The sequence below is a fragment of the Cryobacterium sp. PAMC25264 genome (assembly GCF_019443325.1).
Classification (GTDB): Bacteria; Actinomycetota; Actinomycetes; order Actinomycetales; family Microbacteriaceae; genus Cryobacterium.
The window spans coordinates 1,144,775-1,202,445 of sequence record NZ_CP080383.1; the positions used below are offsets into that span (position 1 = coordinate 1,144,775).

General features: G+C 69.7%; 48 protein-coding genes and 3 pseudogenes (2 of these 51 running past the window's edge). 31 read left to right on the top strand and 20 right to left on the bottom strand.

Annotated features, from left to right (window positions below):
* Nucleotides 1-240, top strand: the final stretch of a protein-coding gene (locus KY500_RS05230) for an SDR family NAD(P)-dependent oxidoreductase (RefSeq protein ID WP_219902629.1). It extends 606 nt beyond the left edge of the window; 240 of the gene's 846 nt are visible here — the last part of the coding sequence; its start codon lies off the left edge, out of view; its stop codon occupies nucleotides 238-240.
* 96 nt (nucleotides 241-336) lie between these two features.
* On the opposite strand, the gene KY500_RS05235 is transcribed toward KY500_RS05230, so the two are convergent.
* Complete coding sequence (locus KY500_RS05235) at nucleotides 337-1,296, bottom strand: hypothetical protein (RefSeq protein ID WP_219902630.1); 960 nt, start codon at nucleotides 1,294-1,296, stop codon at nucleotides 337-339.
* Nucleotides 1,297-1,576: 280 nt separating this feature from the next.
* On the opposite strand from KY500_RS05235, the gene KY500_RS05240 reads away from it, so the two are divergent.
* A complete protein-coding gene (locus tag KY500_RS05240; protein ID WP_219902631.1) occupies nucleotides 1,577-2,965 on the top strand; it encodes an FAD-binding oxidoreductase in 1,389 nt (462 codons plus the stop codon).
* Nucleotides 2,966-3,038: 73 nt separating this feature from the next.
* The gene (locus tag KY500_RS05245; RefSeq protein WP_219900421.1) at nucleotides 3,039-4,595 is read left to right on the top strand and encodes an IS1182 family transposase; all 1,557 of its coding nucleotides are present in this window, start codon (nucleotides 3,039-3,041) and stop codon (nucleotides 4,593-4,595) included.
* A gap of 184 nt (nucleotides 4,596-4,779) precedes the next feature.
* Here KY500_RS05245 and KY500_RS05250 read toward each other — a convergent pair whose 3' ends face one another.
* From KY500_RS05250 to KY500_RS05260, 3 genes are read right to left on the bottom strand one after another with little or no spacing between them, the layout of a single operon-like run.
* Nucleotides 4,780-5,559, bottom strand: coding sequence for an FAD:protein FMN transferase (locus KY500_RS05250; protein ID WP_255579811.1), 780 nt, complete (start codon nucleotides 5,557-5,559; stop codon nucleotides 4,780-4,782).
* Nucleotides 5,560-5,570: 11 nt separating this feature from the next.
* Nucleotides 5,571-6,116, bottom strand: a complete 546-nt coding sequence (locus KY500_RS05255; RefSeq protein ID WP_255579812.1) for an FMN-binding protein — start codon at nucleotides 6,114-6,116, stop codon at nucleotides 5,571-5,573.
* Entirely contained in the window at nucleotides 6,113-7,480 is a 1,368-nt protein-coding gene (locus tag KY500_RS05260; RefSeq protein ID WP_255579813.1) for a ferric reductase-like transmembrane domain-containing protein, read from the bottom strand. Before KY500_RS05260 ends, KY500_RS05255 begins: the two co-directional genes overlap by 4 nt.
* 265 nt (nucleotides 7,481-7,745) lie before the next feature.
* On the opposite strand from KY500_RS05260, the gene KY500_RS05265 reads away from it, so the two are divergent.
* The 7 genes from KY500_RS05265 to KY500_RS05295 all read left to right on the top strand — a co-directional run bounded on the left by KY500_RS05265 (nucleotide 7,746) and on the right by KY500_RS05295 (nucleotide 16,368).
* A complete protein-coding gene (locus tag KY500_RS05265) occupies nucleotides 7,746-8,000 on the top strand; it encodes a BatC protein (RefSeq protein ID WP_255579814.1) in 255 nt (84 codons plus the stop codon).
* 208 nt (nucleotides 8,001-8,208) lie between these two features.
* A complete protein-coding gene (locus KY500_RS05270; RefSeq protein ID WP_219902632.1) occupies nucleotides 8,209-9,246 on the top strand; it encodes a cupin domain-containing protein in 1,038 nt (345 codons plus the stop codon).
* Nucleotides 9,243-10,268, top strand: coding sequence for a sucrase ferredoxin (locus KY500_RS05275; protein ID WP_219902633.1), 1,026 nt, complete (start codon nucleotides 9,243-9,245; stop codon nucleotides 10,266-10,268). The genes KY500_RS05270 and KY500_RS05275 overlap by 4 nt, the downstream gene beginning before the upstream one ends.
* 262 nt (nucleotides 10,269-10,530) lie before the next feature.
* Nucleotides 10,531-12,798, top strand: a complete 2,268-nt coding sequence (gene pflB / locus KY500_RS05280) for a formate C-acetyltransferase (protein WP_219902634.1) — start codon at nucleotides 10,531-10,533, stop codon at nucleotides 12,796-12,798.
* 46 nt (nucleotides 12,799-12,844) lie between these two features.
* The gene (gene pflA, locus KY500_RS05285; RefSeq protein ID WP_219902635.1) at nucleotides 12,845-13,738 is read left to right on the top strand and encodes a pyruvate formate-lyase-activating protein; all 894 of its coding nucleotides are present in this window, start codon (nucleotides 12,845-12,847) and stop codon (nucleotides 13,736-13,738) included.
* Between the two features lie 218 nt (nucleotides 13,739-13,956).
* Nucleotides 13,957-14,442, top strand: coding sequence for an aromatic ring-opening dioxygenase LigA (locus tag KY500_RS05290; RefSeq protein ID WP_219902636.1), 486 nt, complete (start codon nucleotides 13,957-13,959; stop codon nucleotides 14,440-14,442).
* Nucleotides 14,443-14,613: 171 nt separating this feature from the next.
* Complete coding sequence (locus KY500_RS05295) at nucleotides 14,614-16,368, top strand: glycoside hydrolase family 5 protein (protein WP_219902637.1); 1,755 nt, start codon at nucleotides 14,614-14,616, stop codon at nucleotides 16,366-16,368.
* Between the two features lie 57 nt (nucleotides 16,369-16,425).
* Here KY500_RS05295 and KY500_RS05300 read toward each other — a convergent pair whose 3' ends face one another.
* Nucleotides 16,426-16,680, bottom strand: coding sequence for a hypothetical protein (locus KY500_RS05300; RefSeq protein WP_219902638.1), 255 nt, complete (start codon nucleotides 16,678-16,680; stop codon nucleotides 16,426-16,428).
* A 588-nt stretch (nucleotides 16,681-17,268) separates the two neighbouring features.
* Between KY500_RS05300 and KY500_RS05305 the strand changes: the two genes are divergently transcribed.
* Nucleotides 17,269-19,638, top strand: a complete 2,370-nt coding sequence (locus KY500_RS05305) for a transglycosylase domain-containing protein (protein ID WP_219902639.1) — start codon at nucleotides 17,269-17,271, stop codon at nucleotides 19,636-19,638.
* A 27-nt stretch (nucleotides 19,639-19,665) separates the two neighbouring features.
* Here KY500_RS05305 and KY500_RS05310 read toward each other — a convergent pair whose 3' ends face one another.
* Nucleotides 19,666-22,194 carry a DNA polymerase III subunit alpha gene (locus KY500_RS05310; RefSeq protein ID WP_255579815.1) on the bottom strand — a complete coding sequence of 843 codons (2,529 nt, stop codon included), beginning with the start codon at nucleotides 22,192-22,194 and terminating at the stop codon, nucleotides 19,666-19,668.
* 449 nt (nucleotides 22,195-22,643) lie between these two features.
* Nucleotides 22,644-23,384 (bottom strand): annotated as a pseudogene (locus tag KY500_RS19185) (PHP domain-containing protein); the annotation flags it as partial.
* 172 nt (nucleotides 23,385-23,556) lie between these two features.
* Here KY500_RS19185 and KY500_RS05315 point away from each other — a divergent pair.
* The 4 genes and pseudogenes from KY500_RS05315 (at nucleotide 23,557) to KY500_RS05330 (ending at nucleotide 28,913) form a co-directional block, all read left to right on the top strand.
* Nucleotides 23,557-24,933, top strand: a complete 1,377-nt coding sequence (locus KY500_RS05315; RefSeq protein ID WP_219902641.1) for a glutamate decarboxylase — start codon at nucleotides 23,557-23,559, stop codon at nucleotides 24,931-24,933.
* A 33-nt stretch (nucleotides 24,934-24,966) separates the two neighbouring features.
* Nucleotides 24,967-25,083: pseudogene (locus KY500_RS05320) on the top strand (SDR family oxidoreductase); the annotation flags it as partial.
* A 324-nt stretch (nucleotides 25,084-25,407) separates the two neighbouring features.
* Nucleotides 25,408-27,600, top strand: a complete 2,193-nt coding sequence (locus KY500_RS05325) for a glycosyltransferase (RefSeq protein WP_255579816.1) — start codon at nucleotides 25,408-25,410, stop codon at nucleotides 27,598-27,600.
* Nucleotides 27,597-28,913: a glycosyltransferase gene (locus tag KY500_RS05330; RefSeq protein WP_219902644.1), complete on the top strand. Its 1,317-nt coding sequence runs from the start codon at nucleotides 27,597-27,599 to the stop codon at nucleotides 28,911-28,913. Before KY500_RS05325 ends, KY500_RS05330 begins: the two co-directional genes overlap by 4 nt.
* 49 nt (nucleotides 28,914-28,962) lie before the next feature.
* Here the strand turns inward: KY500_RS05330 and KY500_RS05335 are convergent, their stop codons facing one another.
* Together KY500_RS05335 and clpS are read right to left on the bottom strand one after the other, a co-directional pair.
* Nucleotides 28,963-29,478, bottom strand: coding sequence for a DUF2017 family protein (locus tag KY500_RS05335; protein ID WP_219902645.1), 516 nt, complete (start codon nucleotides 29,476-29,478; stop codon nucleotides 28,963-28,965).
* Between the two features lie 76 nt (nucleotides 29,479-29,554).
* Nucleotides 29,555-29,839, bottom strand: a complete 285-nt coding sequence (clpS, locus tag KY500_RS05340) for an ATP-dependent Clp protease adapter ClpS (protein WP_219902646.1) — start codon at nucleotides 29,837-29,839, stop codon at nucleotides 29,555-29,557.
* 74 nt (nucleotides 29,840-29,913) lie between these two features.
* Here clpS and KY500_RS05345 point away from each other — a divergent pair, with 74 nt between their 5' ends.
* The gene (locus tag KY500_RS05345; protein WP_219902647.1) at nucleotides 29,914-30,840 is read left to right on the top strand and encodes an HNH endonuclease family protein; all 927 of its coding nucleotides are present in this window, start codon (nucleotides 29,914-29,916) and stop codon (nucleotides 30,838-30,840) included.
* A 169-nt stretch (nucleotides 30,841-31,009) separates the two neighbouring features.
* On the opposite strand, the gene KY500_RS05350 is transcribed toward KY500_RS05345, so the two are convergent.
* Nucleotides 31,010-31,726 carry a YoaK family protein gene (locus tag KY500_RS05350; RefSeq protein WP_370626893.1) on the bottom strand — a complete coding sequence of 239 codons (717 nt, stop codon included), beginning with the start codon at nucleotides 31,724-31,726 and terminating at the stop codon, nucleotides 31,010-31,012.
* A 215-nt stretch (nucleotides 31,727-31,941) separates the two neighbouring features.
* Between KY500_RS05350 and KY500_RS05355 the strand changes: the two genes are divergently transcribed.
* The 5 genes from KY500_RS05355 to KY500_RS05375 all read left to right on the top strand — a co-directional run bounded on the left by KY500_RS05355 (nucleotide 31,942) and on the right by KY500_RS05375 (nucleotide 38,163).
* Nucleotides 31,942-33,024: an acetamidase/formamidase family protein gene (locus tag KY500_RS05355; protein ID WP_219902648.1), complete on the top strand. Its 1,083-nt coding sequence runs from the start codon at nucleotides 31,942-31,944 to the stop codon at nucleotides 33,022-33,024.
* Nucleotides 33,017-34,660, top strand: coding sequence for an AtzH-like domain-containing protein (locus KY500_RS05360; protein WP_219902649.1), 1,644 nt, complete (start codon nucleotides 33,017-33,019; stop codon nucleotides 34,658-34,660). The genes KY500_RS05355 and KY500_RS05360 overlap by 8 nt, the downstream gene beginning before the upstream one ends.
* A gap of 124 nt (nucleotides 34,661-34,784) precedes the next feature.
* Complete coding sequence (locus KY500_RS05365; protein ID WP_219902650.1) at nucleotides 34,785-36,002, top strand: alanine--glyoxylate aminotransferase family protein; 1,218 nt, start codon at nucleotides 34,785-34,787, stop codon at nucleotides 36,000-36,002.
* Nucleotides 35,999-37,321, top strand: coding sequence for an allantoate amidohydrolase (locus KY500_RS05370; protein WP_219902651.1), 1,323 nt, complete (start codon nucleotides 35,999-36,001; stop codon nucleotides 37,319-37,321). Before KY500_RS05365 ends, KY500_RS05370 begins: the two co-directional genes overlap by 4 nt.
* Nucleotides 37,318-38,163 carry a MurR/RpiR family transcriptional regulator gene (locus tag KY500_RS05375; protein WP_236900867.1) on the top strand — a complete coding sequence of 282 codons (846 nt, stop codon included), beginning with the start codon at nucleotides 37,318-37,320 and terminating at the stop codon, nucleotides 38,161-38,163. The genes KY500_RS05370 and KY500_RS05375 overlap by 4 nt, the downstream gene beginning before the upstream one ends.
* 128 nt (nucleotides 38,164-38,291) lie before the next feature.
* Here the strand turns inward: KY500_RS05375 and KY500_RS05380 are convergent, their stop codons facing one another.
* Nucleotides 38,292-39,044, bottom strand: a complete 753-nt coding sequence (locus tag KY500_RS05380; RefSeq protein ID WP_219902652.1) for an NTP transferase domain-containing protein — start codon at nucleotides 39,042-39,044, stop codon at nucleotides 38,292-38,294.
* 171 nt (nucleotides 39,045-39,215) lie between these two features.
* Here KY500_RS05380 and uraD point away from each other — a divergent pair, with 171 nt between their 5' ends.
* On the top strand, nucleotides 39,216-39,767 hold the full coding sequence (gene uraD / locus KY500_RS05385; RefSeq protein WP_219902653.1) for a 2-oxo-4-hydroxy-4-carboxy-5-ureidoimidazoline decarboxylase: 552 nt from the start codon (nucleotides 39,216-39,218) through the stop codon (nucleotides 39,765-39,767).
* Nucleotides 39,764-40,108, top strand: coding sequence for a hydroxyisourate hydrolase (gene uraH / locus KY500_RS05390; RefSeq protein WP_219902654.1), 345 nt, complete (start codon nucleotides 39,764-39,766; stop codon nucleotides 40,106-40,108). The genes uraD and uraH overlap by 4 nt, the downstream gene beginning before the upstream one ends.
* Before the next feature lie 12 nt (nucleotides 40,109-40,120).
* On the opposite strand, the gene KY500_RS05395 is transcribed toward uraH, so the two are convergent.
* The 4 genes from KY500_RS05395 to KY500_RS05410 form a co-directional block, all read right to left on the bottom strand.
* On the bottom strand, nucleotides 40,121-40,651 hold the full coding sequence (locus KY500_RS05395; RefSeq protein WP_219902655.1) for a hypothetical protein: 531 nt from the start codon (nucleotides 40,649-40,651) through the stop codon (nucleotides 40,121-40,123).
* 165 nt (nucleotides 40,652-40,816) lie between these two features.
* A complete protein-coding gene (locus tag KY500_RS05400; protein ID WP_219902656.1) occupies nucleotides 40,817-41,083 on the bottom strand; it encodes a hypothetical protein in 267 nt (88 codons plus the stop codon).
* Nucleotides 41,084-41,436: 353 nt separating this feature from the next.
* Nucleotides 41,437-42,162, bottom strand: a complete 726-nt coding sequence (locus KY500_RS05405) for an SOS response-associated peptidase (RefSeq protein WP_255579817.1) — start codon at nucleotides 42,160-42,162, stop codon at nucleotides 41,437-41,439.
* A 64-nt stretch (nucleotides 42,163-42,226) separates the two neighbouring features.
* Nucleotides 42,227-42,463: a hypothetical protein gene (locus KY500_RS05410; protein WP_219902658.1), complete on the bottom strand. Its 237-nt coding sequence runs from the start codon at nucleotides 42,461-42,463 to the stop codon at nucleotides 42,227-42,229.
* A 452-nt stretch (nucleotides 42,464-42,915) separates the two neighbouring features.
* Between KY500_RS05410 and KY500_RS05415 the strand changes: the two genes are divergently transcribed.
* Entirely contained in the window at nucleotides 42,916-43,365 is a 450-nt protein-coding gene (locus tag KY500_RS05415; protein ID WP_255579818.1) for a GNAT family N-acetyltransferase, read from the top strand.
* Nucleotides 43,366-43,397: 32 nt separating this feature from the next.
* Nucleotides 43,398-43,913: a DinB family protein gene (locus KY500_RS05420; protein WP_219902659.1), complete on the top strand. Its 516-nt coding sequence runs from the start codon at nucleotides 43,398-43,400 to the stop codon at nucleotides 43,911-43,913.
* 113 nt (nucleotides 43,914-44,026) lie between these two features.
* Here KY500_RS05420 and KY500_RS05425 read toward each other — a convergent pair whose 3' ends face one another.
* The 4 genes from KY500_RS05425 to add form a co-directional block, all read right to left on the bottom strand.
* Complete coding sequence (locus tag KY500_RS05425) at nucleotides 44,027-45,454, bottom strand: amidohydrolase family protein (RefSeq protein WP_255579819.1); 1,428 nt, start codon at nucleotides 45,452-45,454, stop codon at nucleotides 44,027-44,029.
* Nucleotide 45,455: 1 nt separating this feature from the next.
* Nucleotides 45,456-46,364 (bottom strand): factor-independent urate hydroxylase, encoded by a 909-nt coding sequence (gene pucL, locus KY500_RS05430; protein ID WP_219902661.1) that lies wholly within the window; start codon nucleotides 46,362-46,364, stop codon nucleotides 45,456-45,458.
* An 86-nt stretch (nucleotides 46,365-46,450) separates the two neighbouring features.
* Nucleotides 46,451-47,845: an allantoinase AllB gene (gene allB, locus KY500_RS05435; RefSeq protein WP_219902662.1), complete on the bottom strand. Its 1,395-nt coding sequence runs from the start codon at nucleotides 47,843-47,845 to the stop codon at nucleotides 46,451-46,453.
* Between the two features lie 154 nt (nucleotides 47,846-47,999).
* A complete protein-coding gene (gene add, locus KY500_RS05440) occupies nucleotides 48,000-49,031 on the bottom strand; it encodes an adenosine deaminase (RefSeq protein WP_219902663.1) in 1,032 nt (343 codons plus the stop codon).
* Between the two features lie 329 nt (nucleotides 49,032-49,360).
* Here add and KY500_RS05445 point away from each other — a divergent pair, with 329 nt between their 5' ends.
* The 6 genes from KY500_RS05445 to KY500_RS05470 all read left to right on the top strand — a co-directional run bounded on the left by KY500_RS05445 (nucleotide 49,361) and on the right by KY500_RS05470 (nucleotide 54,958).
* Complete coding sequence (locus KY500_RS05445) at nucleotides 49,361-50,446, top strand: ABC transporter substrate-binding protein (protein ID WP_219902664.1); 1,086 nt, start codon at nucleotides 49,361-49,363, stop codon at nucleotides 50,444-50,446.
* 169 nt (nucleotides 50,447-50,615) lie between these two features.
* The gene (locus tag KY500_RS05450; RefSeq protein WP_255579820.1) at nucleotides 50,616-51,449 is read left to right on the top strand and encodes an ABC transporter ATP-binding protein; all 834 of its coding nucleotides are present in this window, start codon (nucleotides 50,616-50,618) and stop codon (nucleotides 51,447-51,449) included.
* Nucleotides 51,449-52,252, top strand: coding sequence for an ABC transporter permease (locus tag KY500_RS05455; RefSeq protein ID WP_066594904.1), 804 nt, complete (start codon nucleotides 51,449-51,451; stop codon nucleotides 52,250-52,252). The genes KY500_RS05450 and KY500_RS05455 overlap by 1 nt, the downstream gene beginning before the upstream one ends.
* Nucleotides 52,249-53,112 (top strand): ABC transporter permease, encoded by an 864-nt coding sequence (locus KY500_RS05460; RefSeq protein ID WP_255579821.1) that lies wholly within the window; start codon nucleotides 52,249-52,251, stop codon nucleotides 53,110-53,112. Before KY500_RS05455 ends, KY500_RS05460 begins: the two co-directional genes overlap by 4 nt.
* Before the next feature lie 2 nt (nucleotides 53,113-53,114).
* On the top strand, nucleotides 53,115-54,317 hold the full coding sequence (locus tag KY500_RS05465) for an XdhC family protein (RefSeq protein ID WP_219902666.1): 1,203 nt from the start codon (nucleotides 53,115-53,117) through the stop codon (nucleotides 54,315-54,317).
* 263 nt (nucleotides 54,318-54,580) lie between these two features.
* Nucleotides 54,581-54,958 (top strand): hypothetical protein, encoded by a 378-nt coding sequence (locus KY500_RS05470; RefSeq protein ID WP_219902667.1) that lies wholly within the window; start codon nucleotides 54,581-54,583, stop codon nucleotides 54,956-54,958.
* 37 nt (nucleotides 54,959-54,995) lie between these two features.
* Here KY500_RS05470 and KY500_RS05475 read toward each other — a convergent pair.
* A pseudogene (locus tag KY500_RS05475) lies at nucleotides 54,996-57,671 on the bottom strand (molybdopterin-dependent oxidoreductase) (it continues 161 nt past the right edge of the window).

The following is a 57,671-nucleotide window of genomic DNA, read 5'->3' on the forward strand; positions in this document are numbered from 1 at the left end:
TTCATCTATCAGACCGCCCTCAAACGCATGCTGATCACGCCGGAGAAGGGCGCCGACACCCTGATCTGGCTGGCCAGCACCGCGGCCGGGGTCGATTGGCAGTCCGGTGAGTACTACGAGAAGCGCCGGGTGCACTCCACCAACAGCCAGGCCACGGATGCTGGTCTCGCGACGGCCCTCTGGGAACGCAGCGCCGACATGGTCGCCACCGACCTGCTGCCGCAGGACCACGCCTCGTAGCCGCAACTGTTCCCCGTCCGGACAAGTGCACCCGGCGCACCGGGTGCACTTGTCCGCTTCGGGACCTGTTGTGGCCGCGGGGGCACTCGGGCCGGGTCAGGAGATGCGCGTGAGGGCCGTGAACGACATGGTCCCCGAGTAGCCGTTCTGGCAGGTCTGGTAGAGCAGGTCGTAGCCGCGCGGGATGTCCGCGGTGCTGTCCCGGTCGGCGTTGAGCATGGCCACGATCCCGTCGACCCGGTAGGTGCCGGCGTGCACGCCGGCGAGCGTGATCACTGTGCCCGCGTCGTCGGGGAAATCCTTGCCGCCGCACGACCAGTGCTCGGCGATGGTGGGCACGTTCTGGTAGTGCGCGGTCACATCCACCGACCCGATGCACTCGTCGAGTTCCGGCGTCCACCCGGTGGCGTGCACGGTGTTGGTGTACCGCTCGCGCAGGATCCGGTCCTGTTCGGCCTGCCAGTCGGCCATGGCTTGCACAACGGCGGCCACCGGAGCGGCCAGGTCGTCGGCCACGCCCTGCACGCCCGATGCTGCCCTGAAGTCGAATGCCGACAGAACCTTCGCGTCGTCACGGATGCCCGGACCCAGCTCGAACATGGCGCTCCGGGTCGTCGAGGCATCCGCGGCGACCTCAGCGGCCGTGAGCTCCTGAGCGGCGGCGCTCAGGCGCAGGGTCACGGTGTCGATGGCGGCGGCGAGGTCCACGCGGGGTTGCTCGTCCAGCACCTTGCCCGCGCTCTCGTCGAGCAGGGCGATCGCGTCGTCGAGGGCGCTCTCCCCGGTACTCACCGTGCGCACGGCCGTGGACTGCTCGGCACGGAAGGCCAGGGCCGCGGCGTCGTAGGCGTTCTGTGCCTCGGATACCGAGACGGTGCGAACGACGAATCCGGCGACAAGCACCAGCACGAGGGTGCCGGCGGCCACCAGCATCCCGGTGCGGATGCCGGTGCGGCGGCTGCTGCGCATCCGGAGGCCGCTGACACGACTGCCGTTCTGCTGGGCGCGCGCCGACCCGGCTGGTTCGTGCCGCTCGTCCCCTGGAATTCGCCCCACCCGCTTCGCCTGGCCGGCCGGTCGCCGGTATCCGGTGGCCAGTTTATCTGACGCGGCGCACGTCATGCCAAGAGGCGAGAAACCCCGCACAATGCCCCTAGCGCGCGGCCGGAAGGTGGGATATGCAAACCGGCAGACCAACCGATATTCGGCACGGTGAGCAAGCCAAACCGCCGGTCACGCCCCATCCGCCTGCATAGAATTGTGGCCCCGGACGCGGTCTGACGAGTCACCGCGTCGATGAGGCACCCGATCGGGTGCATGTCCAGCAGAGGTGTCCATGACCATGACCGACGTCGCGTCTCCCGTTCTCGACGAACTCGCAGCGGTGCTCAGCACCGCCCAGATCGTCACCGGAGCGCGCACCGAGAGCAACCGTCGCGACCAGTCCGAGGGCACGCTCAGCGGCGAGCCGCTCGCGGTGGTCTTCCCGGCCAGCACCGAGGAGGTCGCGGCCGTCGTCACCATCGCCGCCGCGCACCGCATCCCGATCGTGCCGCAGGGAGCCCGAACCGGCCTCGCCGGCGGGGCCAACGCCATCGCCGGCGCCATCGTGCTCAGCACCACCCGGCTCAAGAAGATCCTCGCGGTCGACGCCGCCAACCAGACCGCCACCGTGCAGGCCGGCGTGCGCACCATCGCCCTCGCCCGCGCCGCCGAGGCCGTCAACCTGTTCTACCCGCCCGACCCCGGCTCCTGGCGGGCCTCCACCATCGGCGGCAACGTGGCCACCAACGCCGGCGGCATGCTCTGCGTGAAATACGGCGTCACGGGCAACTTCGTGCGGCAGCTCACGGTGGTGCTCGCCGACGGGTCGATCGTGAAGACCGGACATCGCACCATCAAGGGCGTGGCCGGCTACAACCTCACCGCGCTGCTGGTGGGGTCAGAGGGCACCCTGGGCATCATCACCGAGATCACCGTGGGCCTGCTGCCCGCCCCGGCCAGCCCCTCCGGCGTGTCAGCGACATTCTCCACCGTGACGGATGCGTTGGCCGCGGCCAACACCATCGTCGCCGGCAGCCGCCGGCCGAGCGTGCTCGAGTTCCTCGACGGCGCCTGCATCGAAGCGATCAACGCGTTCGATCCAGCTTCCGTTCTGCCCCGGGACGCCGGCGCCCTGCTGCTCGTGCAGTCCGACCAGATCGGCCAGGCGCACGACGATGTCGAAGCCTACGCCGACGTGCTGCGAGCCGCGGGAGCCGATGACGTCGTGATCGCCCACGACGCCGAATCCCTCGACCGGCTGATGAGTGCCAGGCGCCTGTTGCACCCGGCCGTGCAGGCCGTCCGCGGGGGATGTCTGAACGAGGACATCACGGTGCCGCGTTCCCAGCTGCCGGCGCTGCTGGCAGGCCTGGCCGAGATCTCCCGGGAGCTCGACGTGCCGATCAGCACAGGCGGCCACATCGGGGACGGCAACCTGCATCCCGTCATCGGCTACGACCCCGCCGCTCCCGCCGAGATCGAGGCGGCCCACGTCGCGTTCGCCCGGGTGATCGGCCTGGCGATCTCGTTGGACGGCTCGGCCTCCGGGGAGCACGGCATCGGCGTGCTCAAGCGTGCGCACCTCGACGACGAGCTCGGCCCGGTGCTGCGCGATCTGCAGCTGCGGGTCAAGGCGGCCTTCGACCCCCTGGGGATCCTCAATCCCGGCAAGAAGCTCTAGGAGACTGCTGATTTATCGGGGCGTTTAAGGCGCGCCTTTGTTGGTTTCGGCGGAGGTGTTTAAGACTTGATTCATGCAGGGTCGTGATGATGGTCAGCGTCAGTTGTTGGATGTCGGTGTGTTCGCTGGGCACATGTTGCCGGCGGGGTCGGTGTTCGCTTTTCTCGCTGAGCACCGGCACGAGTTGTTCCCGGATGACGCGTTCGCGGACCTGTTTCCGTCGGGTCGTGGCCGGCCCTCGACGCCCGCGGACGTGATCGCATCGGTGATGGTGCTGCAGACCCTGCACTCGTTATCGGACCGGGAAACCGCGGAAGCCGTCACGTTTGATCTGCGGTGGAAAGCGGCCTGCGGGTTCGGGTTGACGGAAACATCGTTCCACCCGACGGTGTTGACGTATTGGCGACGCCGCCTCGCGGCAAGCACCCGCCCGCACCGAATTTTCGACGCCGTCGCCGAGGTTATTGCCGGTTCTGGGGCGTTGTCGGGTCGGAAGCGGCGGGCGTTGGACTCCACGATTTTGGATGACGCGGTCGCCCGCCAGGACACGGTGACGCAGTTGGTCGCGCAGATCCGCCGGGTCGGTCGGGAGATCCCCGGCGCCGACATGATCGTGGCCGGCCTGCCCGGCCATGACTACGAGAAGCCCGGCAAGCCCGACATCGCCTGGGACGACAAGGCGGCCAGGGACGAACTCGTTTCCCGCCTCGTGACCGACGCCCTGGCGTTGCTTGCGGCAATCGACACGACGTCATTGACCGACTCGCAGCAGGAGACGGTCGCGTTGCTCGCCCTCGTCGCGGGCCAGGACGTCGAGCCGGCTGAGGGGTCCGATGGCTCGGATGGGCGGTGGCGGATCGCGCGGAAGGTCGCGCCGGACCGGGTGATCTCGACCGTTGACCCGGACGCCCGCCACGCGCACAAGAGCCGGGAGAAGAAGCAAGACGGTTTCAAAGCCCACATCGCGATCGAGCCCGATACGGGTCTGGTGACCGCGGCCGTGTTGACGAAAGCGTCCGGGCCCAAGAACAGTGACGCGGCCCGCGGCGCGGCCCTGGTGGCCGCTGACACGAGCATCGGCTCGGACACGGTCGAGGTCCTCGGTGATTCTGCCTACGGCAGCGGGGACCTCCTCGCCGAGGTCACCGCGGCCGGGCATGTTCCGATCATCAAACCGATGCCGTTGAGTCGGGCGGTTCCGGGCGGATTCACAATCGATGACTTCAGCATCGACGAAGCTAAGCGCACGGTGACGTGTCCTGCGGGGAACACCCGACCGATCACCGTGAAACGTAATGTCACATTTGGCGCCGTTTGCGCGAGCTGCCCGCTCCGAGCCCAGTGCACGAGCGCCGTCGACGGTCGCAAAATGGTTTTGCATCCGCAGCAGCAGATCCAACGCGAGCACCGCGCACGCGCGCTGGACCCTGACTTTCAAGCCGTCTACCGGCAGCACCGGCCGATGGTTGAACGCTCGATCGCATGGATGACTCGCGGCGCGAGACGAGTCCCTTACCGCGGCGTCGTGAAGAACCACGCCTGGTGGAACAACCGCGCCGCCGCGATCAACCTGAAACGACTCCTGAGCCTTGGCCTCACCAGCCAGAACGGGGTTTGGGCACTTGGCTGAAGACCCCAGGCAGGGCAGACACCCCAGCCCTCACACCGACCCCGACGACCACCTTCTACTGGCCAGACTCGCGACACCGAATCGATCCCGCAAGCAGCCCAAACACGACCACACCCGACTCAAAAAACGGGCCCCCGACTCGCCGGGCCCACCGCAGCCATCTAAATCAGCAGTCTCCTAGGCGTCAGCGGGCGGCGGCGAGGTAGCGTTCCCGCAGCCGGGGAGTCATCGCGAGGCCCCCAGAGGCGTCGACCGTCAGCACGTCGATGTCCCAGCGCTCGGTGACCAGGTTGAGCGTCTCCGCTCCGCCGGCCAGGATCGCCGTCGCCAGGACGTCGGCCGTGACGATGTCCGCAGCCAGGACGCTGACCTGCACGAGGTCGCCGGACTCCGGTCGGCGCCAGATGTGCTCGCCGCGCTCCGAGGTGCCCGAGGTGGCTATGGCCCGCCAGTCGCCGGTGAAGGGCACGACGCAGAGCAGGGCGCTGCGGTCGAGCGGGTCGACGATCCCTGCCGTCCACACCCCCGGTGTCCCGTCGGGCAGGTTGGCCTCGCCTTCCTGCCCGTCCGAGAGCGTGTCGCCGCCCACGGTGACCAGCCAGTCCCGTACGCCGGCCTCGCGCAGCAGTCGACCGGCGTCTTCGATGGCCAGGGCCTTGACCACCCCGGAGAGGTCCAGGAGACCGTCAGGGCGGTGCGGGGTGAAGACGCCAGCGGTGTCGTCTCGCCAACGCAGGGCGAGCTCGTAGGCGGCGAGCATCGGGGCGCTGGCGCGGGTCAGGCGCTGGGTCCCGTCGTTAATCCGGCTGATCTCCGAATCGGCCCGGTACAGGCTGAAACGCTGTTCCAGCTGCTCGAAATCGTCGCGGATGGCCTGCAACACGTCGACGCCGGATCGGTCCGGTCCGGGGGGCGCAGCACGGAAGCGCAGGCTCGCCATGGTCCCCATGGTGGAAAAGACCACGGTGGACACGGTCAGAGTCCGGCCTGGTCGAGGGCCGACTGCAACGAGGTGAGGTAGGCCTCGCTCGTGTAGGTGGCGCCGGAGACCGTGGAGACCTGGGCGGACTGGGCCGCGAGCACCTCCTGGCGAAGCACCGGTGCGGCCCGGTTGCTGATCTGCACGGACCTGCCGTCGGCATCCGTGAGCTTGAGGGGGGTGACGTCGGTGATGGCGCCCCCGGCCACGGTGATCTGCACCTGCACCGACCCGAACCTTGTGGAGGTGCTGCTGCCCGTGAACGTGCCCGAAGGCGCGGCGGGCGCGGAGGTTGCCGCCGGCGCCGAACCGGTGCCGGCTGACGACGAGCCGTTCGACGTGCCGCCAGCGGACGTCGTGCCGCCGGACGACGGAGTGGTCGCCGTCGATGAGCCGGCGGTGGAGGGTCCGGCGCTGGTGCCACCGCCGGAGGAGGCGGACGGAACCGACGTCATCAGGGCGCTGGGGGCGCCGAGCTGCCAGCCCACAACGAGCACGGCAGCCGACGACAGGATGCTTGCGGCAATGGCGCGTTTTCTCACCAGTCGAACCTTTCCACGTGGATCTGACGATCGGTCAGCCCGGCCGCCCTGGCGTCCCGCACCACCAGATCGGTCCAGGCCTGCGGGCCGCAGACATAGAGGTCGGAGTCGGTCAGCCGCGGGAACACGCTGGAGAGGGTGACCCCGGCACTGATCGCCTCGGCGCTCATCCAGGTGTCCACGCCGCGCGGCCGGGGTCCGATCATCGAGTAGATGGCCGAGCCCGCCGTGCGGGACAGCGCGCCGACCTCGTTCCACAGGTAGCTCTGCGACTCGTCAGTTCCGCGCAGCAACACCGTCGCCTCGCCCCGGCTGAGCGGGGAGTGCTCGAGCAGCGAACGGATGGGCGTGATGCCGATGCCGGCGGCCACGACCGCGAGGTGCGGGGAGGTACGGGCGGCATCCGTGAACAGGCCGTACGGTCCCTCGATCGACACCCGCGTGCCCACCGGCACCCGTCCGAGTTCCCGGCTGCCACGGCCCAGGTCCCGTACGGTGATGCGGGCGCTGGTGCGCGTGGGCACCGCGGAGAACGAGATCGGGTGCGCGTGCCACCAGGTGCCGGCCGTCCAGAACCGCCAGATGGCATACTGGCCGCCCGCCGTCTGCAGCCGGTCGAGGTCGCGGCCGGTCAGGTGGATCGACACCACACCGGGAGCGATGGTTTCGATGCCGGAGACCGTGATCCCGTGCCGGTGCGACCGGATGACCGGCAGCACGAAGCGGTACCAGCCGATCGCCCCGAAGGCGAGAACGTAGAGCGCCAGCCAGTAGACCCGCTGCACGGTGCCGTCGGCCAGGACCCCGCCGGCACTGAGCTGGTGGGGGAGCGCCACCAACACAGCGGCGTAGCTGACCAGGTGGATGGCGTGCCAGACCTCATACGGGAAGCGCCGGCGCACCGCGACGAGGGACGAGACCACCACGGCCACGAGCAGACCCACGCCCAGGTAGGCGAAGGCCAGGTCGGGGGTGTTGAAGAGGGTAAGAGTCTCGGCGACCACGTCGACACCGCTGCTGAGCGCATAACCCAGCGTGAGCAGCGCACCGTGCGCGAGGATCAGGTACAGCGCCGGCTTGCCCAGCCGCCGGTGCAGCGCCATCGCCACGTCCTGACCGACCGTGCGGTCGATCAGCGGGATGCGTGCGGCCAGCACCAGCATGACCAGAATGAGGTCGGTGCCGACGAGCCCGGTCACGATGCCCAGTGCGGTCACAGCGGATGCCACATCCGTCACGTCGTTCAAACCGCCGTACGCCAGGTACAGCGCCACGGCAAGCGCGACCGAGGTGACCAGGACCGTGACCAGGACGTCGGCGGCGCGAAGCCGGCGCCGGGTGCGGATCCGGCGCGCCCGTGCCACCGGCGCCGGAGCGCCCGGCCGGCCCCGCGGGCGGATCCCCTGGCTCCGTCCGGCACGCGGGTCGTCGGTGCGTCGGTGTCGGCACTGGACTGATGAACGGTCATGGCTCTTCTCGTTTCGGTGGGCAACAGGCTCGTGGCGATCTCGGGCACACCACAACACTCCCGCGGGATTCTTCGAAGTTTCTTAGCCGTGGGCCCGGTCGGCGACGTACTATCGCGAGTGGGCGTCAGCCGGCGCCCTGCACTGGCTATGGAGGTTTGCAGTGGGCATCAACGACGACGACATCACGACATCTGGCCTGGACCCGAACGAGGGCACCGCCGACGGCGGGGCCAACCCTGAGGGCCACGACGGCGGCGCCGACGGTTCGGCGGACGCCGGCGAAGGCACCGCAGACGGGGGAGCAAACCCCTCCGGTCACGACGGCGGCGCCGACGGCTCCGCATCGGGAGAGGGCACTGCCGACGGCGGGGCCAATCCGGAAGGGCACGACGGCGGCGCCGACGGATCCGTCTGATGAGCGCCGGGCAGCGCGGGCCGAGTGATCGGCCCGCGCTTGCGCGGTTGCTGCCCGTCTCGCCGGAGGCGTTCGCCGCCGCATACTGGGACCAGACGGCGCTGTTCACCCGCGCCGCCGAACTGGGCGACGGGCTTGGCGACCTGTTCAGCGCCGACGCCGTCGACGACCTCGTCGCCGGAAGGGGCCTTCGCACCCGTTCGCCCGGATGGCCAGGGCCGGTGTGCTGCTTGACCCCGCGCGCTACACGGCGCCAGGGGGGCTGGGCGCCGAGATCGCCGACCAGGTGAGCGCCGACAAGGTGCTCGACGAACTCAGCGGCGGCGCCACCCTGGTCTTGCAGGGGCTGCATCGCACGTGGCCGCCGCTGGCCGAATTCGCCCGCGCCCTCGCAGCCGATCTGGGCCATCCGGTGCAGGTGAACGCTTACATCACCCCGGCCGCCGAGCGGGGATTCGATCCCCACTACGACGTGCACGACGTCTTCGTGATCCAGGTGCAGGGGGAGAAGCGCTGGCGCATCCACCCGCCCGTTCATGCCCGGCCGCTGCGCGACCAGCCGTGGACCGGGCATCGCGCAGCGGTCGAGGGTGCGGCAGAGAAGGTGCCGGCCATCGACGAGGTCTTCCGGCCCGGTGACGTGCTCTACCTCCCTCGCGGCTGGATCCACTCCGCGACGGCTCTGGGTGGCACTTCCATCCACCTGACCATCGGGGTTGCCGCCCTCACCCGGCACGACGTGCTGCGCGAGGCCCTGGCCAGCGCGACCGCCGACGAGACGCTGCGCGCGGCGCTGCCGGTGGGCGTCGACCTCACGGATGCGGCGACGGTCGCCGCGCTGGTGCGCGCCGCCGTCGACGACCTGACCCGCTACGCCCAGGGCGAGCACCACGACCTGGGCGACACCGTCGGGCGGCGCCTGCACACGAGGGTGCGTGACTCGGCCAGGCCCGAACCGATCGCCCCGCTCGCCACGAGCGCTGCGGCGGCCGCGTTGCACGAGGCCACGACGGTGAGCCTGCGCCGCCAGCTCGATGCCAGGCTCGATCACGGGACGGATGCCGGCACCGTGTCGCTCGTGCTGCCGGGCAAACGCGTGACGCTGCCGGCGGAGGCTGCTGACGCCCTCGCCCAGGTGCTCACGGGCCAGACCACGCAGGCCGGCGGCCTGGCCGGGCTGGACTCGGCGTCGTCCCTGGTCGTCGCCCGGCGCCTCGTGCGCGAGGGCGTTCTGGTCGTGCGGTGAGCCAGCAGGCGGGAGGGCCGACCGATCCCGCCGACGCGGCCCGGGCGACCGAACCGGCCCTCGGCTGGCTGCCCTGCAGCGACAGGTCCCTCGAACGCGACGACCCGCTGCCCGGCACCGCCGGCTACGGCGAGCGGTGGTTCCTCGTGGAGATCGACGGGGCGTGGGGCACCCACGCGTTCCTGCAGTCCCCGCTCGAACCGGCGCTCGGTCGGGCATTGGTCACCCGGATCGAGTCCGCCGGTATCCGACCGCTGGCCATCCGCCGCACCGGCCGCACCGCCCACGAGCGGCGGGCCCAGGCCAGTTGGCGGTGGGCAGCGGTGGATGCCCGGCCCGGCCACGAGCAGATCCGCTGGGGCGCGGTGTCCGACCCCGCCGAGCTCCTCACGGTGCCGTTGGACGGGGCCGGCGGCGAGCCGTCGACCGAGCCGCTCATCTGCGTGTGCACGCACGCCCGCCACGACCAGTGCTGCGCGGTCCGCGGGCGCCCGGTGGTCACAGCGCTCGCGCTGGCCCACCCGGACGCCACCTGGGAATGCTCCCATCTGGGCGGCGACAGGTTCGCGGCCACGCTCATCCTCTTCCCGCACGGCCTGTACTACGGCCGGATGAGCGCCCAGGAGGCCCCAGCCCTCATCGACAGGTATCGGGCCGGACTGATCGAACCCGGCCGTTTCCGCGGCCGCAGTTCGCTGCCGAACGTCGTGCAGGCCGCGGCCGCCTTCGCCGCCGGGGAATTCGGGGACGACCGTGTGGACGCCTTCGCCTACCGGTCCTGGACGGAGTCGGTCGGAGTGCACAGTGTCTACTTCGATCACACATCCGCAGGGCCCGCACCCGCGCCGGCCGTCCAGCCGGTCACCGTCCGCGTCGTCGAGACGCTCTCCGAGCCGCTCCTCAGCACCTGCGCCGCGACCACGGCGCGCCCGGTGCGCCAGTTCCGGCTGCACTCCATCGACCGCGGCGGGCCGGCACCCGAGCCGCCCCTGGAGGCGTCGGGGGAGCCACCCGTCGAGTAGCCAGACGGCTGCTCCGACGGCCCCCGATGGTCGCGCGCGCGACCGCGCGCATACCCGCCGGCGGCACCCCCCAAGGGGAGGTGAATACGGGACCAAGGTCCCGGTTCAGCTGCCGAACCGGAGAGTAGTGTTCACAACAGAGGGCGAACCACCGGCACCGTGGCACTAGCTGGTACCTCGTGGTCCTGCTCTCGTGGCCCGACTGGTGGGATAAACACCCAGTCAGCGGGAAAGCCTCGATCCTACAAGGAGAGCAATCCATATGACCGTTACAGATGGCATCAGAAGCGACCAGCGCGGTCTCGCAGAAGCAGGCCCGGCTGAATTCGTCAGCGGCCCGTGGCAGGACTCGATCAACCTGCGCGACTTCATCCAGCGCAACTACACGCCGTACACCGGCGACGCAAGCTTCCTCGAAGGCCCCACCGAGCGCACCACAGGCATTTGGGCCAAGCTGTCCGCGATGTTCCCCGTCGAGCGTGAGAAGGGCGTCTATGACATCGACGCCACGACGCCCTCGTCCATCACCGCGCACAAGCCCGGTTACATCGACAAGGACAACGAGGTCATCGTCGGCCTCCAGACCGACGCGCCGCTCAAGCGCGCGATCATGCCCTTCGGCGGATGGCGCATGGTCGCCACCTCGCTCGAGACCTACGGCTACCCCGTGTCGCCCGAGCTCGAGAAGATCTTCACCGACTACCGCAAGACCCACAACACCGCGGTCTTCGACGTCTACCCTCCCGGTGTGCGTCGTGCGCGCAGCAGCCACCTGATCACGGGTCTTCCGGATGCCTACGGCCGCGGCCGCATCATCGGTGACTACCGTCGCGTGGCCCTGTACGGCATCGACGCCCTGGTCGCCGGCAAGAAGAACGACCGCGCCGAACTGGACATGGAGCCCTCGACCGAGGACATCATCCGTGCCCGCGAGGAGAACTCGGAGCAGATCCGGGCCCTCAAGGAACTCGCCCAGATGGCAGCCAGCTACGGCTCGGACATCACCAAGCCCGCCACCACCGCGAAGGAAGCCGTTCAGTGGCTGTACTTCGCCTACCTCGGTGCGGTCAAGGAGCAGAACGGTGCGGCAATGTCGTTCGGCCGCAACGCGGCCTTCCTCGACGCCTACATCGAGCGCGACCTCGCTGCCGGAACCCTGACCGAGTCCGGTGCCCAGGAACTCATCGACGACCTCGTCATCAAGCTGCGCATCGTGCGGTTCCTCCGCACCCCGGAGTACGACGAGATCTTCGCCGGAGACCCCACCTGGGTTACCGAGTCGCTCGCCGGCATCGGTGAAGACGGCCGCCCGCTCGTGACCAAGACGGCGTTCCGCTTCCTGCAGACCCTCTACAACGTGGGCCCCGCACCCGAGCCGAACCTGACCGTGCTGTGGAGCGACAAGCTGCCCGAGGGCTTCAAGCGCTTCTGCGCCCAGGTCTCGATCGACACGTCGGCCATCCAGTACGAGTCCGACGAACTCATCCGCAACGAGATGGGTGACGACGCTGCGATCGCATGCTGCGTCTCCCCGATGCGCGTCGGCAAGCAGATGCAGTTCTTCGGAGCCCGCGTCAACGCCGTCAAGGCGCTGCTGTACTCGATCAACGGCGGCAAGGACGAGGTGTCCGGCAAGCAGATCGCCCCGGCCACCGCGCCGAACACCGACGAGATCCTCGACTACGACACCGTCTTCCCGGCCTACCTCGAGACCCTCGAGTGGCTCGCCGAGACCTACGTCACCGCGCTGAACTGCATCCACTACATGCACGACAAGTACGCGTACGAACGCCTCGAGATGGCACTGCACGACAAGGAAATCATCCGCACCCTGGCCTGCGGCATCGCCGGCCTGAGCGTGGTCGCCGACTCGCTGTCCGCCATCAAGTACGCCACGGTCCGTCCGGTCCGCGACGAGACCGGCCTGGTTGTCGACTACACCGTCGAGGGCGAATTCCCCACCTTCGGCAACGACGACGACAAGGTCGACGCCATTGCGGTCGACGTCATGGAACGCTTCATGACGATGATCCGCAAGCACCCGACCTACCGCGACGCGATCCACACCCAGTCGATCCTGACGATCACGTCCAACGTGGTCTACGGCAAGGCCACCGGCAACACGCCCGATGGTCGCCGCAAGGGTGAGCCGTTCGCACCGGGTGCCAACCCGATGAACGGCCGCGACACGCACGGTATGCTCGCGTCGGCACTCAGTGTCGCCAAGCTTCCGTACAGTGAAGCCCAGGACGGCATCTCGCTGACCAACACTGTCGTTCCGAGTGGCCTCGGCCACACCAAGGACGAGCAGATCACCAGCCTGGTCGGCCTGCTCGACGCGTTCACGTCGGCCACCGGTTACCACCTGAACGTCAACGTGCTCAACAAAGAGACCCTCGAAGACGCCATGCTGCACCCGGAGAACTACCCGCAGCTGACGATCCGTGTTTCCGGTTACGCCGTGAACTTCGTCCGCCTCACCCGCGAGCAGCAGATGGATGTCATCAGCCGCACGTTCCACTCGCACTAAAAAACACCCTTAACACATGACCGGCAACGCTAGGTAGGACGAGACCATGACCGCGATCAACCTCGGCTTCCCTAGCGTTGCCTGTCCTGTTGTAGAACTTTCCGGAGAGCACGTCGACCTGTCGGCGCCCGTCTCCGACGACGTCAGCGCCCTCAACGACGCCGACCGCAAGGCCGAACTGCATACCCTCGAGATGAAGGCCATCCGGGAAGGCACCGTCGCCAGTGTGCACTCCTGGGAGCTGGTGACCGCCGTCGACGGCCCCGGAACCCGCATGACCCTGTTTCTCTCCGGCTGCCTGCTGCGCTGCCAGTACTGCCACAATCCGGACACCTGGAAGATGCGCGACGGGCTGGTCACGCCCATCGACGAACTCGTCGCCAGGATGACCCGGTACCTCGGCGTTTTCAAGGCCACCAACGGCGGCCTCACCATCTCGGGCGGCGAACCGCTCATGCAGCCCGCCTTCGTGAAGCGGATGTTCAAGGAGGCGCACGCCCTGGGCGTGCACACCACCCTGGACACCTCCGGCTACCTCGGCAAGAGCGCCTCGGACGAACTCCTCGACAACGTCGACCTGGTTCTGCTCGACGTGAAGTCGGGCCTGCCCGACACCTACAAGACCGTCACCGGCCGCGAACTCGCGCCCACCATCGCCTTCGGCGACCGGCTCGCCGAGCGGGGCATCCCGGTCTGGGTGCGCTTCGTCCTGGTGCCCGGACTCACCGACGCCGTCGACAACGTCGAAGCCGTCGTGGACATCGTGAAGTCCTGGCCCAACGTGGAGCGTGTGGAGGTGCTGCCCTTCCACCAGATGGGCGAGGACAAGTGGGACCGACTGAGCATCCCGTACCCCCTGCACGGCGTGCACCCGCCGGAGAACGAGCTGCTGAACCGCGTGCGCGGCCAGTTCGAAGCCCGGGGACTGACCGTCTTCTAGTCGTCCGCTTCTGGGGCCTTCTGCCAGGCGATACGGGCCCGGCGCCCGCGACACACGGGGGATATCGGCTTTACGCATATAAATGCGTGAAGCCGATTTGGCTTTGACCAGCACAAATAGTGTTACGAATTCGAAGCCAGGGACTTTGTACCCTGACTGGGAAAACAGGTTGCTGCCAGACTGTGGATATCTTCAGATTCACAACGAAAGGCAACATCGTGTCAACAGCAACAGTTCCGGCCACGGCCCTGAGCGCCACCAAGACCAAGGTCGTCAAGCTCATTGGTTGGGCCGGAATTCTCGGTGCAATCGTCATGATCGTCGGCGGCGGCGTCGTCTGGGGCGTCGTGAGCTCGCAGCTCGCCGCCGAGAACATCACCGTCTCCGAGGACGCCGAGTTCCTCGCCGGCGCACCCGTGGTCGGCCCGTTCTCCGCTTACGCGCAGGCGACCATCATCAACCACCACGCCCTCAAGATGGCCGACAACAAGACGTACGCCGAGCTCGAGCAGGATGACCCGCTGCGCGCGACGGTCATGAACGCCTCGTTCCTGCGGACCTCGCTGTTCACCTCGGTCGTCTCGTTCGGCGTCTCGGCCTTCGCCATGGGCATGGGCGTCCTGTCCGGCCTCTTCGGCTGGGCCATCCTGACCCTCGCTCCGGCCTGGCCCCAGAAGACCACGGCCACGGGCGTTCGCGCGTAGTCGTCACACCTCGTCAACGACCCGGCAGTCTCGGCTGCCGGTCGTTCGTCGTTTCCGCCCTCGACGACCGGCGCCTGCCGTTGCCGCGGGGCGGTTCGAGCCCCTATCCTGAGCGAGGGGATACCCCCGATCCTTGGCACGGCTATCCTGGGCATCACTTTTGGGGGACCCATGAGCGAGATCCTTCACTCACGCGCGCGAACCGGTCTGGTCGCGCTGGTTCTCGGTGCCGTCCTGCTGACCGGTACGGCGGCCGCATCCGTTTCACCCGCCACGGCTTCTGCAGCAGCAGCCTCACCGGCAGCGGCAGCGGCGCGAGTCACCGATGCGGTCTCCACAGCGGTCACGGCCACGGCGGCGACTCCCACGACGCCCGGTTGGCTGCACACGTCCGGTGGCACCATCCTGACCGCCTCCGGCGCTCCCTACGTGATCAAGGGCGTGTCCTGGTTCGGCATGGAGACGTCGAACTGCGCCCCGCACGGCCTCTGGACCATTTCGCTCGCGTCCGGACTGGCGCAGATCAAAGCGATGGGATTCACGACCCTGCGGCTGCCGTTCTCGAATGAGTGCCTTGCGGCACCCGCCACGAGCTCGATCAACTACGCGGTCAATCCCGACCTGGTGGACACGACGCCGCAGGAGCTGCTCGACATCGTCGTGAGCAAGGCCGCGGCCGCCGGACTCACCGTCATCCTCGACCGGCACCGGCCCGATTCCGGCGCCCAGTCGGAGCTCTGGTACACCGCGCAGTACAGCGAGGCACGCTGGATCGCCGACTGGCAGGCGCTGGCCGCCCGGTACCGGAACGACCCGACCGTGATCGGCGTCGACCTGCACAACGAGCCGCACGGACCTGCCTGCTGGGGCTGCGGCAACCCCGAGACCGACTGGCAGGCCGCGGCGACTCGCGGCGGCAACGCCGTGCTGTCCGTGAACCCCAACCTGCTGATCCTGGTCGAAGGAATCGAGAACCAGGCATCCGGCACCTCCACCTGGTGGGGCGGTGGCCTGAGCGGCGTCGCTGCGAAACCCGTCACCCTCACGGTGCCGAACCGCGTGGTGTACTCGCCCCACGACTACCCAGCATCCGTCTACGCTCAGAAGTGGTTCAGTGCCAGCACCTACCCGGCCAACCTCACCTCGGTCTGGGACGCGAACTGGGGCTACATCAGCAAGAACGGCATCGCTCCCGTGCTCGTGGGGGAGTTCGGCAGCAAGCTGGAGACCACCTCAGACACACAGTGGATGAGCGCGCTCGTGGGCTATCTGGCCGCGAACAAGACGAGTTTCGCCTACTGGTCGTTCAATCCCAACAGCGGCGACACCGGCGGGATCGTCGCCGACGACTGGGTCACCCCGCAGGCCACCAAGCTCGCCGCCCTCGCGCCGCTCGTGACGAGTGGCGCCACCACGCCGATCCCGGCACCGGCGCCCACCCCGACCGCCAGCGCCACGCCCATCCCGACGCCGAAGCCCGCCGTCACACCGAAGCCCACCGTCACGCCGACGGCGACGCCGAAGCCCACCGTCACCCCGAAGCCCACAGCGACGCCGAAGCCCACCGTCACCCCAAAGCCCTCAGCTACCCCGACGGCGACACCCACGACCGCGCCGACCGCCGCTGCCGGAGCCACCGTGGCGTGGCAACTGCAGAATGCCTGGAGCGTCGGCTACGTCACCGAGCTCCTCGTCACCGGCACCACCGGGGTGACGGGCTGGACGGCGACCTGGCCCGACACCAAAGCCACCAGCATCGTCAACGCCTGGGGGATGACCTGCACGCTCACGGCCAAGACCTCGATAACCTGCACCGGCTCCGACTGGGCAGCAGTGGTCCCTGCGGGGCAGACGGCACGCGTCGGGGTGCAAGTGGCCGCCAGCGCCGCTCCGGTCTCACCCGTGCTCACGGTGACGACCCGATAGCGGTGACGACCGGCTAGCCAGGACCGTCCGGGTGGGTGACGAGCGGTGATGTCTGGACTAGTACTCGGTGGCGCCCTCTGAGTCGTCGCCCCAGCTCGCGATCCGCGGCGGAAGCGGATACTCGTGGGTGCCGTTCTCCGCGAGGATCTCGAGATCCACCAGGCGGGGCGCGCTCGTGCCGGCCTGGCTCACAAACCAGCCGCCCACGAGCACCACATCGCTGACCGCGGATGCCACGCCGACGCCGGTGACCGTGAACATCCCGTAGGCCGGGTCCACGAACCGGGCCGAAATGAGGTCGCCGTGCTGCACGGCCGGGCCGGCGCCCGCCTCGGCGGCGTGCGCCTCGGCACCGGTCGCAGCGGGCGCCGGCTCACCGTCCTCCTGTTCGGGGAGGCGGCCTCCGGCGTCGCCGTCAGGGCCTGCAGGGACTTGTGCGGCTTGAGGTTCTGCTCGATGGAGCGACCACCGATGGTGAGGGTCTTGACCGAGGCGGAGATGAAGGCCGTTCCCTCGATCGTGAACGCGCCGTACCGCTTGGTCAGGAACATCGCGCTGACCGAGCTGCCCGACTCCAGGGTTGCGATCGCGTCGGTGAGCAGCTTGACGTTTCGCCTGGTGGGCACATTGGGCATAGCGGGACCGGCCATTTTTCCTCCTGAGAACCTGACACGCCACTCTAACTCGCGGGGCGCATCCCGGTCGTGCCGGTGGGCCTGCCGCACGTCGTCGGCGACCGCTTGTGCGGAGCCATATGGTGCCCCGTTCGGGGGCTTCGGCAAGCCCCTAGCGCCGGGACGACGCTCGGCTTTGAGTGGAGCTACCGGTGCTCGCTGGTTCACCGGCGTGGGCCGTTGCAGGCCTCAGACCTAGCCGGCGGAAGGGCAGGACTCGACGGCTATGGTGTCGAATGGGACGGACGGAACCAACGGAACCGGGGTCACCCCGCCGCGAACGGTCGGGGGAGTGTTCGGCGGAGTCGTGGGGCTCGTCGCAACGAGTGCGATAGCCGGTCTGCTGGTCACGGTGGGCCTGACCCCGGTCGTGGCGTTGACCGGAATGACCGCGACCGACACCATCGGCGTCTTCGAGACCCTGCCCGACTACCTGGACATCGAACCGCTCGCCCAGCGCAGCAACATCTACGCCACCGCCTTCGACGGCAGCCCCGTGCTGCTGGCCACGCTCTACGACCAGAACCGGGTCGAGGTGGGCTGGGACGACATCGGCCAGAACGTCAAGGACGCTGCGGTCGCCGGAGAGGATCCCCGGTTCTACGAACACGGCGGTGTCGACCTGCAGGGCACCGTGCGCGGCGCGGTCACGACGACACTGCACGGCAACGTCCAGGGCGGCTCGTCGATCACGCAGCAGTACGTCAAGAACGTGCTCGTGCAGAAGTGCGAGATGCTGCCCACCGACGACGAGATCCAGAGCTGCTACGACGAGGCCACGGTCACGTCGGTGGCGCGCAAGCTCAAGGAGATGCGGCTGGCCATCGGGGTGGAGAAGAAATACGCGAAGAACGACGTCCTGCGGCAGTATCTGAACATCGCGGGCTTCGGCGGCCGGGTCTACGGCATCGAGGCGGCGGCCGACTACTACTACAGCAGCACGGCGGCCACCCTCACCCTCTCCCAGGCGGCCAGCCTCGTGGCCATCGTGAACAACCCGGACAAGTTCCGCCTGGACAAGCCGGAGAGCGAGACCAACGGGGCCGCCAACGGCTACAGCGACAACCGGCAACGGCGTGACTACATCCTCGGCGCGATGCTCACGTACCAGAAGATCACCCAGGCCGCCTACGACGAGGCCGTCGCGGCGCCCATCGAGCCCACGATCCACGAGCCAAGCACCGGCTGCCAGACCGCACTGGCCAACGCCTACTTCTGCGACTACGTCATCTATGTGCTGGCGAACGACCCCGTCTTCGGTGACGACGCGGATGCCCGCATCACCAACATCCGTCGCGGCGGCTTCGACGTCTACACGACCCTCGACCTCGACCTTCAGAATGCGGCGGTCGCGACCCTGAACGCGAATGTGCCCAAGTCGGTGGCGGGCTGGGACGTGGGCAGCGTCATCTCGAGCGTGCAGGTGGGCACGGGCCGGGTGCTCGCGATGGCGCAGAACAAGGACTACAGCCAGGACCCCGAGGTGCTGGCCACTGGCGACAACTGGACCAGCGTGAACTACAACACCGATTTCAACGCCGGCGGCTCCAGCGGGTTCCAACCCGGATCGACCTACAAGGTCTTCACCCTCGCCGAGTGGCTGAACACGGGCCACTCGCTGAGCGAACGGGTCGACTCCGCGCCCAAGTCGCGCTGGGGCACCTTCACCGACAGTTGCCTGGGCCCGCAGAACTACGACGCGGAGGGCTGGAGCCCCAAGAACGACGCCGACGAGTCCGGTGGTAACTACAGCGCGCTCGAGTCCACCATCGGATCGATCAACACGGGCTTCATCGGCATGGCCAAACGCCTCGACCTGTGCGGCATCCGCAAGATGGCCGAGGCTTTCGGGGTGCACCGCGCCGACGTCGACCCGCTGAGCCAGAGCGCCGCATCGGTGATCGGCACCAACGAGATCGCGCCGCTGACCATGGCCGTGGCTTTCGCGGGCATCGCCAACCAGGGGGTCACCTGCAGCCCGCTCGTGATCGACCGGATGGTCGGCTCTGACGGCGCCGAGGTCCCCATCCCGTCACCGACGTGCACGGCGTCGGTGACCCCGGGCACGGCGACGCAGATGATCTCAGCCCTGAGCCGGGTGATGACCGAGGGAACGGCGGTGCAATCGAACTCGGCCACCTCGCCGCGGGTGCCGATGTTCGGCAAGACGGGAACGACCGACAACGCGAAGAACACCTGGATGAGCGGTGCGAGCAGCAAGGTGGCTACCGTGGTGGGCGTCGTCACCGTGACGGGCGAGGCCAACCAGCGGGCGATCCGGTTCGCCAGCGGGCCCGCCGCCACGGCGCGGCACCGGATGTGGCCGGACGTGATGTCGGTCGCGAACGCGAAGTACGGTGGTGACCCGTTCGCCGGGGTGCCCGTCGAGCCGGAGCCGACGGACACCGAAAACAACGACAGCACCGGTCCCGTGGATCCCGGCCCTGTCACACCCGATCCGCCGGCGCCGCCCGCTCCTCCCGCGCCGCCGGCCCCCGAGCCACCGGCGCCGGAGCCGCCCGCTCCCGAGCCGCCCGCGCCCGAACCCCCGGCACCCGAACCGCCGGCCCCGGACGCCCCGGCCCCATCCGGCTGAGGTGTCCGGTCGAGGCCGGGCTGAGCGCTAGGCGGTCTGCGTCGACCACAGGTCGAACGGTGCGATCCCGGCCGTTCGGGCCGGCCGGGTCCGCTCCGCTCCGGCCGCAGCCGCAGCGTCCCCGCTGGCCGGCGCGGTGTCGGTCTGGCCGTCCAGCAGGGCGCTCGCCCGGGCCGCCTTGGTCGCCTGGGCGCGCTCCCTGGCCTTGTCCCTGGCCACCGTGACCAGATCCCACATGCCCTCGCCGGTCACCGAGACCCCGCGGGCTCCCGACCGACGGGTGCGGCCGCGCACCAGCATCAGCTCGGTCTGGAAGACCCCGGCGCCGATGCGTTCCTGGGCGTCATGGAAGAACACCACGTTGGACACCGGTCCGGTCCCGTCGTCCAGGCTCACGAAGACCACCCGGCGTCCGCCCCGCATGGGCGGGGTGTTGGTGGCCCGGCGCACGCCCGCGAGCAGCACATCGGTTCCTCCGGGCAGCGTCGCCAGCGCCGACGCGGGGGTCACCCCGAGCTCGGCGAACAGGGGGTAGAACTTGCGCATCCGGTGGTCGGCCACGGCCAGCCCGGTGTCGAGCAGTTCGAGGTCGCTCTGGGTGCGTCCGCGCAATTGGAGGGAGGTGACGGCGTCGAACCGCGCGCCCTCATAGTCGAGAACCGGCAGCGGCACCTCGAAGGCGAGCTGGTCGTCGGCTATCGTGATGGCCGTACCCCGCAGCGACTGGATGTGCGCGAGCAGTTCGTGCCGCCGGGTGCGGTCGTGGTCGATGAAGCTGTCGAGCGCGCCGATCCGGGCCAGGGCCTCGAAGGTGCGCCGGCGGGGACGCACCCGGTCGCGGAAGTCCTGCAGAGAGCTGAACGGCTGGTGCCGAACGATGCGGGCGCGTTCGGCTTCGCTCGAACCAGACAGCTCGGGTAGCGGCATCCGGATGCCCTGGCCCGAGCCGACGGATTCCACCCGGTAGTCCAGGGCGCTGCGTTGCACGTCGAGACCGAGCACCGGCACGCCGAGCACCCGGGCCTCCGCCACCAGCAGGTCTTTGGGCCACATGCCTGGATCGTGGGTGAGTAGTCCGGCCAGGAAGGGAGCCGGATGGTGGGTCTTCAACCAGGCCGACTGGTAGGTGGGCAGCGCGAATGCTGCCCCGTGGGCCTTGGCGAAGCCGAAGCTGCCGAAACCGGCCAGTACGGTCCAGACCCGGTCGATCGTCAGGGTGTCGAATCCGCGCGCGAGGGCCCGTTCGCGCACATAGGCCTCGATGACAGGCAACTGGTCGGGCCGGCCGAGATGACGGCGCAGCACATCGGCGTAGCCGAGGCCGCAGTCGGTGAGCTCGTGGAAGAGGCGCATCACCTGCTCGTGGAAGATGACGACGCCCTTGGTCTCCCGGAGAATGGCCTCGAAGCGCGGATGGATGTAGTCGGGGGCGACCTCGCCGTGCCGGGCCTGCAGGTATTTCAGCGGCATGTTGTTCTTCATCGGGCCGGGCCGGAACAGTGAGATCTCGACGGTGAGGTCGTTGAACTCCTCGGGTTGCAGCTTGCCCACCAGCTCCATCTGGCCGGGCGACTCGATCTGGAAGATTCCCAGGGTGCGCGTGGAGCGGATGAGTTCGAAGGTGGCCGGGTCGTCCAGCGGCACCCGGTCGAGGTCGATGTGCTCGCCGGTGAGCCGGTGATGCTCCTCGACCGCGTGCGCCATGGCCGACTGCATGCGCACCCCGAGGATGTCGAGCTTGATCAGGCCCATCGGGTCCATGTCGTGCTTGTCAAACTGCGACATCGGCAGGCCCATGCCCGACGCCTGCACCGGGGTGCGGTCGAGCAGGGAGGCGTCGGAGAGGATGACCCCGCACGGATGCACCGAGATGTGCCTGGGCAGCCGGTCCAGCCGGGCGGTGAGGTCGACGAGCAGGTCGAGCTGGGCCGACTCGCGCACCTCGGCGGCCAGCTCCTCGAGTTCGGGCTTCTCGGCCAGCGCCGCGCGGAAGTCTCGGGCGTTGAAGCGCCACATCTGCTTGGCGATCGTGGCCACCTGGGTGTCGGGCATGCCGAGCGCCAGCCCGGCGTCGCGCACGGCTCCGCGACCGCGGTAGGCGTTGGTCATCGACATGAGCGACACCCGGGCGCCGCCGAAGGTCTGGAAGATCGTGCGGTAGATGTCGTGCCTGCGGGACGATTCCACATCGAGGTCGATGTCGGGCAGGGTCTGGCGTTCGGGGGAGAGGAAGCGTTCCCAGAGCAGGCCGTTGCCGATGGGCTCGACCGAGGAGGTGTGCAGGGCGTAGTTGAGCACCGAGCCCACCCCGGAGCCGCGGGCCTGGATGCGGATGCCCATGCCTCGGACGATGTCGGCCACCTTGGCGACGGTGAGGAAGTAGCTGGCGAAACCGAGACTCTCGACGGTGGCCATCTCGTGGGCGAGCCTGTCGTGGGCGGAGCCGAGGGCCGGTCGGCCCGCATCGGCGTACCGCTGGTCGATGCCGCTCCGGGCGCGCGCCCACAGCTCGGTGAGCGGGTCGCCGGTGATGCCGATGACGCTCGCCTCTGGCATCCGGGGCGGCCGAGGCCGATGTCGGCGACCGGGTCGAGCACGCAGCGCTCGGCCAGGTCGTGGGTGTCCCGCAGCAGCCGGGCCAGCGCACCGTCGCTGTGCTGGCCGGCGTCGACCACCATGCGGGCCACCTGGCGCATGGCTGCGGCGGGTTTGAGCCAGGCCTGCCCGTTCACCTGCAGCTCGGTGTCCTGCGACCCGCCGAGTTGGGCGAGCGGGGTGAGATGCCGGGCGGCGTCGGCGAGGTCGGCCGTGACCGCCTCGTCGGGCGTGCCGTAGCGCACGGCGTTGCTCAGCACCGCGGGCAGCTGGGCGTACTCGGCCAGGGCGAGCATGCGGGTGGCGGGCGCGACGCTGCCGGGGGTGCCCGGCTCGGCGAGGTGGCAGACCACCTCGAGCACGAGCGACCCTGGCGGCATCTCGCGCACCCAGTCGGCCAGGCCGGCCCGGGCCTGCGGGGTGTCCCGTCGCCCCACCGCCAGGCCCACATCCGACAGCGGGCCGAGCAGCACCGTCAGTGAGTTCAGGCCGGCGAGCTCGGCCAGCCGGCGCCGGGAGATGCTCGGCTGCTGGCCCGCCAGCCGCACCGGGGTCTCGTGGGCGCTGGACACCGCCCGGCACAGGGCCGCGTAGCCGCGCCCGGTGCCGCCGCCGTGCGCGAGCACCACGACCCGGCCGAGCGCACCGAGGTCGTCGTCGTGGTGCACCGCGAGCTCGGCGCCGAGGCCCGGGCTGATGCCCGCCGCGACACAGGCGCGCACATGCTTCACCGCTCCGTAGAGACCGTCACGGTCGGTGACGGCCAGAAAGGTCGCCCCGTCGGCTGCGGCCTGCCCGGCCAAGGCCTCGGGCAGCGTCACCCCGTAATGGGTGGAGTAGGCGCTGGCAACGTGCAGGTGCGGGAAACTCACGGGCGCATCACCCCCAGTCGAGCGAGAGCACCCAGGTGCCGTCGGCATCGTGGCGCAGGTCGTAACGGTGCTGATCCTCGCCGCCGCGCGCGGCATCCACACGCCAGAGTTCGGTGTCGATCCGGGTGGGGTGCCCGCGTCCTCCCACCAGCGGGTGCGGGTGAAGACGGCCTGCGGCTGCCCGATGATGGTGTGTTCGAACCGATCCCAGACGAAGGCCAGGGGGTCGCCGTCTGCGGAGAGTTCGACCTGCACCGCGGTGTCGATAATCTGGGGCATGGCAGCCTTTCGAAACTGGAGGATCGAACAAATGTTCGACAACCGGAGTGTACGTCACTCCTCCGACACATGCCAGCGGACCCGGCCGGCCGGGCCGGGTCTGGCACGCCGGTTCGGGCAGGATGCCGGTTCGGGGTAGACCGGGCGGCACGGTGGGGGCACTCTGTCTTGCATGTCGACGAATCCGGAGTTCCTCGAGGTCAATCCACTGTTCGCCCGGCCGGGGGAGGCCACGCTCGCCCCGCGATATACGCTCGGTGACACCATGATGGGGCCGGACACGGCCTTCCAGATCGTCCACGACGAGATCAAGCTCGACGGGATCTCCAGGCTCAACCTGGCCACGTTCGTGAGCACCTGGATGGACGACCAGGCCAGACGGCTGTACACCGAGTCCTTCGACAAGAACATGATCGACAAGGACGAGTACCCGCAGACGGCGGCCATCGAGGACTACTGCTGGCACATCATCGCCGACCTCTGGCACGCGCCCGAGCCGCGCACCACCATCGGTACCTCCACGATCGGGTCGTCGGAGGCCTGCATGCTCGGCGGACTGGCCTTCAAGCGACGCTGGCAGCAGGCCCGTCGCGCTGCCGGTCTCTCCACGGAGAAACCCAACCTGGTGATGAGCAGTGCGGTGCAGGTCTGCTGGGAGAAGTTCTGCAACTATTGGGACGTCGAGATGCGCCTCGTGCCGGTGACGGACGAGCATCCGTGCCTGGACGGCCACGACCTGGCCGACTACGTCGACGAGAACACCATCGGTGTCGTCGCGATCATGGGGGTGACCTACACGGGCATCTACGAGCCGGTGCAGGAGATCGCCGCGGCCCTCGACGAGATCCAGGCGCGCACGGGACTGGACGTACCCATCCACGTGGACGCGGCATCCGGCGGCATGATCGCCCCGTTCCTGCAGCCGGACCTGGTGTGGGACTTCCGGTTGGAGCGGGTGCACTCGATCAGCACCTCGGCGCACAAGTACGGCCTGGTCTACCCGGGGTTGGGTTGGGTGGTCTGGCGTAGCCCCGACCTCCTGCCTGAGGACCTGATCTTCCGGGTGAGCTACCTGGGCGGCGACATGCCGACCCTCGCGCTCAACTTCTCGCGGCCCGGAGCCCAGGTGCTGCTGCAGTACTACCTGTTCCTGCGGCTCGGCTTCGAGGGCTACCGGATGGTGCAACAGGCCTCCCAGGACGTGGCGATGTACCTCTCGAAGGGCATCGCAGAGCACGGTGCGTTCACCCTGGTGAGCGACGGTTCCGACATCCCGGTGTTCGCGTGGCGGTTGGCCGAGGGGCACACCGACAAGTGGAACCTCTTCCACCTGTCCGACCGGTTGCGTGCGCGCGGCTGGCTGGTGCCCGCTTATCCGATGCCCGACGACCTCTCGGACCGCATCGTGCAGCGCATCGTGGTGCGGAACGGGTTGAGCCTCGACCTCGCGTCGCGGCTGCTGACCGCGATCAGCGAAGAGACCGCGTACCTCGACCGGCTGGACGGCCCCATGCCCGTGGAGGAGCACCAGCCCGGCTTCACTCACTGACCCGGCGGCGCCGAACCTTGCCGGCTCGCGGATGCCCGCGAGGTCGCGTCGGCGATGGCTTTTCTGCTCTCGCCGGCGGCATCGTACGTGACGGGCACGACCCTCGCGGTGGACGGCGGCCTGACGGCATCGGCCGGAATCGTGTTCTGAACCGGGGACGGTTCCTCCGTGCGATTCCCGACCGTGGGGCTGGCAACCTGCCAATGCCCTGATCAAATTGATTCGACCACTCGCGAACCCCGGCAACGTGGCAGAATATCGCTTTCGGGGCAGCCTCTTTCGGGGACGGCTCCGAATAGAAGACGAACCACTCGATCGGCATGATCGATGACGTGAGAAATCGACGGGTCACCACGGATGGCAGCGCTGCCACCCCGGTGCCTCACAACCGGCGCGGGCCCTGCTGCGCTGCGATGATGGGCGGCCCGCCGCCAAGAGGGAGACATCGTGGGAACTCACACGACGCTGGATTCGATGCGACAGGCAGGCGGCATCCTGGCCGGTATCCGCGCTGCGGACGACCTCACCATCGCCGCGACCCGCGATGGCGGCAACCGCGCCGTGAGGCTGCTGGCCCAGGCCGCGCTCGATCCGACCGACCAGCTCACCGCCATCGCGGCCGTGCATGCCCTGGCCCAGGTCTTCGACGAATCCGCCGACGACGTGCTGGTCTCGCTGCTCGAGCATGACTCCGCGTTCCTGCGCGAGCACGCCGCCTGGGCCTTCGTCACCCGGCTGCCGCGCTTCGACGCCATCGCCGGGCTGTTCCGCATGGTGGTGGCCGGCGGCTTCTCCGGGATGATCGCCCAGCGCACCCTCGAGCAGTGGGCGGCGTCCGTGCCCGAGCACGTGGCCCTGGCGGCCGAAGGCGCCATGCTCGGTGTGGCCGAACCGGCCGCCCGTGCCCGTCTCGTCGAGACGATCGGCCTCATCGGCGGCCGCATCCCGCAGCGGATGCTACGCCGCATCGCGGCCGACCCGACCGAGGCCCTCGACCCCCGGGCCGCGGCGGTGGCCGCCCTGGGCGACTTCCCGGCCACCGACGCCAACGTCGCCGTCGTGACCGACCTGGCCCGCGGCGACGACGACCTCGCCGATGTGGCCCGCCTCGCCCTGCTGGACCTCACCGTGCCCGCCTACCCGCGCGCGCCGTGGAGCAGCGGGCAGACCGTGGCGCAGCTGTTCCTGCACGCCGATATCGACCGGGAACTCAGCCAGGTGGGCTCGGGTGACAACGGCGGAATCGCCACTCTGCTGGTGCGCCTGGGCGATGCCCTCGTGGCTGGCGGCGGGGCGGCATATTCCCCGGCCGGCCAGGTGGATGCTCACCCGCTCGATTCGGCACGGCTCGACACCGACCGGACCGGCAGCAGCGTCGACCGCGTGCTGACACTGTCGCGCGGCGGCCCCGCCGACGCCCTGGCCTGCCTGCCCGAGGTGAGCTCGACGCTCTCCGGGCACGCTTTCGCGACAGTCCCGTTCCTCGGGGCGCCCATCTCTTCGGCCGATGCGTGGCCGCGGCGCGTGGCCGTGCAGCGCGGCATCCGCCGGATTCTGCGCGCCGCGGGCAGCGTCGACGTGCTGCACCTCCGGATGGCCGACGTGGGCACCCTGGCGGCCTCCTCCGTGGCTCGTGAACTGGAGATCCCGGTGGTCTTCACGGTGGCCCCAGACCCGCACAGTGTGATCAACGCGATGGATGCCGCCGGCTCCCTCACCCGCGCCAACTTCGGCTCCGTCGACGAGGTGGAACACTTCTGGTTCCGGGCCCGGCTGGTGCAGCGGATCTCGGCCGACGCCGCGCACACCGTGCTCTTCCCGCGCCCCGAACTGGAGCGCGACATGCGCGAACTCGTGGGCATCGACATCACCGCGCACCCCGAGCGACACTCCGTGGTCGCGGAAGGCATCGACCTCACCGTGATCGAGCGGTCCGTGGCCACGGCGATCGCGGCCGACCCGGCCGACTTCGCCGACCTCGACGCGCTGCTGGCCACTCTGCCCGAGCACCGGCGGCAGCTGCCGCTCGCTATCACGGTGGGCCGGCTGCACCGGGTGAAGGGCATGGCCACTCTCGTGCACGCCTGGGCCGACGACGCGGCCCTGCGCGAGCGGTGCAACCTGCTGATCGTGGGCGGCGACCTCGAGAACCCCTCCTTCGACGAACGCGGGCAGCTCAACCTGATCGGCACCGCGGTGCCACTGGACGCAGCCGCCGACCACGGTCTGCTGCTCGCAGGACACCGGGCCAACGATGCGGTGGCCCGCTGGCTGGCGGCCGCCCGGTACGGCCGGCCCGGACTGGCGGCGCCCAACGGCGTCTACGTGTGCGCGAGCATGAAGGAGGAATTCGGCATCGCGCTGCTCGAGGCGATGGCGACGGGACTGACCGTCGTGGCGCCTGACGCGGGCGGACCCGCCACCTACGTGGAAGACGGCACCACCGGCATCCTGGTGAACACGGCCGATGCTGCCCAGCTCTCGGACGGCATCACCCAGGCGCTCGATCTGGCAGCCGGCCCGTTCGGCGAGGAATTCGCCCAGCGCGCCGCCGACATGGTCGCAGGCACCTTCGCCATCCAGGCCATGGCCAGCACCCTCGCGGAGGTCTACCACTCGGTGGCCGAAGCGCAGCAGGCTCTCGACTGGGCGTTGAGCGCCCTGTGACCCTCCTGATCATCAGCCCCGACTACGCGTCGCACCTGTTCCCACTCGCGACCCTCGGCACCGCCTGGCGCAGCAGAGGTGAGCGTGTGGTGGTGGCCAGTGGGCCGGCCACGGCCGGCATCGTGGCCGACTTCGGCTTCGAACGGGTGAACCTGCAGCTGGGCCGCGGGTCGAACCCCGGCACCATCCGCGCCGAGGACCAGCCCACCGGCGAGGACGACGCACTGCGCGGCTTCTTCGACGCCACCCGGGTGGGCCTGGTGGAAACCCTCCGGTTCCAGGCCGAGGCCCGCAGCAGCGACCTGCTCTGGAACCCCGTGGCCGTGGCTCGCGAGGTGCAGCGCATCGTGGCCGAGGTGCAGCCCGACCAGGTGATCGTGGACCACCTGGCCTTCAGCGCCAGGCTCGCCCTGATCAGCGCAGGAGTGCGGCACGCCGACGTCGTGCTCGGGCATCCCACCGCCCTGCCCCTGGGGGACGAGGTCTACGGCTACCCGTCAACCTGGCCGGATGCGTTCACCCCGGACCCGCTCGAGCTTGTGCAGCTGCGGCTGCTCTGCGAACGGGTACGCGACGACTTCACGCTGCAGTGGAACGACGCCCTGCTGCAGCTGGACCCGACGGCCCCGCCCAGCGGCGACGCCTTCACCGAGACCGGAGACGTGCTGCTGCTGAACTATCCGGCCGAGCTGCACTCGGCGGAGCGCACCGCGCTACTGCCCGAGCACGCCTTCCTCGGCTCCGCTGTGCGTTCGGAGGCCGACGACCCCGAGGTGTCCGCCTGGCTGGCCTCCGGCGACGACCGCCCGCTGGTCTACGTCAGCTTCGGCAGCTTCCTGTCGGTGCGCGGCGATGTCCTCGCCCGCGTGGCGGAGGCCCTGCGCGGCCTCGATGTGCGGGTGGCGATCGCCGTGGGCTCCACCGATGCGGCCGAGCTGGGCCCGGTGCCGGATTCCTGGTTGGTGCGCGCATTCCTGCCCCAGGTGACGGTGCTCGGGCACGCGGCCCTGGCCGTGACGCACGGCGGCAACAACTCGGTCACCGAGGCCATGACGGCGGGTGTGCCGTTGCTCGTGCTGCCGTTCTCCACCGACCAGTTCGCCGGGGCCGCAGCCCTCGACGACGCCGGTTTCGGGCGCTCTCTCGACCCCAACACCGCCGGCCCGGATGCGCTGCGACAGGCCGCCGTGACGCTGCTGGGGCTCTCGGGAGAACCCCGGGAACGCCTGCGGGCGCTCAGCGCGGCGTTGTCCGACGGTGCGGGGCCGCAGCGCGCGTACGCGGCGCTGCAGTCGGTGCCGCGCGCGGCCTGACGCGTCAGGGAAGCCGTCGTGCTCCGCGTCGCGTTCCAGGCGTGGGGCCCTAGGCGTCGATGGCGTACACGAGCGACTCCTGCACCATGCCGAGCCAGTCGTAGACCTCGCCAAGGAAGCCGCTCTGGTCGTCGTGCAGCCTCGGGATGCCCCGGTCGTCGACCTGCAGGCGTTCGGCGATAACCAGCCGTAGGTCGGTGAGGGTGCGCAACCATGACTGCACGCCGGCCGGGTCGAGCACGACGGGGACCGGAAGCGGGTCGTGCCCCTGCGCATCCTGCGGTTCGACGCCGAGCAGGGCGATGACCGAGCGGGCGTTGGCGATCTTGCCCTCGAGCAGGCCGTCGGCGGTGAACCGGCGGAACTCGGCGCTGGCCTCGGGGTCGTCCGGGTACGCGGCGGGCAGGAGCCGGCTCACAGCGGCCAAGCTGAACGAACCGGGGTCGTCGGTGTCGATGCTCTCGAGCATCCCGATCAGCTGCCCGGCGACCTGGCGGAGCAGGTCGGCTTCGACGGGTTCGAACATCGCCGAAACCGTGCTGGAGTCCTCGCGGCGGAAGTCCATCAGGCCACCGTCGGGCGGCGCGCAGCGCGCGTCATCGTGTAGACCGGGCGCTCGAGCGGGTTGTCGGTGCCGATGCTCACTCTTCGGCCCGGTCCAGCGTGGCCCAGAGGCCGTAGCCGTGCATGGCCTCAACGTGCCGCTCCATCGATTCCCGATTGCCGGTGGCCACGATCGCGCGGCCGTTGTTGTGCACCTGCAGCATGAGGCGTTCCGCCTCGGCTGCCGGAACCCCGAAGTAGCTGCGGAAGACGTAGGAGACATAGGACATCAGGTTGACCGGGTCGTCCCAGACCACGGTGACCCAAGGCCGGTCCAGGGAGACGGCCTCTCGGGTGAGCAGTCTTTCGTCGGTGGTGGGCACACTTAAGCCTCACATGTGCGGGCCGAGAGTTCCACCACCCCATGGCAGGATGGGGACATCGTGAGACACCCGCAATGAGCCGCCGCCCCACCGTCAGCCCCCGCATCAGCCGACCCCGCCGCCGTCCGCGCTGGACCCGCCGCACCCCCAATCTGCTGATCACCCTGGTCGTGGCGATCGCCATCGCCTGGGCCGTCGGTTATGTCTCCACCGGCCAGGCCGCTCCCACCATCGGCTGGGACACCGCAACCCCGGAAGCGCAGGCCACCTCCCAGCCCGCCGGCGGCGATCCTGTCCCCGCACACACCGCTCCGGTCAACACCGCGCCGGTCAATGCTGCACCCTCGAACAGCGCGCCGACCTATTCCGGCACCGCGGCCCTCGCCCTGGTGGCCGCTCTGCCCGACGCCGTCTGGAGCGACGACGGCAGCTACGCGGGCAACCGCACGGCGCTGTTCGGCGATGCCTGGGCATTCGACTTCGACCAGAACGGCTGTGACACTCGCAACGACATCCTCACCCGCGACCTCATCGCCGCAGACGTCGACCCGGCGACCTGCCGGGTGTACACGGGCACCCTCACCGACCCCTACACGGGGGAGACGATCACCTTCGTGCGCGGGCAGGACACCTCGGCCCTGGTACAGATCGACCACCTCTTGCCGCTCAAGGCCGTCTACGCCACCGGGGGAGAGGCCTGGACTGCCCAGAAGCGGCAGGCCCTGGCCAACGACCCGGTGAACCTGCTGGCGGTCAAGGGCACCGAGAACTCGTCGAAGTCCGACTCGCTGCCCAGCGACTGGCTGCCGGGCTTCTACCCCGACGTCTCCGACCGGCACGACCTGGGTCAGCGCGTGGTCTGGGACGATCTGCCCGCCGACACGACCCTGCAGTGCTGGTACATCGACAAGCTCGTTCCGGTCTTCGTGGCCTACGACCTCGGTGTCACCCCCGAAGACCGCGCCGCGATGACGGCCGTGCTGGAGACCTGCCCCGCCTGATCCCGCCCGCCGCGTGCGCAACTCCTGCGATTTCAGCGGAAACAGTGGCCTGGCAACAGGCCCGACGCACGATTAGCGGGAGATAGTGAGGTTTCTAGGATGAAATCGCTGATTGGGTCCTAGAAAACTCACTGTCTCCTGTCGCGCGCGCGGTGTGGCTGCGGGGGGACTAGGCCGGGGCGACGGGGGCGTGGTGGGGGCGGCCGGCCGCGTGGCCGATGGCGGTCACGGTGAGGGTGATCGCGGCGGTGAGGGCGATGCCCCAGCCGATGTGCACCATGAGCAGCAGGGCGCCCACGCCGGCGCCGGCCAGGATCAGCACGATGGCCGCCAGGCGGCGGAACCAGGGCTGGTTCTTGGCGCCGCCGAAGCGGGAGTCGGCCGCGAAGCCCGTGATGGTGGAGGTGACGACCACGGTCGTGACGTCCTTCACCGCGATGTGACGGGCCACGGCGGCCTGCAGGCCCATGACGGCGGCCAGGAAGCCGGTGACGAACAGGTCGAACGGCGCCGGCGGTTTGCCGCCCACGACGAACAGGATGATCGCCAGCGCGGCCATGATCACGCCGACCGCGCCGAACAACGCGGTGGCTTCGGTGGTCCAGCCGACCTTCACGTGGCGCAGCACCCGGCCGCCGATCGCGGCGCCCACCATGAAGGTGAACAGGGCGATGAGCGGGCCCACCACGGGCAAGTCGTCAGCGCCGGCGATGGCCATGCCCAGGATCACGACGTTGCCGGTCATATTGCCGGTGAACACCTTGTCGAGGCCGAGGTAACCCACGGCATCCGCCACACCCGTGGAGAAAGTGAGGGCGAGCATCAGGCCCAGGTGCAGGTTGTCGGGCTTGCTGCGCAGGCGGTGGAGGACGGGGGTGGAGGCCACGAGTGGTCCTATCGGTGTGGACACGCGAGCGTGCGAGATGGGTTCGGGAACGGGGGCCGGGGAGAGGCGCACCCGGGGTGGAACTGAGCCCGGTCGGGAATTGTCACGGTAGCGGCTGGTCGGACCGGGCGCAAAACGGGCGCTACTCTCGACCAACGGGGATGCGCCGGCCGGCGCCGAACCGGTTCCCGACCCTCGATCCGAAAAGGCGTCCCATGCCATTCGACATCCTGCAGCCCGGCACCGGGCACATCCGCGCCGCGCAGTATCTGCCCGCCACGCCCGACACCGTGCTGTGGGGGCGGCTGCCCTGTGCCACGGATGCACCGGCGCTCGAGATCGAGAGCGGCACCGAGGTCACCATCGACACGATCAGCCATGAGGGCGTGCTCGAGGACCAGGGCCGTGACCCGGTGGCCTTCTTCGCCGGCCACGGCGTGGAGCGAGCCGCGGTGCTCGACGATGCCGTGCTGCTGGCCGGTTCCGACAGCCCGCGGGACCCCCGGGTGGACGGCCCGCATCTGGTCACCGGTCCGATCCACGTGCGCGGCGCCCGGCCGGGCGACCTGCTCAAGATGACCGTGCTCGAGGCCACCCCGCGGGTGCCGTACGGCGTGATCTCCAACCGACACGGCCGCGGCGCCCTTCCCGGTGAGTACCCGCTCGGCGACGGAAACGTGAGTGTGTTCGCGGCGCTGGAGGACTCTCCGGCGGGCCGGGTGGGCACCCTGCCGCTCGTGCCGGGCGGTGAGCGGAGTGTGCACTTCCCGCTCCGGCCGTTCCTCGGCATCATGGGCGTGGCCGTCGCCGGTGACCTGCGCCCACACTCCGTGCCGCCCGGTTCGCACGGCGGCAACATCGACATCAACCTGCTCACCGTGGGCTCGGCGCTGTACCTGCCGGTTCAGGTGGCGGGCGCGCTGGCCTATGTGGGTGACCCGCACTTCGCCCAGGGCGACGGCGAGGTGGCCCTCACGGCCATGGAGGCGTCGCTGCGGGTGACCATCCGGTTCGACGTGGTGACGCAGACCGACGCGGTGGCCGCGTTCGGCGAGCTGGTCGGGCCGCTCGCCGAGACGGCCGAGTTCCTGGTACCTACCGGCATGGACGCCGACCTCGACGCGGCCGTGCGGAATTGCGTGCGCGCGGCGATCGACCTCCTCGCGGCGCGGTTCGGGATGGACCGCACCCTCGCCTACGCGTACCTGAGCGCGGCGACCGACTTCAACATCTCGCAGGTGGTCGACCTGGTCGCCGGCGTGCACGCGCGCATCCGGGTGGCGGACTTCGATGTCTGAGCCGCGCACCACCGTGCACGGGACGGCCGTTGCCGGGCCCGCCGCCGTCACGCCCACGACCGTCACCGGCGATCTGCCGGAGGGGCTGCTCGAGGCCTTCGCCGGCTACGAGGACGCCCTCGCCCGCAACGACCTCGCGGCTCTCGACGCCTACTTCGCGCCGGGGGAGAGCACCCTGCGCGGTGACGCCACAGGACTGCTCGTGGGACACGACGCGATCAGCGGGTTTCGCGGGGCGCGCAGCGGCACGCTCGCCCGCGGCATCCGCTCGCTGCACGTGCGCGTGATCGACCCGCGGCACGCCGTGATCGTATCGGTCAACGCCCCGGATGCCGGCGGGGCCGGCCTGGTCACCCAGCTCTGGGTGCAGGGCGACTCGGGCTCCTGGCGGGTGGAAGTGGCTCAGGTGGCCGCGCCGCCTGCCGCGGTCAACCCCACGGTGTGGCGCCTGGTGGGCACTCCGCTCGTGCCCGCGGCCACCGACACCGGCCCGCTCGCCGGGGAGACGATCGCCGTGAAGGACCTCTTCGACCTCGCCGGCTTCACCGTGGGCGCAGGCAACCCGGCGTACCTCCGCGGGGCCACGCCGGCCACCGTGACCGCCCCGGCCGTCGCCGCGCTGCTCGGTGCCGGCGCGAGCGTGCGGGGCATCGCCCAGACCGACGAATTCGCGTACAGCATCGCCGGCGACAACGAGCACTACGGCACGCCGCCCAACGTGCGGGTGCCCGGCGGACTGCCCGGCGGCTCATCGAGCGGACCCGCCGCGGCCGTGGCCCTCGGCCAGGCCAGCATCGGGCTGGCCACGGACACCGCCGGCTCCATTCGGGTGCCCGCGTCGTACCAGGGACTCTGGGGACTCCGCAGCACCCACGACGCCGTCGACCGCACCGGTCTGCTGCCGTTGGCGCCGACGTTCGACACCGTCGGCTGGCTCACCCGCACCCCGGCCGTACTGCGCGCCGTCGCCGCCGCGTCGCTCGATCCCGCCCGGCAGGTGACCCTCGCACCGACCGCGGAGCCGGCGGATGCCCTGACGAATCCACCGGCCCGCTTCGCCGTGTCGACGGCGCTGGTCTTCGCCGCCGCCGACGACGTGCAGGCCGCTTTCGTGACCGGGCTGGACCGCCTCATCCGGGCCGGGCTGCTGCCCGAACCCGACCTCGTCGACGTGGGCGATCTCGCCGAGGCGCTGCGCATCTTCCGGGCGATCCAGACGGCGGAGGCGTGGAGGTGCAACGGGGACTGGGTCACCGCGCACCCCGGCGCCCTCGGCACCGCGGTAGCGAGCCGGTTCGAGATCGCATCCCGCACCGACCCGGCCGCCGAGGCCGAGGCTCGCGTCGCGATGGCCGCCGCCCGCGCCCGGCTGGACGCGGTACTCGACGGACGCATCCTGCTGTTGCCCTCGGCGTCGTCGACGGCGCCGTCACGGCACGCGAACGCGGCCACCATCGACGCGACCCGCACGGCGACGCTGACCCTGACGAGCCTGGCGGGGATCGGTGGGTATCCGGCGCTGTCCGTGCCACTGTTCGAGGTTCACGGCAAGCCGGTGGGGCTGTGCCTGGTGGGCCCGCGATACAGCGACCTCGCCCTCGTCGAGGTGGGGGCGGAATTGGCCGCGGGTGGGTGACGGCCCGAAACATGGCTGAAACACCTGTTGCGTAAACTGGGCATCTGAAACATTTGGTTCAGAATTGCCGAGGGGTGAAACAGCCATTTCCAGTCTTCCGATCAATCCGCCCTCGCGTCTGCTGATGGGCCCCGGCCCGGTGAACGCCGACCCGCGGGTGCTGCGCGCTATGTCGGCCCAACTCGTGGGCCAGTACGACCCGTCCATGACCGCGTATATGAACGAGACCATGGAGCTGTACCGGGGCGTCTTCAAGACCGCCAACGAGCAGACCGTGCTCATCGACGGCACCTCCCGGGCCGGCATCGAGGCTGCGTTGGTCTCGCTGATCAGCCCCGGTGACCGGGTGCTGGTGCCCATTTTCGGGCGCTTCGGCCATCTGCTGCGCGAGATCGCCGAACGCGCCGGCGCAGAGGTGCACGTGCGGGAGATCGAGTGGGGCACCGTTTTCACGCCCGCTCAGATCGAGCAGGCCATCCGCGAGACCAAGCCGAAGCTCTTGGCCATCGTGCACGGTGACACCTCCACCACCGTCGCCCAGCCGCTCGACGAGCTCGGCGAGATCTGCGCCAGGCACGGGGTGCTCTTCTACACCGACGTCACAGCGTCGCTGGCCGGCAACACCTTCGAGGCGGATGCCTGGGGCCTGGACGCCGTGACCGCCGGCCTGCAGAAATGCCTGGGCGGCCCCTCCGGCTCGGCCCCCGCCACCTTCTCCCCGCGTGCGGTCGAGGTGATCAATGCCCGCAAGAGCATCGAAGCGGGCATCCGCGAGGCCGGCGACGCCGTGAGCGCCCACCCGATCCGCTCCAACTACTTCGACCTGTCGATGATCTTCGACTACTGGGGACCCAAGCGGCTCAACCACCACACCGAGGCCACCACCATGCTCTACGGCGCCCGCGAATGCGCGCGGCTTCTAGTGGACGAGGGCATCGACACCGCCGTCCAGCGGCACCGGCTGCACGGCGCCGCCATGCTCGCGGGCGTGCAGGGCCTGGGCCTGGCCGTCTTCGGCGACGTGTCACACCGGATGAACAACGTCGTCGCCGTCCATATCCCCGAGGGCGTGACCGGCGACGCCGTCCGCGGCGAGCTGTTGAACGACTTCGGTATCGAGATCGGCACCTCGTTCGGCCCACTGCACGGCAAGGTGTGGCGCATCGGCACCATGGGCTACAACGCCCGCAAGGACACCGTGCTCACCACCCTGGCCGCCCTCGAGCAGGTGCTGCGCCGCTCCGGTGCCACCGTGACCGGCGGTGGCGGGGTGGGCGCCGCTTACGAGGTCTACCAGGATGCGGCCAGAGCCACATCCGTTGCGGAGGCCGGGCCAGCATGAGCGGGTCGGGGGACAGCGGGGGCGTGATCGGAAGCGAGCGCACCAGCGCGGCCACCGTGCTGGAGCGCTGCGATGAGCTGGCCGGGTATTCGAGCCTGTCGGACGGTCTGATCGAGCGGGTTTACCTCTCGCCAGAGCACACCGCGGTGAACGCCCTCGCCGCCGGCTGGATGCGGGACGCCGGCATGACCAGCTGGCAGGATGCAGCGGGTAACCAGTGCGGCCGCCTCGAGGGTGCTACGCCCGGCTTGCCCGCGTTGCTGCTCGGCTCGCACCTGGACACCGTGCCGTCGGCCGGACGGTACGACGGCATCCTCGGTGTGCTCACGGCGATCGCCGTGGTTGAACGGATCGCGTCCAGCGGCCGCAGCCTGCCGTTCGCCCTGGAGGTCGTGGCGTTCGGCGACGAGGAGGGTACTCGGTTCGGCACCGCTCTGCTGGGCAGTCGCGCCCTGGCCGGAACCTGGCTGGACGCCTGGTGGGAGCTCACCGACGAGGCCGGCACGACCCTGCACGACGCCTTCGGCGCGTTCGGCCTGGACCCGGCCGCCATCGGCGCCGCCGCCCGCACCTCGAATGACTTCATCGGCTACCTCGAGGCGCATATCGAGCAGGGCCCGGTGCTTGAGGAGCACGACCAGCCGCTCGGCATCGTCTCCTCGATCGCGGGCGCCCGACGCTTCCAGATCACCATCACCGGCAAGGCCGGTCACTCGGGCACGCCGTGGACGCACCGCCGGGACGCCCTCGCCGGGGCGAGCGAGGCGATCGTGGCCATCGAGAAGCTGGCCCGCGCCGCGGACCTGATCGCCACGGTGGGACACCTCGAGGTGTTCCCCGACGCCGTCAACGTGATCGCCGGCCGGGTCGAGTTCAGTCTCGACCTGCGCGGCCGGTTCGACGCCGACCGTGACCGGGCCTGGCAGCAGATCGAGTCCCTGCTGGAGGAGATCTGCGCGACCCGCGGCCTGCACGTCGCGGTCGACCAGACCCATGCGGCGCCCGCCGCGCACTGCAGCGACCGGCTGCGCGGGGTCATCGCCGCCGGCATCCGCGCCACGGATGCGTCGGCCGAGAACCCCGAACCGCGTGAGCTGTTGTCGATGGCGGGTCACGACGCCATGGCCGTCGCCCAGATCACCGAGATCGGCATGCTGTTCGTCCGCTGCGCCGGCGGAGTGAGCCACCACCCCGACGAGTCGGTCACCGAGGCGGACGTGGCCCGGGCCCTGGACGCCTTCGAGGTGGCTGTGCTCGACCTGGCGGCGCACCATGATGCCGGACTGCAGGCCCCCGGACGGCACGAGGCACACCCATGACCATGAACATCGGGCAGCGCATCGACGGCCGGTACGGCGAGCTGTCCCCACAGGAACAGCGCGCCGCGGACTTCATCCTCGACCACATGAGCGATCTTGCCGTGTACAACGCGTCGGAGTTGGCCCGCCTCAGCGGGGTGTCCAAGGCCACGGTCTCGCGGCTGTTCCGCCGTCTCGGTTTCCAGGACTCGGCCGAGGTGCGGGAGCACGCCAGGGCCCTCCGCAGTCTGGGGGCCCCGCTCGGCGGTCCAGGGGCATCCGCCGGTACGCCCTCGCGGCTGGCGGCGCACGCCGAGGCGGAACACGACAACCTGCGGCGCCTGCTGCTGACCCTGGAGGACGGCCGACTGGACGCCGCCGCCCGGCTGGTGCACTCCGCCCAGAACGTGGTCATCGTGGGGCTGCGCAACAGCTACCCGTTGGCCCTGCATCTGCGCCAGCAGCTTGTGCAGGCCCGCGACCACGTGCGGCTGGCGCCCTTGCCCGGGCAGTCGCTCGGCGAGGAACTCGCGGGACTCGGGCCGCGCGACGTGGTGGTGCTGATGGGCTTTCGCCGGCGGGTGGCCGGATTCGGCGACATCGTGGCCGCGATCCGCCGCCGCGACGTGCCGCTGGTGCTGATCGCGGACTCCTCGGCGCGCAAATACTCCGACCAGGCCACGCACTGGCTCGAATGCCCGGTCGACTCGGTCTCCGCATTCGACAGCTACGCCACCGCGATGAGCCTGGTGAACCTGCTCGCCACCGGAGCGATGGGGGCGCAGGTGCGCGAGAGCCGCACCCGGATCGCCGCGATCACCAGCGTGTACGAGGACCTCGACGAACTCGAAGCGCCGTGGTGACGTGCACCGGGTGAGGCCGTGGGGCCGGCGCAGCATGACCGGCCGACGGTGATGGCGTCGGCGATGGCGCCGGTGTTGGTGTCGGAGCTTCTGACGGAAGCGGGGTTCCGCTGTACGTCGCGCGGCGGTTACGCCGTTTCCGGAGTATCCACGTCGGCGCCGGTGCCCAGGTCATCACAGGGCACCGCCAGCACGCCGTGGGTCACGAGGTACGGCCGTGCGCCGGTGTCGCCGCTCAGGCTCGATCGCAGCAGCGCCCAGTGGCTGCGACCGATGACCACCGGATGCCCGGGACGGCCACCGAAGTGCGCCTGCCTGAGGGTCTGCGGCGTCACACCGCCCGCTCGAGCGGATGTGCCCGCGAACGCGATTGCGCCCTCCGGCGATGCCGCGCCCGCTGACGCAGCGCGAGTCGGTTGTGCCGAGCTAGCGCCCGTGCCCGAGGCCGCCGTGCTGGAGCTCCCCGCCACATCGATCTCGCCGATCAGTCGTGCCACTGTGGCCGCGTCGAGATCGGGAACGTCCACCGGCACCATGGCGACGGCCGTGACCGCCGGATCGGACTCCTGCAGCGCGGCCAGCCCGGCGTCCAGCGACGCCGCCAACCCGTCGGCCCAGCGGTCGGCATGCACGACGACCAGGCCGTCTGGGCTGTCGAACCGGCCGGCGGAGTCGCGCAGGAGTTCCTCGGCCTCGGCGCCGCCGGCGCCGAGAACCACCAGTACCGGATCGCAGCCTCCGGCTTCGAGTGCACGAGCAGCCCGCACCAGCCAGGACGCTCCGGTTCCGTCGACGGCCAAGGCCTTCGGCCCGCCGTACCGGGAGCCCGCGCCCGCGGCCAGGAGCAATCCCGCCACCCGGCGGTCTTTGTCGGTCTGCATGCCAGCCATGGTACGGGGTGCGCACCGGAACCCGGTCGGGTTGGCACCCGCTCATAGCTCCCGTGCGACCTCAACCCAGGCCGGCCCTGCCGTCAGTACCCGCGCTTCGATCACCCGCACCGCTCACACCGGCACCGTCCCCACCCGCACCGTTACAGCCCGGAGGCACCCATGACCACGATCCCCACCGGCGACGAGCTGCGCGACACCCTCCGGGCCTGCCTGGCGGTCGGCCGCTGGGTGGATGAGGTTGCCGGTCGGGCGCCGTTCGGCTCGGTCGCCGGCCTGCTCGAGACGGCGCGGACCGCAGCCACGCCGCTGACCCGGGCCGAGATCGACGAGGCCATGGCGGAGCATCCGCGGATCGGTGAGAAACCGCGCGGCACCTCGCGCGCCGCGGGATTCTCACGTAGTGAGCAGGCTTCGGCCGACGCGGATGACGCGGGCCTCGCCGCGGCTCTCGCGGAGGGCAACCGCGTCTACGAGGAACGGTTCGACAGGGTGTTCCTCATCCGTGCCGCCGGGCGCACGCGCCAGGAGATTCTGGCCGAACTGCACCGCCGGGTGGGCCTGGACGATGACACCGAGGCCGCCATCGTCGGCTCCGAGTTGCGGGAGATCGCCCTCATCCGTTTGGGAGTTCTGGCCGTGCAGTGGCAGGATGACTCGGTGCCCGAAACCGACGCCTCCGACTCCGCAACGCCATCGGGTGATCTCCGATGAATCCGCGCAGTCACATCACCACCCACGTGCTCGATGCCGTGACCGGACGGCCCGCCGTCGCTGTGGGTGTTCGTCTCGAACAACAGGTGAGTGACAACTGGCACGACCTGGCGTCGGCGCAGACCGACCACGACGGACGTATCGGCGACCTCGGGCCTGATGCTGTGTCGGCCGGCCGGTACCGCATCACGTTCGACACCGGAAGCTACTTCGCCGCTCGTGACCAGGCCACGTTCTACCCCCAGGTGACCATCGTCTTCGAGTTGGGCGACGAGTCTGCCCACTACCACGTGCCCCTGTTGCTGAGCCCGTTCGCGTACTCCACCTACCGCGGCAGCTGAGCCGGCGGTCGGTCAGTCCGCCGTCGCCCGGGCCGACTCATCGGCCGGAACCCGGGCCTCGAGCTTCTTCATCAGCACGGAGGCCGGCAGTAAGGCCAGCCCGAGCGGAACGATGACGTTGCGCAGCGGACTGACCACGAGGTTCAGGGCGTCGAGCGCGATGCTGGGGCGTCCCTGCGCAACGAGCGAGCTCAGCCAGCTGTCGAGGGACGCTCCCACCAACAGGCCGGCGAGGGTGAGGACGACACCCGTCCAGAACACCCCGGCGGCGGTGATGCGGGTGGCCGGATGCGCCGGTGCGATCGTTCCGCGCTCGATGAGCCGTGCCACGAAGGAGGCGGCGACCGTCCAGGTGCCCAACGGCACGAGCAGCATCACCGCGAGGTTGGCTGAGTCGAACCACCACGTGTTGACGATGGTCTGCAGCACTGCTTGATCGGAGAGGCGAAAGACCAGATCGCGGGTGAGTTGGATGAGCACGCTGGCGGCCACCAGGCCGATGCCGATCCACAGGATGGCGCGGGCTGAGAAGTTTGCAGGCATGGTGTCCGATCTGTCGAGGGAAGCTTCCGGTGAGCGGCGCTGGGAGGCAGGCGACGGATAATGGCTGACCAACAGGGGAAAGCTCAGGGGTGTGCCCGTTGGTATGCCCAACCTAGTGCCCGGGCCAGGCGGCGTCGAGCCCCAGTGGGGCTGCGGCGTCCGCCGTCACAGCTCAGGCCAGGCTGCGGCTCGGGCGCCGGCGGCGTCGATCGTGTAGTCGGGGCTCAGCAGCTTCGCGGTCGCCGGGTCAGAGCTCCAGGTCTCTGGATCGGCCAGAGCGCGGGTGCGTTGAGCGGTGGCGCTGGCGATCTTCCGGTGCGCTTTCGCCGCTGTGGCGACCGTCCAGGGTCGCCAGGGACTGGTCCCGTAGGCTCGGCCGGCGGCGACGGGGGTGCGCACGCGGGTCTGCGCCGGTCTCGGAACCGGGGTCATCCGGTTCGGTGAGGAACTGCTCGGCTGGGCTGCTCAGACGTTGACAATCGCACCGACCACCGACACTCCCACCGGCCAAAAGCGGGGTGTGGAAAAGTATCCTGATCAGCCGGCTGTGGAGCAGCGATCGCGGCAATCAGCACAGCGATCACGCCGGTGACGCCTACTGACTCGCTGACAACAAGGCCCAGGGCGCGCATCTGGCCGACAGCACGGCCGCTCGTGCGGTGCTCGGAGAACCCGAGTTCAGGATGCCGGTGCAGATCCCGGCAGAAGACGTCTCAATCGATAGTCGTGGCGGGACCATAGCGCTTCGCCGACGAGCCGGACAGGTCAGCCCCTGCAATGAGAGCCTATGCGGGGAGGGCCTGGATGAGGGTCGCATCCTGTGGATCGATGGCCCGCACGCTGTTCACCCGGCGGTCGACGAGGCGGGTGTGCAGGGTGGCGGCCACGGCCGTCGACGTGCGGTCGAGCAGGTCGATCATGGCCTGTCGTTTGGCCGTCGATTCAGCCCGGTCTGCGGTGGTGATCGACTGCGGGTTCAACCAGGTCGACCAGGTGTCGGGCTCCAGGAAGGCCGGCATCCGGTCGTGGACCTCTCCCGAGGCATCCCGGGCCTCGCGGGTCACGACGGCGAAGACCCGGGACCACTGCCCGTCGGCATCCTTCGACGCCCAGCTCACGCCCGCCGCGGCCAGCGGGCCGTCGCCGTGGATGAAGTGCGGCTGCTTCGCGCCCTTCTCCCCGGTCCACTCGTAGTAGCCGAGCATGGGCACGATGCAGCGCGCGTTGGAGAACGCGCCCACCCAGAATCGCTGGTCGAGCTTCTCCAGCCGGGCGTTGATGATCGGGCCGCGGCGGGGCTGGCCGGCCGGCTGCGGCCACTCCCAGGTCGCGAGGGTGACCTCCCTGGTGGGCGCATCCGCTCCCTCCGGAAGCCACTCGCGCACGATGGGTGCCGGGTCGGTCGGGGCGATGCTGTAGCTGGGCCGCCAGTCGCCGGCCCGCCCGCCGGCGGCCACGAAGTCTCGGATGAGATCGTCAACGTCTTCGTTCATCGCAAATCGTCCGCACATGAGGGCGAGGGTACTCCGTGGGCGCCGTGGAGTCACGCGGGCGTTCCCGCGACCACCGACCGGATCAGGACGCGGGGCTCAGCCGGGACGAGAAGCGCACCAGATAGCCGTCCGGATCCTGTACCAGGAACTGGGCGACACCGGCCCGGGTCTGGCCGGTGTCGTACCACTTGGTCTCCGGCGCCATGAAGAGCGGCCAGTCGGCGGCCGCCAGGCTGTCCACCAGTACGGAGATGGCCGGCACCATGATCTGGAAGTTGATGCCGCGGCCGAGCGGCCGCTCCAGCTCGCCGGGATCCAATTGCGTCCCGCTCCGACCTGCTCGAGCATCAGATGCGCGGTACCCGAGCGCAGGTAGGCGAAGCCCTCGAGCGGGCGGTCGTAGAGCACCTCGAAGCCGCAGAGCGTGACCCAGAAATGCAGGCTCGTGGCCAGGTCGGTCACGAGCAGCTCGGGAACGAGGTCGGGAGAGACCTCCGACGGCGGCGGCGGAGTGGCTGCGGGAGAGGTCATGCCTCCCAGTATGGCGGCGGCCACGACCGGTCCCGGCGGCGCGTCCGTGGACCCGCCGGCAGCCGTTGCACCACACTGGTGCCATGAGCGATGACAGTCCAGTTTCCGGCAGCGTCGACGGCGAGGACACCGGCACCGGCCCGGGCATCGACACGATCACGATCGACAGTGCCACGCCCGCGGACGTGGCCGCGGTGGCCGAGTTGCGCTGGCAGTGGGCTCGAGAACGAGGGCACACCCGTGGTCACGCACGAGGAGTTCCTCGAGGTGTTCGCGGACTGGGCCGGCCGCAACGAACAGACGCACCACTGCACGCTCGCCCGCCGGGGCGCAACCGTGGTGGGCATGGCCTGGCTGGCTGTGCTGCCCCGGGTGCCGAGCGCACGGGCGCTCGTGCGGGCATCCGGTGATGTGCAGAGCGTGTACGTCGTGCCGCACGAACGCAACGCGGGTATCGGCGGGCGGATGCTCGCTGCCGTTCTGGAGCGCGCCTTCACTGCCGGCCTGGAACGGGTGACCGTGCACTCCACTCCCGGGCGGTCACCGCTTACTCCCGGGCGGGGTTCGCGGCGTCCGACCGGCTGCTGCAGGCGAGCAACCACAGGTAAGCGAGCACTGTTCCCAGAACGGACGAATGGTCCCGGCACACTGGGCGCAATTGTCCGGTCGGGACACAGTCGGGTTCGCTAGATCCCGGGAATGGCCTGTGGAAGGCTGGGGGCATGACGCGCACCGACCCTCCTCACGCCGCCGACGAGCGCACGCTGCTGGACACCATGCTCGACTACGAGCGGGCAACCCTGCTGATGAAGACCGAGGGCCTGGACCGTGCGCAGCTCAACACCGCGGTGGCGCCATCGTCGCTCACCCTGGCCGGGCTGCTCAAGCACCTCGCCTATGTGGAGGACCGCTGGGTGCAGTCCAGGTTCCTCGGCCGCTCCGACGCCGAGCTGAAGCCGTGGGGAAGCGCGCCCTGGCACGAGGACCGGGACTGGGAGTTCACCAGCGCCGCCGCGGACGACCCCGAGGAACTGCGGGAGCTGTACCGGGCCGCCTGCGAACGCAGCCGCCGCGCGACGGCGAGCCGCGGCCTCGACGAGCTGGTCGCGACCCCCGGCCGCGACGGCGAGCGGTGGAGCCTGCGCTGGATCCTGCTGCACCTGATCGAGGAGACCGCCCGGCACTGCGGCCACGCCGACCTGATCCGCGAGGCGATCGACGGCACCGTCGGTGAGTAACCCGACCCTCCCGAGCGGCTGACTGGTCCCAAAACGGACAAATGGGCCCGGCGCACCGGGGCCATTTGTCCGCATGGGGACCAGTTGGGCGTGGCGGGCGCGCGGGCGCGGGGCTAGGGGGCGGTCACGCGGCGGCCGCGCACGAAGACGCCCGTGATGGCCGGCTGGCGGAGGGCCATCAGCAGGGCGAACAGGGTCTGGTCGGTGGCCATGGCCTCGTCGTCGGCGCGGATGCCGTTGGCCAGCACGGCCGCGAGCGGCTCCCATTTGTCGGGTTCGATCAGGAGGAAGTCCGCATCCTTGCCCACGTCGAGGTTGCCGTAGCGCTCCTCCATGTCGAGCGCCCGGGCGCCGGCCAGGGTGGCGGTGAACAGCAGCTCGGCGGGGCTGATCGACAGCCCGGCGTCACCCGGCTCGGATAGGTGCACCTTGAAGCAGTCGTTGAGCACCCGGCTCATCAGCCACTCGTCGCCGGCGCCGATGTCCGAGCCCAGCGCCACGTTCACGCCGAAGCCCGTGGTGCGGGTCCACGGCATGGTGCCCGAGCCGAGGAACTGCTGTGAGGTGGGGCAGTGCGCGATCGACGAGCCGGTCTCGGCCAGGCGGGACAGCTCGGCGTCCTCGCAGTGCACGGCGTGCGCCAGGATGCTGCGGCGCCCGAGCAGGCTGGACCCGCCCACCGCGGAGCCGGGCAGGAACTTCCCGTCGTAGGTGTCCAGGTAGTTCTCCACCTGGTAGATGGCTTTGACCACATCGATCTCGCCGGTCTCCGGGCGGTTGTTCTCGTTGAGGTGGCTGTGGAAGTAGACCCCGTCGCCGCGCACCCCGTCGTACAGCTCGCCGAGTGCCGCGAGGGTGTGCGGCGTGACCGAGAGACTGAACCGGGGCACGACGGCCACCTGCAACAGCGCCGTGCGCCAGTCCCCGGTGTCGCGCGCGTGCCAGCGGGAGATCTCATCGCTCACCAGATCGAGGGCGCGGGCCTCCGAGGTGACCAGGGCGTTGGCCGACTCCGGCCCGACGGTCTGGATGCCACGCCCGCTGACCAGGCGCAGCCCGGCCCGTTCGGACTCGGCGAACAGCGCGTCCTGGGCGTGCGGGAACGCCGAGCCGAACACCAGGGCGCTCGTGGTGCCGGCCGCCGTGCGCCGCCGGGTGAAGTCGCGGGCGATCGAGGCCGCGAACTCGTCGTCCTGCAGCCGCGTCTCGGCCGGGAACACGCAGTTGTCCAGCCACTCGAGCAGCTGCCCGCCGCCGTAGGCATCTGTGGAGTACGTCTGCGGAAAGTGGATGTGGGTGTCCACGAAGCCCGGCAGGATGAAGCCGCCGCGGGTGTCGGTGACCGGGAGGCTCTCGAAGCCGGCGGGCAGGTCGGCTGCCCGGCCGACCCAGGCGATGGTGCCGTCGCCGGCGGTGACCAGGGCGCCCTGCGGCAGCGACACCAGATGGGCCGGCGCCTCGGCGAGGGTGGGGGAGCCGGCGATGTGGAAGACGTGGCCGAGGTAGACCTGGCCCAGCGAGCCGGCGGGTTGAGCGCTCACGCTAGACCAGCCCGGTGTAGGAGTCCCAGGCGGGCCCAGCATCCGTGGCGTCATCGTGCAGGACGGATGCTTGGATGAGCCCGTACGGCCGGTCGGCGGCGTGGTAGACCTCGTTGTTGTTCTCCACGCCGAACGGCGAGAGGTCGTAGAGGAAGTGGTGTTTGTTGGGCGCGGACAGCCGGATCTCGGCGATGTTCGGGTAGGCTTCGAGTACCGCCTGGCCCATCTTGTAGAGCGTCTGCTGCAGGGCCAGGGAGTGCACCACGGCGAACTGGGTCTTCAGGATCGCCGCGATGCCCGCATAGGTGGCCTCCCAGTCGACGTCGGTGTGGTCGGTGAAGCGCCAGCCGGCCGTGAGCGACGTGGCCATCACCCGGTCGTTGGTGGGCTGCAGTAGCGTGTACGGGTCCTGCATGAAGCCGGAGAACTCCGACCCGGTGGACTTGAGCAGGATGAGGTCCTTGAGCCCGCCGACGACCCAGATCTGCTGTGTGTCGCCGGTGCCCTCCACGGAGATCGCCGCCGTGCGCACCTCCTGGCCGCAGCGCACCCAGGTGTGGTCGTGCTCGGTGCCGTCCACGACCACACGTTCCCAGGCGAACTCCTCGATCTCCACCCGGGAACCCGCGACCGAGCTGATGTGGTCGACGAAGTGGGTGGCGAGGTCGAGGCCATAGCTCTCGATCGAGAGCAGGCCCTTCTCCTTGGCGAAGGAGTAGGCGGTCTGCTTCTGGGTGTCGGTGGGCAGCACCTGCAGCTGGTCACCGGCCAGGTGCGCGTCGTCGAAGTTGCCGTGCAGTGCCGTGGAGACGCTGATGTCGTGGATCTCGTGGCGGGGCGTGTCGCGGTAGATGCGCACGATGCGGTTCTCCGCCTTGCCGTAGCGGTTGGGTCCGAGAACGATCGACATGAGGGCTCCTTCTAATGCGTGATGCGGGCGTGATGCGGTGTCCGGGTCGTGCGGGTCGTGCGGGTCGTGCGGGGCGTGCGGGTCTGTCAGCGGGCGCGCACCAGCGCGCCTGCCGGGGTCTGCGGTGATGAGTGAGGGGAGACGCCGGCGTCGTCGAACGCGTAAATCACGTCGCCGGTCAGCCAGGTGGTGTGCACCCGGCCGAACAGGCTCGCACCGTCGAAGGCGCTCACCCGGTTCTTGTGCCGCAGGGCGTCGACCCGCACGGTGAACGTGTCGTCCGGCGCGAACGCGACGAGGTCGGCGGCCGTGCCGACATCGATCGCGCCGGCGGGCAGACCGGCGAAGCGGGCGGTGGCCGCCGCCATCCAGTGCAGCACCCGGTCGAGGCCGATACCGCGCTCCCGTGCCGCCGTCCACACGGCGGGCAGGCTCAGTTGCAGCCCGGAGATGCCGCCCCAGGCCAGACCGAAGTCGCCGTCGTGGCCGAGCTTGAGTTCCCGGGTGGCCGGTGAGTGGTCGGAGGCGATGAAGTCGATGACGCCGTCATCCAGGCCTTGCCAGAGCAGGTCCCGGTTGCCGGCACCGCGGATGGGCGGGCAGCACTTGAACGCGGTGGCACCGTCGGCGATGGTCTCGGCGGCGAAGCTGAGGTAGTGCGGGCAGGTCTCCACGCTGATCGGCAGGCCCTCGGCGCGGGCGGCCGCAAGCCTGGGCAGCACACGCGCCGAGGACAGGTGCAGGATGTGGGCACGCACGCCGGTGCGCCGTACGACGTCGATCACCCGGGCGATCGCGGCGTCCTCTGCCGCATCCGGACGGCTGGCGACGAAGTCGAGGTAGCCCGTGCCGCCGGCATTCTGGCTGCGTTCGAGCACGGCGGGGTCCTCGGCGTGCACCACAAGCAGGCCGCCGAAGCCGGCGATCTCGGTGCCGGCCGCCAGGAGCTCGGCGGGGGAGAGGTGTGGGAACTCGTCGACGCCGGAGGGGGAGAGAAAGGCCTTGAAGCCGAAAACACCCGCGTCGTGCAGCGGCTCCAGCGAGCCGAGGTTACCGGGGATAGCGCCGCCCCAGAAGCCCACGTTGACGCTGGCCTGGGGCGCCGCTGCCCGGCGCTTGAGTTCGAGCGCCGCCACGGTCGTGGTGGGCGGGATGCTGTTCAGGGGCATGTCGATGATGGTGGTCACGCCGCCGGCGGCTGCGGCGAGGGTGGCACTCGCGAAGCCCTCCCAGTCGGTGCGGCCGGGCTCGTTGACGTGCACGTGGGTGTCGACGATGCCCGGCTGCAACACCTGACCGGGCGGGAGGGTGACGTCCCGCACGGCCTCGAGCGGGGCGTCCACGGGCTCGATGGCGCGGATGACGCCGCCGGTGATCGCCACGGCCGCCGGCACGAAACCCGGCACAGAACGCGGCACCGACCCCGGACCGCCACCCTGCGCGGTGAGCACTCGATCCGAGCGGATGACCAGGTCGTACATCGGGTTCTCCTTCTCGGTTCGACAGCGTCTCCGGGCCTCGTTCGAGGCCTCTTCTGTCACCCTAGTGAACTCGTTCAGGCCTCGTTCCGGGGTTCTGAAACCTGTCGGACACACGACGTGAGGCGTCGATGAAACACCGACGGAACGCGCGGCCCTATGCCGTCGGGTACCCTGCGACGTAGTCGTCGATGGACGCCAGGTAGGCCGCCTTCTCGTCTTCGGTCAGCCACGACGCCTGGAAGGAGTTCTTGGCCAGAAGCACCAGCTCGTCGGTGCTGAGGCCGGCCTTCTCGGCCAGCGCCAGGTAATTGTCGGCCACGTAGGCTCCGAAGTAGGCCGGGTCGTCGGAATTCACCGTCACCAAAACGCCGAAGTTCATCAGAGCCACCATCTCCACGGCCTTCATGTCGGCGGTGACGAAGCTGTTCGACACCGGGCAGCAGGTGAGGCCGAGTCCCCGCTCCCGCACCAGGGTGACCAGCTCCGGGTTCTGAACGATGTTGGTGCCGTGGTCGATGCGGTCCACCTGGATGTCTTCGAGAACCTGGCGGATGTTCTCGATGCTGCCGACCTGGTCGATGTCGCAGTGCATGGTCAGCTTGAGGCCGTTCTCCCGGGCGAGCGCGAAGACGGCATTGAACTTCGCCGGCGGGTTGTCCCGCTCGTCAGAGTCGAGGCCCACCCCGATGAACCTGTCCTTGTAGGGGAGCGCGGCCGTCAACGTCTCCAGCGCGCTCTCTGCGGAGAAATCGCGCAGGAAGCAGAGGATGAGCTCGGCGGAAATCCCGACCGCGGCGGCATCCTGCGCGGCCCGGTGGTAGCCCACGATCACGGTCTCGATCGGCACGCCCCGGGAGGTGTGTGCCTGCGGGTCGAAGAACGCCTCCACCCGGCGCACCCCGTCGGCGGCGGCGCGGCGGAAGTAGGCCGTGGCGAGATCGTAGAAGTCATCTTCGGTGACCAGGACGTCCATCGCCGGGTAGTACACGCCCAGGAAGCTCGCGAGCGAGTCGAACTCGTAGGTGGCCCGCACCTGCTCCACCGTGCTCTGGCCGATGTCCACTCCGTTGCGGCGGGCCAGCGCGAGCTTGAGCTCGGGTTCGAGGGTGCCCTCGAGGTGCAGGTGCAGCTCGGCCTTGGGCAGGCCGGAGACGAACGCGGAGGTCGGTACGATAGCGGAAGACATTGGGGTTCCTTTCGGGGTGGACTCCGTGACGCTATCACGCCAGGGTTCCGGCCCGGCCCGAGGGAGATTCCGACGTTTCACCCCGGCATTTCAGCCGTAATGAGCCGGAAATGTTTCGGTCTTCGGCGCGTCACACTCAGCAATTAGTGTTCGAGTCATCCGAACATGTGTTGCAGCGGATGCGGCGTGCTGAAACACCGCAATCACACCAGCAGCATCAGCATCACCATCCACCCACACAGCACGCAGTCAGTATCCGGGCATCCCGCCCCCAGCACGCCGTTGAGTTCCACGGCAACCCCCCGAGCACCATCGAGAGGAACCGCGTCATGACGCAAGCCCCGCTTTCCCCGTTCACCCGCCGCTCTGTCAAGCGCCTCGGTCAGGGTGTGGCTGTCGCCGCCGCCCTCACCCTGCTGCTCACCTCCTGCGCGAGCGACGCCGGCTCCGACTCGGCTTCCGGCGAGGACGCCTCCTTCGGTGACGCGAGCATCCAGCTCTCCTGGATCAAGAACACCGAGTTCATGGGCGAGTTCGTCGCCGACGACGCCGGGTACTTCACCGACTTGGGCTTCGACTCCGTCGACCTGGTTCCCGGCCCGGCATCGGCCGAGGCCGGCGTCATCTCCGGCAACGTCGACCTGGGCATCGGCAACGCGATCTCCACCGGCACCGTCATCGCCGAGGAGGGCGCCCCGCTGAAGATCATCGGCGCGACGTACCAGAAGAACCCGTTCACCATCCTCTCGCTCAAGGGCGTCGGCAACATCGCCAGCCTGGCCGACCTCAAGGGCAAGACCATCGGTGTGCAGGCCAGCAACCAGAGCCTGTGGGACGCGTTCCTCAAGGTGAACGAGATCGACCCGTCCACCATCACCGTGGTGCCGGTGGAGTACGACCCGACCCCGCTGTTCAACGGCGAGGTCGACGGATGGTTCGCGTACCTCACCAACGAGTCGATCGACGCCGAGCTGGCCGGTCTCGACCCGGTCAACCTGCCGCTGGCCGACAACGGCCTGCCGTTCGTCGCCGAGACCTTCACGGCCTCAGACGACGCGATCGCCAACGACCGCGAGAAGCTCAAGGCCCTCCTGGTCGCCGAGATCAAGGGCTGGTCCGACGCGATCAACGACCCCACCGCCGCGGCGACCCTCACTGTCGACACCTACGGCAAGGACCTCGGCCTGACCATGGAGAAGGAAACCCGCCAGGCGGAGATCCAGGCCACCGACCTCGTCGTCAGCGACGACACCGCGGCCAACGGACTCTTCACCATCAGCGACGCCCTGCAGAAGGAATCCCTCAAAACGCTGAAAGCCGCGGGCATCGACATCGACGCCAAGTCGCTGTTCGACCTGAGCCTGCTCGCCGAGGTCTACAAGGAGAACCCCGACCTCGTCAAGTACAGCAAGTAGGCTCCGCACCAGTCAGTACCGCAGCACCTCACCCGCTGCACGCAACCGGCACCAACTCGCTAGTCGCACCACCACTCGGCATCATTGCGGCACCCGTCTCCTGGAGGCGGGTGCCGTCGGCGATACTGGGTATCCGGTCCCCGACGACGCCCAGTAAGGAATGTACGACGTGAGTACGATCGACACCGGCCCGGCGGCCACCACTTCGGCCACCACCTCGGGAACCGGACTGCACATCTCTGAGCTCCACAAGACCTTCTCGGTCGGTCGCAAGGAGGTTGTCGCGCTCGACAACGCCAACCTGCACACCGACAAGGGCAGTTTCCTGTCCCTGCTCGGCCCCTCCGGCTGCGGCAAATCCACCATCTTGCGCATCCTGGCCGGCCTGGAGAACCCCACCAGCGGCACCACGCGCGTCGACGGCAAGAGCCCCGCCGAGCTCCGCAGCGGCCACGAGCTGGGCATCGCGTTCCAGGACTCCGCCCTGCTGCCGTGGCGGAGCGTGCGCAGCAACATCAAACTTCCCTTCGAGGTCGCCCGGATGCCGGTCGACGAGGACTACGTCACCGAACTCATCCAGCTCGTGGGCCTCACGGGCTTCGAGAAGGCCAAGCCAGCCCAGCTGTCCGGCGGGATGCGCCAGCGCGTCTCGATCGCCCGCTCCCTGGTGCTCAAGCCCTCGGTGCTGCTCCTCGACGAGCCCTTCGGCGCCCTCGACGACATGACCAGACAGCGCCTCAACGTGGAGCTTCTGCGCATCTGGACGGAGAAGCCCGCGACGACCCTCATGGTCACGCACGGCATCTCCGAGGCCATCTTCCTCTCCGACCAGGTGGCCGTGATGAGCCCGCGGCCCGGCCGTGTCAAAGAGGTCATCGAGATCGACCTGCCCCGCCCGCGCCTGCCCGAGATGATGCGCACGCCGGAGTTCCACGCCCTGCACGACCGGGCTTCCGAACTGCTCTTCGGCGCCGACACCGCCGCGGCTTCCGGAGCGCACTGATGCCGGTCACCCGTGGCCTGCCCGGTTGGGCCACCGGCCTGATCGGTATCGTCGTCGTCGTGGCCCTCTGGTGGGTCAGCGCCCTGACGATCTTCCAGAACGCCGGATCCGTGCCCGGCGGGGCCATTCCCACCCCGGCCGATGTCGTGACGCAGTTCGTCAACGACGGCCTGGGCTTCTACTGGCCGCACATCACCATGACCCTCAGCGAGGCCGCCCTCGGCTTCCTCTGGGGAAACGGGCTGGCGTTGATCCTGGCCGGCCTGGTGCTGATCGTGCCGCGCATCGAGAAGATCGCCCTGCAGATCGCCGTGATCACTTACTGCGTGCCCATCGTGGCGATCGGGCCCATCGCCTACATCGTCATCGGGCCGCCCCGGGGCGACCCGTCCGGCACCGCCGTCTTCCTGGCTGCCCTGTCGGTGTTCTTCACCACTGTGGTCGGCTCCCTTGTGGGGCTCAAGGCGGCCGACCAGGCCAGCCTCGACCTGGTCAGCGTGTACGGCGGCACCAAGTTCACCCAGCTGCGGAAGGTCAGGCTGATCGCCGGCACCCCCAGCGTGCTCAACGCCCTGCAGATCGCGGCCCCGGCCGCCCTGCTCGGCGCGATCCTCGGCGAGTACCTCGGCGGCGCCGAGCGCGGACTCGGCCTGGCCATGCTCGCGGCCGGTAACGCCGCCAACGTGGAACGGGTCTGGAGCCTCGCGCTGGTCGCGGGCCTCCTGGCCGGTATCGGTTACCTGCTCTTCGCCGTGATCTCCCGTTTCGCCACCCCCTGGACCACCGGACGGAGCAGCTCGTGAGCGCCCAGACCCTCGTCACCGGCCAGCCGGCCGTGCTGACCAAGACCACCGGCGCGCAGGCCCGCGGCCTCGGCGCCTACCTCGGCCGTGCCCTCGGCACGGGCGTGCTCACCCTCGTGATCGTCCTGGCCGCCTGGCAGGGCCTGATCCTGCTGCTGGGCATCTCCCCGTTCATCGCCAAGGGCCCGGCGGATGTCTTCAACTGGCTGTTCACGGTCCCAGCGGCCGCCGAGAACCGGGTGCTGATCCTCACGAACCTCGGGGTCACCCTCACCGACGCCTTCCTGGGTTTCGTCGCCGGCATCCTGGTGGCGCTGGTCCTCGCGACACTGTTCACGCTGTCGAAGGGGATCGAGCACGCTCTCATGCCCATCGCGCTGCTGCTGCGCAGCGTGCCGCTCGTGGCCTTCGTCCCGGTACTGATCCTCATCACCGGTCGCGGCCCGTCGATCGCCGTGGTCACCGGAGCGATCGTCGTGCTCTTCCCGGCCCTGGTGAACATCGCCTTCGGCCTGCGCTCGGCGTCCCCGCAGGTGAGCGACGTCATCGCCGTGTACGGCGGCACCCCGTTCACCGCGCTGCGCAAGGTGGCGCTGCCCAGCTCGTTGCCGTCGTTCTTCGCGGCCATCAAGATCTCGATCCCCGGCGCCATCACGGGCGCCCTGCTGGCCGAGTGGCTCGCCACCGGCCAGGGCCTCGGCTACGGTATCGTCGTGGCGGTCTCCCAGGTGAAGAACTTCGAGGTCTGGTCGTCTGTGGTGGTCATCACCATCGTGTCGATGGTGCTCTACGGCGTGGCGCAGTTCGCCGAGAACCTGGTGCTGCGACGGATGGGCATGGACCAGAGCGCAGGCAGCTAGCCGTGCTCGAGATCGCCGGCGAGCTGCTCGAGGCCCTGGCCCACGGACACCGGGTGGCCGTCGCGACGGTCACCCGGGTTCTCGGCAGCGCGCCACGCACCCTCGGCACGGCCATGGCCGTCACCGACGCCGGCGCCGTGATCGGCAGCATCTCCGGCGGCTGTGTCGAGGGAGCCATCTTCGAGAGCGCCCAGGAGGTGCTCTCCGATGGCCGTGGCCGCCTGACCGAATTCGGCGTCACCGACGACGACGCCTTCGCCGTAGGGCTGAGTTGCGGCGGCACCGTCGAGGTGTTCCTCACCGAGTTCGCCCCCGCGGGCCGGCGGAACGCCCTCGCCGGCGCCGCACGTGCCCAGCTCGCCCGTGCCACGGCCGGCCGGGCCGCAGGCCTGGCCCTCGTCGTGTCCGGAGCCGGAGCCGGCCGTATCCTGGTGCCGAACGGACCGGCCGGTCCCGGCACCGACGGGGATGCCGGCAGCCTGGAGGACGCGGGAGCGGCGGCGGACGGCCCTGACGCTGCCGGGGCGGCCCTGAAGGTGGATGACTCTGACGCCGCGGAGGCGGGCCTGGATCCGGACGCCGAGCGCCGCATCCGTGCCGAGCTCGACGCTCGCATCACGCGGGGCGAGACCGACCTCGGCACCGTTGACTGCGACGGCGTGCAGAGCCGGGTGCTGTACCTGGTGGCGGCGACACCGCCGCGCTGCCTGATCTTCGGCGCTGTGGACTTCGCCGCCGCGCTGTCCGCGGCCGCGAGCCTGCTGGGCTACCGGGTCACGGTGTGTGACGCCCGCGCCGTGTTCGCGACCCCCGAACGTTTTCCGGCCGCGGCCGAGGTCGTGGTCGAATGGCCCAGCGACTACCTGGCCCGCACCGACACCGACGCGCGCACCGTGGTCTGCGTGCTCACCCACGACGAGAAGTTCGACCTGCCGCTGCTCGAGACGGCGCTGGGCCTGGACGTGGCCTACGTGGGCGCCATGGGTTCACGGCGCAGCCACGACCGCCGGATGTTGCGCCTGCGCGAGGCCGGCGTCGCCGAGCCCGACCTGGCCCGGCTGCACTCGCCCATCGGGCTGGACCTGGGCGCCAGCAGCCCGGAGGAGACCGCGGTGTCGATCGTCGCCGAGATCCTCGCCGCCCGATCGGGCGCCACCGGGCTGCCCCTGCGCGACCTGCCGGGACCGATTCACCCGGTGTCCTGACCTCCGACGGCCACACCCGTCGATGTGCTGGACTCGCTCATCGCCTCCGCCCTGACCAGCGGTTTCGTTCCAGCCCTCACCCCATTCGGGGGACGAAACGGGTTCGAAGGCGCACTAGCGTGATCGACGAGCCCAGTGAATGGAGGAAGCGAAATGACCAACACACGACAGGCAACCGGCACCACGACCGGGGCCGCCACCGCCCAGAGCTACAGCGCCGACACCGAGGTATCGGGCTGGACCGGCTGGATCGTCTTCGCCGGATGCTGATGATGGGCGCGTTCCACGTCATCCAGGGCCTCGTTGCCCTGTTCCAGGACACCTACTATCTGGTCGGCAGTGAGGGCCTGGTGGTGCAGGTCGACTACACGACGTGGGGATGGGTCCACACCATCCTCGGAGCCGTCGTGATCCTCGCCGGCGTGGCCTTGTTGGCCGGGCAGATGTGGGCGCGCGTCGTCGCGATCATCCTCGCCTTCGCCAGCGCCCTGGTGAACATCGCCTTCCTCGGCGCCTACCCGCTCTGGTCGATCACCATGATCGCCATCGACGTGCTGGTTATCTGGGCGGTCTCGGTGCACGGCAAGGAAATGAAGGCGGTCTCGGCGGGCCCGAGCCGCGCCACCTCCGACGTGGAGTGACCCACCGGCCACTGGCTCCAGGTCCCTCCCTGCAGGCCTATCCCTGTCGGGCCGGGGCCTGGAGAGCGGGGCGGTTCACCAGACGCCACACCCTGTCGCGCGACATCGGGAGTTCATACGAACGAATCCCGATGGCGTCGCGCACCGCGTTGGCCAGGGCCGGCGCCACCGGGTTGTAGGGCGATTCGCTCATCGACTTGGCGCCGTACGGCCCCAGGTCGTCGGCGGTGTCGGCGAAGTAGACCTCGGTCACGGGCAGGTCGGCCAGTTGCGGCACGTGGTAGTTGCGCAGCACCCGGGTGGTCACGGTGCCGGCGCCGTCGAGGATGAGTTCCTCGAAGAGCGCGGTACCGATCGCCTGGGCGACGCCACCTTCGACCTGTCCGCGGCATTGCTCCGGGTTCATCACGAAGCCGGCATCGGCGGTCTGGATCGACTGCAGCATCCGTACCTCGCCGGTGTCGGTGTTCACGGCCACCCTGAAGGCGTGCACGTTGAACGCCAGTGAACGGCGGGCGCCGTCCTCCCGGCCGATGGCGGTGAGGCCATCGGGTCCGGCCAGCTCGGTCAGGGGCACGAACAGCTCGCCGGAGCGGAGGCCGTCGGCCTCGAGCGTGAACGACTCCGCGGCGGCGCCCGTGCGCTCGGCAGCCAGGCCACGCAGCCGGGCGAGAAGGGTGGTCGCTGCGCCGTGCACGGCCTTGCCGGCTACGACAACGCCGGCCGAGCCGAACGCTCCGGTGTCGTAGCCGGCGGCATCCGTGTCGGACTGCCGGATCTCGATCCGGTCCGGAGCTGTGTTGAGCGCGGTCGCGGCGATCTGGGTGTGCACGGTGCTGGTGCCGTTGCCGAACTCGGAGGTACCCACCCGCACGATGTAGCGCGCGTCGGCACCGAGTGTGATGGCCGCCTGGGAGTAATGTCCGCGCGGGGAGTCGTGGCGATCATGGAGGAGGCCATGCCTTCGCCCACCCGCCAGGAGGCACCGGTCGGCGCGGTCATACCGTTGCCGCGGGCCAGGGCTGCCTGGGCCAGATCGAGGCACTGGTCGAGCCCGTAGCTGGCGAAGCCGATGTCATCACCCTCCTCGTGGGTCACCACAAGCGGGTCGCCGGGGCGCACCGAGTTGATCCTGCGCAGGTCGAACGGGTTGATGTCCAGCTCGCGGGCGAGCTCGTCGAGCGCGCTCTCGATGCCGTAGATCACCTGGCCGAGACCGTAGCCGCGGAAGGCGCCCGACGGCGGGTTGTTCGTGTACACGGCCTGGGCGTCCACCCGTTTGTTGGGCACGTTGTACAGGGCGACGGACTCGCTGGTGCCGTGGAACATGACGCCGGGGGCATGGTTGCCGTACGAGCCGGTATCGGAGAGCACCTCGATCGCCAGAGCCGTGAGCCGGCCGTCGCTGGTCGCGCCCAGGGTGACGCCGACCCGCATGGGGTGGCGGGCGGGGGATGCGGCGAGTTCGTCGGTGCGGGTGAACTCGTACTGCACCGGACGATTGGTCTTCAGCACCGCGAGGGTCACCACGTCTTCGGTGAGGATCTCCTGCTTGCCGCCGAACCCGCCGCCGACGCGCGCGGTGAAGACCCGCACGGCCTCGAGGTCGAGTCCGAAGATGTGGCTGATCTCCTTCTGCACGAGGAACGGCACCTGCGAGCTGGTGCGAAGCACCAGCCGCTCGTCCTCCAGCCAACCGATCGTGGCGTGCGTCTCCAGTTGGGTGTGGGCGACGCGTTGAGTCTGCCAGGTACCGGTGACCACGGTGTCAGCGGCGGCGAGACCCGCGGCGACATCGCCGTACTCGCCGTGCAGCTCGGCCACGAGGTTGCGGCCCGGGTCGGCGACCCTGCTGTTCACGGGATCCTTGTCGCCGTGCACAAGCGGGGCGCCGGGCGCGAGGGCCTCGGCCGGGTCGAAGACCGGCGGCAGCTCCTCGTACTCCACCACGAGCAGCCGGCAGGCGTGTTCGGCGATCGCCACCGAGTCGGCGACCACAGCCGCGACGCGCTGACCGCGGTGCCGCATGACGGTGTCGAAGACCAGGCTGTCGTCGGGGTCGTCGAGCCGGCTCTCGTGCCGGGCGGAGGAGTAGAGGGTGCCGGGGTCGTCGGCGTGGCTGAGCACGGCGTGCACGCCGGGCAGGGCACGGGCGGCGCTGTCGTCGATGGAGAGCACCCTGGCGTGAGCGTGGGGGCTGCGCAACACGCTGAGGTGCAGCAGGCCGGGCACAGCCACGTCGAGGGTGTACGGCTCCTGACCGCTCACCACCCGGGCCGCGGCGGGCGCGCGCAACGACCCGCCGACCTGGCCGTCGGTGGCGGAAGTACGGGGGGTGCGGGGCGTGGTGGTTCGCACCGGGCCGAGGCCGGTGACCGGCGTCTTCGTCGGGTGGGCCGCATCCACCGCGTGGTCGTTGTGCTCGTGCTCGCAGCCGTCGGCCGGGGTATGCCGGTCGCGGATGGCGTCGTCGATGGCCCGATAGCCCGTGCACCGGCAGAGGTTGCCCTTGAGCAGGCGCGGCAGGTCGTGCAGCTGATGGTCCTGGATGGTCGAGGCCGTCACGACCATGCCCGGTGTGCAGAAGCCGCACTGGAAGCCGGCGGCGTCGATGAAACGCTGCTGGATCGGGGCGAGGTGGTCGGGGCGGCCAATGCCCGTGGCCGTCGTGACTTCACGGCCCTCGGCCCGGTAAGCCGGGTAGATACAGGAG

Coding starts and splice junctions, on each gene's coding strand:
- KY500_RS05240 (WP_219902631.1), top strand. CDS start 1,577: ATGACCATGACCGACGTCGCGTCTCCCGTTCTCGACGAACTCGCAGCG.
- KY500_RS05245 (WP_219900421.1), top strand. CDS start 3,039: ATGCAGGGTCGTGATGATGGTCAGCGTCAGTTGTTGGATGTCGGTGTG.
- KY500_RS05270 (WP_219902632.1), top strand. CDS start 8,209: ATGGCCAGGGCCGGTGTGCTGCTTGACCCCGCGCGCTACACGGCGCCA.
- pflB (WP_219902634.1), top strand. CDS start 10,531: ATGACCGTTACAGATGGCATCAGAAGCGACCAGCGCGGTCTCGCAGAA.
- pflA (WP_219902635.1), top strand. CDS start 12,845: ATGACCGCGATCAACCTCGGCTTCCCTAGCGTTGCCTGTCCTGTTGTA.
- KY500_RS05295 (WP_219902637.1), top strand. CDS start 14,614: ATGAGCGAGATCCTTCACTCACGCGCGCGAACCGGTCTGGTCGCGCTG.
- KY500_RS05305 (WP_219902639.1), top strand. CDS start 17,269: ATGGTGTCGAATGGGACGGACGGAACCAACGGAACCGGGGTCACCCCG.
- KY500_RS05310 (WP_255579815.1), bottom strand. CDS start 22,194: ATGCCAGAGGCGAGCGTCATCGGCATCACCGGCGACCCGCTCACCGAG.
- KY500_RS05315 (WP_219902641.1), top strand. CDS start 23,557: ATGTCGACGAATCCGGAGTTCCTCGAGGTCAATCCACTGTTCGCCCGG.
- KY500_RS05325 (WP_255579816.1), top strand. CDS start 25,408: ATGCGACAGGCAGGCGGCATCCTGGCCGGTATCCGCGCTGCGGACGAC.
- KY500_RS05335 (WP_219902645.1), bottom strand. CDS start 29,478: ATGGACTTCCGCCGCGAGGACTCCAGCACGGTTTCGGCGATGTTCGAA.
- KY500_RS05345 (WP_219902647.1), top strand. CDS start 29,914: ATGAGCCGCCGCCCCACCGTCAGCCCCCGCATCAGCCGACCCCGCCGC.
- KY500_RS05355 (WP_219902648.1), top strand. CDS start 31,942: ATGCCATTCGACATCCTGCAGCCCGGCACCGGGCACATCCGCGCCGCG.
- KY500_RS05360 (WP_219902649.1), top strand. CDS start 33,017: ATGTCTGAGCCGCGCACCACCGTGCACGGGACGGCCGTTGCCGGGCCC.
- KY500_RS05365 (WP_219902650.1), top strand. CDS start 34,785: ATGGGCCCCGGCCCGGTGAACGCCGACCCGCGGGTGCTGCGCGCTATG.
- KY500_RS05370 (WP_219902651.1), top strand. CDS start 35,999: ATGAGCGGGTCGGGGGACAGCGGGGGCGTGATCGGAAGCGAGCGCACC.
- KY500_RS05375 (WP_236900867.1), top strand. CDS start 37,318: ATGACCATGAACATCGGGCAGCGCATCGACGGCCGGTACGGCGAGCTG.
- KY500_RS05380 (WP_219902652.1), bottom strand. CDS start 39,044: ATGCAGACCGACAAAGACCGCCGGGTGGCGGGATTGCTCCTGGCCGCG.
- uraD (WP_219902653.1), top strand. CDS start 39,216: ATGACCACGATCCCCACCGGCGACGAGCTGCGCGACACCCTCCGGGCC.
- uraH (WP_219902654.1), top strand. CDS start 39,764: ATGAATCCGCGCAGTCACATCACCACCCACGTGCTCGATGCCGTGACC.
- KY500_RS05395 (WP_219902655.1), bottom strand. CDS start 40,651: ATGCCTGCAAACTTCTCAGCCCGCGCCATCCTGTGGATCGGCATCGGC.
- KY500_RS05400 (WP_219902656.1), bottom strand. CDS start 41,083: ATGACCCCGGTTCCGAGACCGGCGCAGACCCGCGTGCGCACCCCCGTC.
- KY500_RS05405 (WP_255579817.1), bottom strand. CDS start 42,162: ATGTGCGGACGATTTGCGATGAACGAAGACGTTGACGATCTCATCCGA.
- KY500_RS05420 (WP_219902659.1), top strand. CDS start 43,398: ATGACGCGCACCGACCCTCCTCACGCCGCCGACGAGCGCACGCTGCTG.
- pucL (WP_219902661.1), bottom strand. CDS start 46,364: ATGTCGATCGTTCTCGGACCCAACCGCTACGGCAAGGCGGAGAACCGC.
- allB (WP_219902662.1), bottom strand. CDS start 47,845: ATGTACGACCTGGTCATCCGCTCGGATCGAGTGCTCACCGCGCAGGGT.
- add (WP_219902663.1), bottom strand. CDS start 49,031: ATGTCTTCCGCTATCGTACCGACCTCCGCGTTCGTCTCCGGCCTGCCC.
- KY500_RS05445 (WP_219902664.1), top strand. CDS start 49,361: ATGACGCAAGCCCCGCTTTCCCCGTTCACCCGCCGCTCTGTCAAGCGC.
- KY500_RS05455 (WP_066594904.1), top strand. CDS start 51,449: ATGCCGGTCACCCGTGGCCTGCCCGGTTGGGCCACCGGCCTGATCGGT.
- KY500_RS05470 (WP_219902667.1), top strand. CDS start 54,581: ATGCTGATGATGGGCGCGTTCCACGTCATCCAGGGCCTCGTTGCCCTG.